The organism is Asticcacaulis sp. (assembly GCF_027484505.1).
Classification (GTDB): domain Bacteria; phylum Pseudomonadota; class Alphaproteobacteria; order Caulobacterales; family Caulobacteraceae; genus Asticcacaulis.
The window spans coordinates 1-54130 of the sequence record NZ_JAIXSV010000133.1 but is presented as its reverse complement, the minus strand read 5'-3'; the positions used below and the strand labels follow the sequence as shown (position 1 = coordinate 54130).

The window sequence follows — 54130 nt, the reverse complement described above, 5'->3', positions numbered from 1 at the left end:
AAACCCGCAATAGACGGCGATCAGGGCCACCGACAGGGCGGCGAAAAACTCCAGTATGGCCGAACCCGTGAAAGCCATGCGCAGGACCGACAGGGTGCGCTCCGACACATCGCGGGCAGCGCGCCGCACCTTTTCGACCTGCGCGGCTTCGTTATCAAACGCGCGGATCAGCGGCAGGTGGCGCAGACGGTCGGCGAACAGGCCCGACAACCGCGTCAGGGCCGCAAGCTGACGCCGGGATTCGGCGGCGGTGGCCATTCCGGACAGGGCCATCAGTGTGACAAAGGGACACAGGGTGAAGAGGATGATGGCGGCCGCCAGAGGCGAGGCCACCCCAATAGCGAGGGTGACCAGAAGCGGCGTCAGGGCCGTCGCCTGCCGTGCCGGAACGAAGCGCGCATAATAGCCTTCAAGCGCTTCGGTATGCTCAAACAGCGCCGTCATGCGCCCCATCTGAGAGGCCCCGACGCCGCGCCCCGACAGCGCTTTGCGCATCAGGGACAGGCGCAGGCTTTCGATGATCAGGCGCGCCGATTTGAGGCTAAGGACCTGATTATAGTAGGAAATAACACCCCTGAGACACAGGCTGAGGAACAATAAGGCCAGACCCGTCAAGGGAAACTGACCGGCGCGCACCGCCTGAAGGCTCAGGGCCAGTCCGGCGGCAAAGCCCGTGGCGCATATGACCGACCCGATCTCAAGCTGTCGCACAAGTGTGACTTGTCTTTTCGCCGGATCGGCCCATAGTTTCAGCGTCTGACGCACAGCTTTGGCGCGACTCTTTTCGGCGTCGCGGGCAGCATCCTTAAGGGTCTCAGGGGTACGGGGACGTGGGTGCGACATTTGGTGCGATAGGGCGTTTCAGGGGCGGGGCATATACTCAGGCCCAGCTTAAAGCCTCATGCCGAAAAGTGGACACCACTTTTCGGAAAAACATGAGGCGTTACTAAAAATCAGAGCGATGCGGCGACTCACCTGAGCCGCCAAATGCTCTGAATGTTTAGGCTCGTAGGCCGGAAGGGTTTTCTCCTAGCCCATTTCGGACATCAAGGGGCAAATTTCCACTCTGCTGCTGCACCTTGCCGCAGGAGCGTGTGATCTAAAAACCCCAATAACCCGAGGGATATATCTCAAATGGATATGATGACGGTCGATCTATCAAGGCTACAGTTCGCCTTGACGGCGCTGTATCACTTTCTGTTCGTCCCGCTGACGCTTGGCCTTTCCTTCATGCTGGTCATCATGGAAAGCGTCTATGTGCTGACGCGGCGCGAAATCTGGCGCACCATTACCCGTTTCTGGGGCACGCTTTTCGGCATCAACTTCGTGCTGGGCGTGGCCACGGGTCTGACCATGGAATTCCAGTTCGGAACCAACTGGTCCTATTATTCACACTTTGTCGGCGACATCTTCGGGGCGCCTCTGGCCATTGAGGGCCTGATGGCCTTCTTCCTCGAAGCGACCTTTGTCGGCCTGATGTTCTTTGGCTGGGACCGGCTGTCGCGCGTCGGGCACCTGATGGTGACCTTCCTTGTGGCACTGGGCACCAACCTGTCGGCCCTGTGGATCCTGATCGCCAACGGCTGGATGCAGAACCCGGTTGGTGCGGATTTCAACCCGGCCACCATGCGGATGGAAGTGTCCGACTTCATGGCCGTGCTGTTCAATCCGGTGGCGCAGGCTAAGTTCGTGCACACCGTCTCAGCGGGCTATGTGATCGCGGCGGTCTTCGTGCTTGGCGTATCGGCCATCTATCTGCTTAAGGGCAAGTGGGTGTCGGTCGCCAAGCGTTCGATGGCGGTGGCAGCGGCCTTTGGTCTGGCCTCCTCGCTGTCGGTCGTCGTTCTGGGCGACGAGTCGGGCTATGCCCTGACCGATAACCAGAAGATGAAGCTGGCCGCGCTTGAGGCCATGTGGCACACCGAGCCGGCTCCGGCGGGCCTGACCCTGTTCGGTATTCCGAACCTCAAGACCCAGCACACCGATATGGAAGTCAAGGTGCCCTATGTTCTGGGCCTGATCTCCACGCGCTCGCTCGACCGTCCGGTCATCGGCATCCTTGACCTCGTTGAAACGGCTGAACACCGTATCCAGTCGGGTGTGGCTGCCTATGACGCCGTTGAAAAGCTGAAGGTCAATCCCGAAGACCTTGCCGCCCGCGCGCAGTTCGAAGCGCACAAGCGCGACATCGGTTACGGCTATCTGCTGAAAAAGTACGTCGCTGATCCGCGTACCGCCGACGCCGCCCTCATCCAGAAGGCCGCCCTCGACACCATCCCCAATGTGCCGGTGATGTTCTGGACCTTCCGCCTGATGGCCGCGATCGGCTTTGCCATGATCGCCCTGTTCGCTGTGGCCTTCGTGCTGGTTAGCTTGCGCAAGGCCGAGCATAGCCGCTGGTTCCTGCGCCTGTGCGTGCTGGCCATCCCGCTGCCGTGGCTGGCGGCGGAAGCCGGGTGGGTGCTGGCCGAACTGGGGCGTCAGCCCTGGGCCGTCGAAGGCGTCCTGCCCACCTTTATGGGCGCGTCCAGCCTCACCGTCGGTCAGATCTGGGTGACTATCGTCGGCTTCACCCTGCTGTATGGCACGCTGGCCGTCATCGAAGTCGGCCTGCTGGTCAAGACCATCAAGACCGGTCCCTATGCGTCGAAATTCGGTCGTATGCACGACGCCGAAGAGGCCAGCCCGCTTCAGGGCGGGGCTGTCACTGGCCCGGCGGAATAAAGCGCAGACAAAGGAGTAACCCTTATGGAACTACCTATCGACTACATGACCTTGCGGGTCATCTGGTGGCTGCTCATGGGCGTGCTGCTGATCGGCTTCGCCATTATGGACGGCTATGCGCTGGGCACGCTGGCGACCCTGCCGTTCGTCGCCAAAACCGACGAAGAGCGCCGGGCGGTGATCAACACCGTCTCGGCCACCTGGGAAGGCAATCAGGTGTGGCTCATCCTGGGGGGCGGTGCCATCTTCGCCGCCTGGCCCTTCGTCTATGCGGTGAGCTTCTCCGGCTTCTATCTGGCCATGTTCCTGGTGCTGTCGGCGCTGATCCTGCGTCCGGTCGGCTTCAAGTATCGCTCCAAGCGGCCGGGCAAGGCGTGGCGCAACAACTGGGACTGGGCGCTGTTCGTCGGCGGCTTCGTCCCGGCTCTGGTCTTCGGCGTGGCCGTCGGCAATGTGCTTCAGGGTGCGCCGTTCAGCCTCGATAGCGACCTGCGCATCACCTATCACGATCAGTTTCTGGGCGGCCTGCTCGGCCTGTTCAGCCCCTTCACCGTCCTGTGCGGCCTGACCTCCGTGGCCATGCTGCTGCTGCAAGGGGCAACCTGGGTGTCGCTGAAGATCGAAAAGGGTGCCCTGCGTGACCGCGCCATCACCTATGGCGTCTATGCGGCTCTGGCGGTGATCGTCCTCTATGCGCTGGGTGGCGTCTATCTCGCCTATGGCGGTCTGGGCTTCAAGGTCGTGGGTGACGTCGCCGTCAATGGCCCGTCCAATCCGCGCAATGCTGAAGTCGTCAAGGAAGCCGGCGCGTGGCTCCTCAACTACGGCAAATATCCGTGGATGATCGCCGCTCCGGTACTGGGCTTTGTGGGCACGCTGCTGGCGCTTCTGGGCCTGAAGACCAAGGCCGATCCGTGGGCCTTTATCGGGTCTTCCATCGGCGTGCTGGGCATTATCGGCAGCGTGGGCGTTTCGATGTTCCCCATCATCCTGCCTTCGACCGTCGATGCCCGCTCCAGCCTGCTGGTGTGGACGGCCTCCAGCTCGCACACCACCCTGTTCATCATGCTGGGGGTGACGCTGGTCTTCCTGCCTATCGTCCTGCTCTACACGGCGTGGGTCTATAAGGTGCTGTTCGGCCGTATCGAAGTGAAGGCGTTGAAGACGAATCCGGACCTGTACTAAAGTCGAGGGGGAAACGAACTTTCCCCCACGCGCCCCCTTTTAAACATCGTGAGGCATTTTCTCGGGGCGGCCCGTCGAAAATACCTCGCTTTCCTAAGTCAGGCTTTGCCGCAGGCAAAGCCGGAAGGAGTTGCAAAATGTGGTATTTTACCTGGGTGCTGGGCCTCGGTCTGGCCGTGACCTTCGGGATTTTGAACGGGATCTGGTTCGAATTCCTGACCACCGATGATCCCGATGCCGAAGACCCGCATAAGGATTGAGGCAAGCGCTTGCCGAAATGTGTGACGCACTTTTCGGATAAAAAAGCGCGTTAAAACAAAAACTTTAGAGCCATTCGGCGGCTCAACTGAGCCGACGAATGCTCTAAAAAACCCCGCTTGCGACAGCGGGGTTTTTTTACACCTCTTCCGTTTGCGGTGTCGGTGGCGGCGGGGAGTAGTCACGCAGGGTTTTGACGAAGCGGAAGACCTGCGCCTTGACGATTTCGTCCTCGCCGCGTTCGGCCAGCGTGAACAGTTCGCTCATCAGGTTAGGCGGCAGGTGCAGGTCCATCGCCTGATTGACCACCTTGAAGATACCCGGTCGCAGCGGCTCACGGATTTCGTTGTCGTCCAGCAGCGCCTCAGTGATCTTTTCGCCGTCGCGCAGACCGGTCAGGACGATCTTGATGTCCTTATCGACCTTGAGGCCGTACATGTCGATCATGCGCTTGGCCAGATCGTAGATACGGATCGGCTCACCCATTTCGAGGATGTACAGGCTCGACGTTTCCGACAGGTTGGTCGCGTTGTGCATGGCCGCCGTCATGACCAGTTGCACCGCCTCAAAAATGGTCATGAAGAAGCGTTCGACCTTGGGGTCGGTCAGCGTGATCGGCCCGCCGCGCTCGATCTGCGCCCGGAACAGCGGCACCACAGACCCCGTCGAGCCCAGCACATTGCCAAAGCGCACAACGCAGGCCTGATTGAGGTGGCCCATCTGCGACGAAATCAGGTGTTCGGCCAAGCGCTTGGTCGCGCCCATCATCGAGGCCGGCGCCACGGCCTTGTCCGACGAGATAAGCACCAGTTGTTTCACATTGGCGGCCTGAGCCGCGTCAATCACGTATTGCGTGCCCATGACATTGGTCAGCACGCCTTCCGACGGATTGATCTCAACCATCGGCACGTGTTTGAGCGCCGCCGCGTGGAAGATGACATCGGGCTTCTGCGCCACGAAAATGGCTTCGAGTCGCGCCTTGCGCCGGATTGAGCACAGGATCAGGCTGACCGGCGGCTTGCCAAACTCCAGGTTCAGCGACTGCTCGACATCGTAAAGCGCCAGTTCGCTGTGATCGATCAGGGTGACGTGCGCCGCCCCCAGACGCAGGGCCTGACGCGCGATTTCAGAGCCGATAGACCCACCGCCACCGGTAATCAGGATGCGCTTGCCCGCATAGAAGCTGAGCAGCGCGTCGTGGTCCAGATGCACCTGCGGGCGTTGCAGCAGCGACTTGTACGAAATCTGATCATTGGGATCGGCCAGCGACAACTTGACGTTGCGCCGCCCCATCAAGCCGGACTTGGCCAGAAACCGCAAAATACGATAATTAAATATGGCCATACGAACCTAATACCGGCCCCGGGAAAGAATAAAACCTACAGGCATTGACACCCCCCGCGTCGCGCGTGCATGGCGGTAATAAATCGCCCGCCTGCATACAACTTACAGCTTTTCGTGAAAAAAGAATAAGGTAATTTTGTGGGCGACCGATTTTCCCCAACAGTTTTCCACCGGTAGCTTTATGAAGGTCACAGTTCTCTTTTTTGGCAAGGTGGCCGACGTGATGGGCGAACGGCAGCGCGTGTTCGACCTTTCTGATACGTCCGCGCGGTTGTTTGACCTGCGCCACAGCGTTCTGGAACCGGCCTTTGCGTCCGGGGCGCTGGAGGTCCAGCGGGTGCTGATGAGCGTCAATCAGGCCCTGACGCACGAGGACCGTGCGTTGCAGGACGGCGATGAGGTGGCCTTTTTCCCCGTTTTTTCCGGAGGCTAAGGGCATGGCGGTGGTTGAAACCCTGTTGTTGCCGCAGGCGCTGGACGGGCAGGCCCTCTATGAGCGTTTTGTCGCAGCCAACCGCGGAGCCGGGGCCATTGTCACCTTTTCCGGACGCGTTCGGGGTGAAACGACAGAGGGCGCGGTGTCGCACCTGTGGCTCGACTGGTATCCCGGCATGAGCGAGCAGAGCCTGAAAGATATTGCGCAAGACGCGGCAGAGCGTTTTGACGTGCAGGCCCTGCTGGTGGCGCATCGCTGTGGCGAGGTGCGGGCCGAAGACGAGATTGTGTTTGTGGCGGTGGCTTCGGCGCACCGGCGCGCGGCCTTTGAGGCGGCGGACTATCTGATGGATCGGCTCAAGTCCGAGGCGGCCCTGTGGAAGCGCGAAGTCGGTGAGGGCTTTGCGCGCTGGGTCGAACCGACGGCCAGAGACGCCGATGATCTGAAACGGTGGACATTATGAGCGAAAACAGCCTGTCACACATAGGCAAGGATGGCCGCGCCCACATGGTCGATGTCGGCGCGAAGGCCGTCACGGCGCGCAAAGCCCGCGCTGAGGGGCGGCTGCTCTGCGCCGCTGAGACCCTGGCCATTGTGCGCGACGGCAAGGCCCCCAAGGGTGCGGTGATCGCCACGGCTGAGATTGCGGGCATTATGGCGGCCAAAAAGACGGCGGACCTGATCCCCCTGTGCCACCCCTTAAGCCTGTCGAAGGTGGGGCTGGAGATCGTGATGGATGAGGCCCTGCCGGGCTTTCGCCTCAGCGCCGAGGTGAAGACGGCGGGGCAAACGGGCGTCGAGATGGAGGCCCTGACCGCCGTGTCGGTGGCGGCGCTGACGCTGTATGACATGCTGAAAGCCGTCGATAAGACCATGCGTATCGACGGCATAGAGGTGGTGGCCAAGGCCGGCGGCAAGGCCGATTACGGGTATTAACTACCGCGCTGCATAACCAGCGTGCACCACGCATCACGATGGATACGGCGCACGACGCGGAAACCCTTGGACAGATAGGCGGCCTTGACGAAGCGCTCCTGCGTGCGCAGCAGACCCGACAGGATGACCGTGCCGCCGGGCTTGAGCGCCGTCTTGATCGACTGCGACAGGCCAACCAGAGGCCGCGCCAGAATATTGGCGAAGACGAGATCGTAGGGGGCGTCCTTGCGCACGTCCTTGTGGTTCAGGCCGTTTGCCCACACAAAGCGCGCCGCGGCCGAATTGAGTTTGGCGTTTTCGTTGGAGATACGCACGCTGATGGCATCAATATCGGTGCCGACGGCGTATTTGGTGCCGGTCTTGGCGGCGGCGATGGCCAGCACGCCGGTGCCCGCGCCGACATCGAGCACACGCTCATAGCGATGCTTTTTAAGCAGGTCATTATAGGCCCACAGACAGCCGACCGTCGTGCCGTGATGGCCCGTTCCGAAGGCGGCCCCGGCCTCGATGCGCAGATTAACCGCGTTGAGCGGCTTTTTGCCGCGATCGTGAATACCGTACACGAAGAATCGTCCGGCGCGCACCGGCGGCAGGCCCGACAGGGCCATGGCCAGCCAGTCGGCATCCGCCAGTTGATCCGCTGTGACGACCAGCTCCTGATATTCCGCCAGAAGCTCTTGTAAACGCTGATCTTCTTCCTCAGTGGTGGGGAAGGCGTCGATGCGCCAGATATTGCGGTCCTCATCCTCTTCGAGGATCGAATAGGTCGCGCCTTCGAGCCAGGCATCGTTGTCGATGGCCTCGGCGGCGGTTTCTGCCACCAGACGGGGGCCTTTTGCGATGATTTGTTGTGGATTATAAGTCATTGTAGGCTTTGCAGATCGTCCGATTCGATGTGACGGAAGCGTTTCAACGGTCTTTTATGCGTAAGGGGGCCCTTACGCCAATGGGAAAGTAGGCAATGGCGACGGAAAAAAAGACGAAGACGGCAAAGGTAGCGGAAATTCCGGCGGATGCCGGGGTCAAAAAGACCATTGCGCGCAAGGCACCCGCACCAAAGCCGGCGGTGGAAACCGCTGTGAAGGCCGCGACCGAAAAGACCGTCAAGGCCGCTGACGCCACCGCCAAGAAGGCGGCCAAGACCGCCGCCGTCGTGACGAAAAAGGCCGAAACCGCCACCAAGGCGGCGACCGCCAAGATCGAGAAGGCCGCCAAGACCGCCAAGGCAAAGGTCGAGAAGGCCGAAAAGGTCGTCGAAGCCGAGGTCAAGAAGGCCGCTCGCTCGACGACCCGTGCCGCTAAGACCGTTGCTGCCGTTGAGCCCAAGGTGACAAAGGCCCGCACCCGCGCCGCCAAGGCTGTCGAAGCGGCTCAGGGCGAGATCGACAAGGCCGTCAAGCGCGCCAAGCCGGCGCTCGATAAGGCCGCCCAGACCGCCAGCGCCGCCGCTGCCGTGGCCAAGGAAAAGCTGGAAGACGCCGCCGAAGCCGCCAAGCCGGTTGTCGAGCAAGCCAAGGCCAAACTCGACGATGTGGTCGAGGCCGCCAAGCCGAAGATCGAGGAAGCGGTGCACAAGGCCGAAGAGGTCGCCGCCGCTGCCAAAGACAAGCTGGACGAAGCCGTCGAGAAGGCCAGGCCGGTGCTGAACGAAGCCAAGGAGGCGGTCGAAGAGGCCGTGACCAAGGCCCAGACTGAGGCCCACAAGGTGCAGGAAGAAGTCAAGAAGGCGCAGGCGCAGGTCAAAAAGCGTGGCCTCTTGGACTGGCTGTTCGGCCGCAAATAGGCCACGGCACGGAGCGGCGGATGCACGAAGCCCTGCCGGTCATCGGCATCAGTTGCTGCCACCGCGACTTCGGCGTCGAAATGGCGCAGGCGGTGATGGACCGTTATGTCCGCGCCGCCACCACCTACGCCGAATGTTCCGCCGTACTTATCCCGGCCATCACTGGTTTCTTTGACGCCCGTTCCGTTGCTTCGCGACTGGACGGGCTTTTGCTGACCGGATCGCCCTCCAATATCGAAAGTCGCCGCTACGGTCAGGCCGAGGGGGAGGGGCCGTTCGACGCCGAACGCGATGCGGTGTCGTTTGCGCTGATCGAATGTCTGACCCTGATGGGCAAGCCGGTCTTCGGGATTTGTCGCGGCTTTCAGGAAATCAATGTGGCGCTGGGCGGTACGCTGCGCCGGGATCTGGGGACGGCACCTGAGGGCTCCGGGCGGCTGGATCATCATGCGCCCGCTGAGGCGCGCTTTGCTGACATGTTTGATCACCGGCACCCGGTGGCCCTGACGCCCGACGGGGTGTTGGCCCGCGCGGTCGGGCGTGAGGCGCTGACGGTCAATTCGGTGCATTTTCAGGGCGTTGACCGGCTGGCCGAGGGCTTAAGCGTCGAAGCCGTGGCCCCGGACGGCGTGGTCGAAGCCTTCAGCGCCAATATCGGCGGCGCGCAGATGCTGGGGGTGCAGTGGCACCCGGAATGGCAACCCGAGCTTTATCCTGACCGCCAGGTCTTCTTCCGCCTGCTCGGCGCAGCGGTGCGCGGAAGCGCGATTTAGTTTCTATCCCTTCCGATTTGGGAATGGGTTACGCCTACGGGTTTTCACCACGGATGCACACGGATGGCGGGCTTTGCCCGCCGACACGGATATCCGTGCCAGACGAACGAAGTTCGTCATCTGTGTCTATCCGTGGTTCAGAGAGAGTCGCAGGCTCGCAAGGGGCAATACCCGTAAGTCGTTGGCCACGAAAAACACGAAAAGCTGGAAAAGGCGGTAGCGTCTATCCATCCCTGAAGGGAAGAGGGCGCTTCGCGCAACAGTTTCCACGCAACGACGTTCGCGAGGTTCGTGCCGTTCGTGGTTTAAAAACCCGCTCACCGCTATCGTTTCCAGGCATTGCTAAACCCCTTCCGCAAATTGTGATCACAATTTTGTCCCGCCCGTGATTTGGCCATTCCGCTTTTGCCGGGGCGGGGCTATAGTCCCGTGAAACCCATGCTGTCACGGAGCGCCCGTCATGAATCTTCCGCTCAAAAACAACGAATCCGCCGAACTGAAGGCGCTCGATCTGGCGCACCACCTGCCGGCGCAGGCCGACTATGCGCTGCTGGAGCAACTGGGCGGCAGCCGTATTATCACCCATGCCGAAGGCTGTGTGATCACGGATATTGACGGCAAATCGCTGCTGGACGGCATGGCCGGGCTGTGGTGCGTCAATGTCGGCTACGGGCGCAGCGAACTGGCCGAAGCCGCCTATAAGCAGATGCTGGAACTGCCCTATTACAACACCTTCTTCAAGACGGCGACGGCCCCCGCTGTGCGACTGGCGGCCAAGATCGCCGAGAAGATGGTCCTAGGCAATCCGGACCTCAAACACGTCTTTTTCAACTCGTCGGGGTCTGAGGCCAATGACACGGTGTTTCGTCTGGTGCGTCACTACTGGACGCTGAAAGGCGAACCGGAGCGTCAGGTCTTTATCTCACGTCGCAATGCTTATCACGGCTCGACCGTTGCGGGGGCGTCGCTGGGCGGCATGACCTTTATGCACGCACAGGGTGGCCTGCCCATTCCCGGCATCGAGCACGTGCGCCAGCCCTATCTGTTCGGCGAAGGCTTTGGTCAGGACCCGGACGCCTTTGCCGATGCCTGCGTTCAGGATATCGAAGACCGCATCCTCAGCGTCGGGCCGGACAAGGTCGCGGCCTTTATCGGTGAGCCGGTGCAGGGCGCGGGCGGCGTGGTCATCCCGCCGGAAAGCTACTGGCCCAAGGTTGAGGCCCTGTGCCGCAAGTACGGCATCCTGCTGATCTGCGACGAAGTCATCTGCGGCTTCGGACGTCTGGGTCAGTGGTTCGGCCACCAGCATTATGGCGTCAAGCCGGACATCATCGCCATGGCCAAGGGGCTGTCGTCGGGCTATCTGCCCATTTCGGCGGTCGGCGTGTCGTCGCCCATCGTTGAGGTGCTGAAGACCGGCGGCGACTTCGTGCACGGCTATACCTATTCGGGTCACCCGGCGGCCTGTGCCGTGGCGCTGGCCAATATCGGCATTATCGAGCGCGAAGGCCTGATTGAGCGCACGCGCGAAGTGACCGGCCCCTATCTGGCAAAGGCCTTGAAGCGCCTCGACGGGCATCCGCTGGTCGGCGAAGCGCGCTCCATCGGGCTTTTGGGGGCGGTGGAAATCGTCGCCGAAAAGGGCACCAACCTGCGCTTCAAGGGCGCCGAAGGTCATGCCGGTCCGGTGGTGCGCGACATCTGTATCAAGAACGGCCTGATGGTGCGCGGCATCCGCGACACCATCGTCATGTGCCCGCCGCTGATCATCACCGAGGCCGAGATCGACCGCATTGTCGATATTCTGGAGGCTTCGCTGAATGAGGCTGAGCCGGTATTGCGTGCGCTCTGATCGCTTTCTTACGAAGCGGTAACGCCTCGCCTCGCGCCTTTTGATGCCCGGCGACGTATGGTGTTCGGGCATGAAACGAGCAAACCTGTCCTGCGACGCTGATCTGACAGCGCGCATAAAGTAAACGGCCCGGTCTGAGTGTCCCCCGGCTCAGACCGGGCCGTTTTGTTTCCGCTCGCCAAACAGGAGACACCTATGACCGCCCCACACGAGACCGATGATCCGCAAAAGGCCGAAACCGCCGATGTCCGCGAGCATTTTTCGCGCGACAAACCTTCAAACGGCGAACAGGGCGAAGCCTATGGCGACGAAAAAGACAGCAAGGACGAGCGGATGCAGCCCAAAACGCCGAACGGCAAGGGGCTGGCCAACGAACACTATGTCAAAAGCGATTCTGATCAACCGCGCGTCGCCGAGGAACCGGGCTCCTTAAGCGGCCGCAGCTAACCCCTGAGTCGCTATCGGCCATAGCAGATTTCACACGCGCGAAGGGGTACAGGCGCAACCAGAGCATTCGCCGAGCTATATGGTCGTCAGGCGAATTTGGATGCCACGGAACCGGGCTCATAATGTCTGGCGGGCTTCGAAGGGTTCGAGCTTTCAAACGCCTCACCCAAAATGCCCCTTGCCTCGGAGGACAGGGTAATTTTGTCATCTGACGCGCTGAAAAGCGTGAGCACTTGCGAGGCCCACGCCTCGACATTCTGGCTTCCGGAAGCGAGTTTCAGAGTTTGTGCGTAAGTTGCGTCAGAAACCGCGGACTTACCATCTGATTGCGCGGAAGCCAGATAGCGCCCCAGTTGATCCTGGGCGCGCAAGGTGGAGCGATATCCGTCGATGCTTGAATAGCGCTTGGTGCCTGTCAGCATGTCCGTCGGATTGACCTGAATAGTGAAATAGGTCTGCTGGTCTGTTTTCGACAAGCTGTCGAAGAACTTCAGTTGCATGCCTGCGACTTCGTCGCCGCGTCCGGCGGCAATCAGCGAGCCGGCCATTTGTGCTTCGCGTTGCTGGTAAGCCATGACCCGCTGAACGACGTCGCTTTGAACGGCTTGCTCGAAAAGGGCACCGCCAGCGCTATCCATACCCTTGGTTTGGCCATTACCAATCATAGTTCGCATCGCATCGAAAGCGGTCGCGCGCTCTGAATCGCTGTATGTGCCACTCGTGTCTGTAACGGTCGCGGCCAACTCAGCCCAACGGTCTTTGTTTTGAGCATAGGCAGATTGAGCGGCAGGTTGTTGAACCGCACTCGTATTCGTTGTGGCGCTGGTCACTTCCATAACGACGTCCTCCAGAAGAAAGTTAGCCAAGGGTAGAGTTCATAAGTTAACTCAGGGTTGATCTTTGAGGCTTTGTGAGTGGAGGTCGTCAAGTTGCCGATGGTCGCCGCATACGTATTCATCTGCCGGATGTCTGTTCGCCAATGGGCGCCTGTGTTTTCCTGCGTCAAAAGACAGGGAGACGGACAATGGTATTGAAATCGCTGATAGGCGCAGCGGTGGCGTGCGCGCTGCTGGCCACGACTGCGCAGGCGCAAACCGCCAAAATCGACGTATCGACGGTCGCCGCCCAGCCGCGCGACAATGGCCTGCCTGCCCACTGGAACCGCAGCGCCACCTTTATGGAGATATTCGTTCGTTCCTATCAGGACTCCGATGGCGACGGCATCGGGGATTTCAACGGCCTGACCTCGCGGCTCGACTATCTGCAAAGTCTGGGGGTGACCGGCATCTGGCTGATGCCCATGCACCCGTCGGCGGACAAGGATCACGGCTATGCCGTCAACGACTATCGCGCCGTCAATCCAGCCTATGGGACGATGGCGGATTTCGAGCGCTTTGTGGCCGAGGCGCACAAGCGCGGTATCGGCATCATCATCGACTATGTGATGAACCATTCGGCCAACGACAATCCGATCTTCCTCAGCGCCGCGAAATCCAAAACCTCGCCCTACCGCGACTGGTACATCTTCGCCGATAAGGACCCGAAGTGGGCGGGCTTTTCCTGGGGGCCGTGGCGGCAAAATAAGGTTGGCAAAGGCTATTTCTACGGCCTGTTCGACGATCAGATGCCAGACTTCAACCTGAAAAATCAGCGGGTGATCGACTATCACGCCGACAATTTCCGCTTCTGGCTGAACAAGGGCGTGGACGGCTTCCGCATCGACGCCGTGACCATGCTGGTCGAAAACGGCCCCACCGCCTATATGGATCAGCCGGAAAATATCGAGGTGCTGAAACAGGTCAATGCGGTGGTCAAGGCCTATCCCAACCGTTACCTGATCTGCGAAGCCTCCGAACAGCCCGCCCTTTATGCCGGTGAGGCCTGCACGAACTCTTTCGCCTTCGGCACGCAGAAGGAGATCAAGTCCAGCGCCCGCTACGGCAAGCTGTCGGCAAAGCTGGCGACGCAACTGGCCTCTGACAAGCGTCCCCTGATGCCACTGGTCCTGCAAAGCCACGACGCCTATGTCGGCGACCGCCTCATCAACGATCTTGACGCGGGCAGCTATCGCGTGGCGGCGGCCGTCTCGGTGCTGGCGTCTGACACGCCGTTTTCCTACTACGGCGAAGAGATCGGGCTGGCCAATAATGGCAAGTACGACGATCCCGGCCTGCGCGCCCCGATGAGTTGGGACGGCTCGGCCGGGCACGGCTTTACCACGGCGGCCAAACCCTATCGCGCTTATGCCACCAATGCCGCCACCCATAATGTCAGGTCGCAGACCGGCGAAGGCGGCAGCCTGCTGGAATACTACCGCGCCCTCTACCTGGCGCGGCAGACGCATCCTGTGCTGGCCGACGGGACGTTTACGCTTCTGTCGAAAGCCGGGGAGGAGACGCTTGTGTTCGCGCGTCAGAAGGCGGGGCAGAAGGGGCTGGTGTTCATCAACCTGTCCAACGCGCCTCAGACCTTTGAGACGAAGGGCGAGGGGGTGTGGGCTTCGGCACTGGACCTCGGTGCGCCGGCGCAACTGACGGCGCAGGGCGGCCAGCTGCGCCTTATCCTGCCGCCCAAGGGCGTGGCCGCCTATGTGGCGGCGGGCGTTCAGTCGTAACGCCCTTAGCCATGCCCACCTGTTCGCCCGCCTTTGGGGCGCTGGCGTGAATCCCGCTTGACCCGCCGGGGGGGCTCCTGTATAGCCCCCCAATCTTTTTTGAGGCGGGACCTGCAAGGGTCCGTTTTCAGAGCGATTGAGACAAGGGCCTGCGTGCCCGCCGTAACCCCCAAAGCGCGGGTTGCGGCTTTTGTGTTTGTCGTTTCCGATGCTTCTGAAGGCTACATCCCAACCGAGGTCGCCCGGCCAAACGGCACAGGCCTCCCCATCTAAGGCAAGAGATTAAATGCCCACGATTAACCAGCTTATCCGCAAGCCGCGCAAGCCGAACCCGAAGCGTAACAAGGTGCCGGCCCTGAAGGGCTCGCCCCAGCGTCGCGGCGTTTGTACGCGCGTTTACACCACGACCCCGAAGAAGCCGAACTCGGCTCTGCGTAAGGTCGCCAAGGTCCGTCTGACCTCCGGCATCGAATCGGTGTGCTACATCCCCGGCGTCGGCCACAACCTTCAGGAACACTCCGTGGTTCTGATCCGCGGCGGCCGCGTGAAGGACCTTCCGGGTGTCCGTTACCACATCCTGCGCGGCGTGCTCGACACGCAAGGCGTCAAGAACCGTAAGCAACGCCGTTCGCACTACGGTGCGAAGCGTCCGAAGTAAGGATAGAGACCTATGTCACGTCGTCACCGCGCAGAGAAGCGTGAAGTTCTGCCCGATCCCAAGTTCGGGGATCTGGTTGTCACCAAGTTCATGAACTACGTCATGTACGAAGGTAAGAAGGCCGTCGCCGAAAACATCGTTTACGGTGCCTTCGACATCCTCGAAGCCAAGAAGAAGGACGCAACTGCGGTCGAGACCTTCCATGCGGCTCTCGACAACGTCGCCCCGTCGATCGAAGTGCGTTCGCGCCGCGTCGGCGGTGCCACCTATCAGGTGCCCGTCGAAGTCCGTCCGGACCGTCGCCGTGCGCTCGCCATCCGCTGGCTGGTCAACGCCGCGCGCAAGCGTGGTGAAAACACCATGACCGAAAAGCTGGCCGGTGAGCTGCTCGACGCCTCCAACAACCGCGGCACCGCGGTCAAGAAGCGCGAAGACACGCACAAGATGGCCGAAGCCAACCGCGCGTTCGCGCACTACCGCTGGTAATTCCTTGCGGGACAGGGCTGTCACGGTCCTGTCAAAAAAGGTCTATAAGGCGCGGGCGACTTTGTTCATTAAGTCTCCCGCGCTTACGCATAGTGCCTACACACTTTTTTTAAATCCCCTTTTTGTCTGAGGCCCGTACAATGCCCCGCAGTCACAAAATCGAGGACTACCGTAACTTTGGTATCATGGCGCACATCGACGCCGGCAAGACCACGACCACGGAACGTATCCTCTACTATACCGGCAAGAGCCACAAGATCGGCGAAGTCCACGATGGCGCTGCCACCATGGACTGGATGGAGCAGGAGCAGGAGCGCGGCATCACCATCACGTCCGCCGCGACGACCGCCTTCTGGCAAGGCAAGCGCCTGAACATTATCGACACGCCGGGCCACGTGGACTTCACCATCGAAGTCGAGCGTTCGCTCCGCGTCCTCGACGGCGCTGTGGCCGTGCTTGACGGTAACGCCGGTGTTGAGCCGCAAACCGAAACCGTCTGGCGTCAGGCCGACAAGTACAACGTGCCGCGTATCGTCTTCGTCAACAAGATGGACAAGATCGGCGCCGACTTCGACAAGTCGGTCGAGTCGATCCGCGACCGTCTGGGCGCCAAGGCTGTGCCGATTCAGTTCCCGATCGGTTCGGAATCCTCGCTGAAGGGCCTTGTGGACGTTGTCCGCATGAAGGCCGTGGTGTGGGACAATGACGGTCTGGGCGCGTCGTACCACGACGAAGAGATCCCGGCGGATCTGGTCGAAAAGGCCAACGAAGCCCGTCAGTACCTCATCGACAACGCCGTCGAACTCGACGACGAGGCGATGGAAGCCTATCTCGAAGGCAATGAGCCCTCGGAAGAAACCCTGAAAAAGTGCATCCGTAAGGCGGTTCTGACTTCGGCCTTCTTCCCGATCCTCTGCGGTTCGGCGTTCAAGAACAAGGGCGTTCAGACGCTGCTCGACGCCGTTGTGGACTATCTGCCGTCGCCGGTCGATATCCCCGCGACCAAGGGCATCGACTACAAGACCGAAGAAGAAGTCACCCGTAAGGCCTCGGACGATGAACCCCTGTCGGTTCTGGCGTTCAAGATCATGGACGACCCCTTCGTTGGTTCGCTGACCTTCTGCCGCATCTATTCGGGCAAGCTGGAAACCGGCATGGGCCTGCTCAACTCGACGCGCGACAAGCGTGAGCGTGTTGGTCGTATGCTGCTCATGCACTCCAACAACCGCGAAGACATCAAGGAAGCCTATGCCGGTGACATCGTTGCTCTGGCAGGCCTCAAGGACACCCGCACGGGCGACACGCTCTGCGATCCGCTGAAGTCGCCGGTCATCCTGGAGCGCATGGAGTTCCCGGCCCCGGTTATCGAAATCGCCGTCGAGCCCAAGTCGAAGGCCGACCAGGAAAAGCTGGGCGTTGCCCTGTCGAAGCTGGCCGCCGAAGACCCGTCCTTCACCGTTTCGACCGACCACGAGTCGGGCCAGACGATCCTGAAGGGCATGGGCGAACTGCACCTCGACATCAAGATCGACATCCTGAAGCGCACCTATAAGGTCGAAGCCAATATCGGCGCGCCGCAGGTGGCCTATCGCGAATCGATCACCCGCAAGGCGGAAATCGACTACACGCACAAGAAGCAAACCGGTGGTACGGGTCAGTTCGCCCGCATCAAGCTGGTGTTCGAACCGGGCGAACCGGGTACGGGCTTCGTGTTCGAGTCGGCCATCGTCGGCGGCGCGGTGCCGAAGGAATATATTCCGGGCGTCACCAAGGGCCTCGAATCGGCCAAGGAAAACGGTCTGCTGGCCGGCTTCCCGCTGATCGACTTCAAGGCCACCCTGATCGACGGCGCCTACCACGACGTTGACTCGTCGGTCCTGGCCTTCGAAATCGCTTCTCGCGCCGCCTTCAAGGAACTGCGCGAAAAGGGCGGCCCGAAGCTGCTTGAGCCGATCATGAAGGTCGAAGTAGTGACTCCGGAAGAGTATCTGGGTTCGGTCATCGGCGACCTCAACGGTCGTCGCGGCATGATCCAGGGTCAGGACATGCGCGGTAACGCCATCGTCGTTGACGCCTTCGTTCCGCTGGCGAACATGTTCGGTTACGTGAATACCCTGCGTGGTATGTCGCAAGGCCGTGCGCAGTTCACCATGGTGTACGACCACTACGAGCCCGTGCCGCAGCACGTCGCCGACGAAGTGATCAAGAAGTACGCCTAAAAACCATTTGGCCCGTAGCAAAGACTATGCTACGGGCCTTCCCCACTGCGCCCCGAACCGGAAATCCGCAAGGATGACGACACGGATTTCCGGGGCGGAGTGCTCCCAAGTTTCCAACCCCTAACCGAGTGAAGGCCCGCATATTTGCGGGGATTTGAAATGGCCAAGGAAAAATTTAACCGCACGAAGCCGCACTGCAACATCGGCACCATTGGTCACGTTGACCACGGCAAGACCACCCTGACCGCCGCGATCACGATGACGCTGGCTAAGTCGGGCGGCGCGACTGCCAAGAAGTACGAAGACATCGACGCCGCTCCGGAAGAAAAGGCCCGCGGCATCACGATCAACACGGCCCACGTTGAGTATGAGACGGAAAACCGTCACTACGCTCACGTTGACTGCCCGGGTCACGCCGACTACGTGAAGAACATGATCACCGGTGCCGCTCAGATGGACGGCGCTATCCTGGTTGTGTCGGCCGCTGACGGCCCGATGCCGCAAACCCGTGAACACATCCTGCTCGCCCGTCAGGTTGGCGTGCCGGCTCTGGTCGTGTTCATGAACAAGGTTGACCTGGTTGACGACGAAGAGCTGCTTGAGCTCGTCGAAATGGAAGTTCGTGAACTTCTGTCGTCCTACCAGTTCCCGGGCGACGATATCCCCATCACCAAGGGCTCGGCCAAGGCCGCGACCGATGGCGTGAACCCGGAAATCGGCGAAACCCAGATCCTCGCTCTGATGAAGACCGTGGACGAGTACATCCCGCAGCCGGCTCGCCCGGTTGACCAGCCCTTCCTGATGCCGGTCGAAGACGTGTTCTCGATCTCGGGCCGTGGTACGGTTGTGACCGGCCGCGTTGAGCGCGGTATCGTGAAGGTCGGTGAAGAAGTCGAAATCGTCGGCATCCGTCCGGTTCAGAAGACGACCTGCACGGGCGTCGAAATGTTCCGCAAGCTGCTCGACCAGGGTGAAGCCGGTGACAACGTCGGCGTTCTGCTGCGCGGCACGAAGCGTGAAGACGTTGAGCGCGGTCAGGTTCTCTGCAAGCCGGGCTCGATCACCCCGCACACGAAGTTCGTGGCCGAAGCCTACATCCTGACCAAGGAAGAAGGCGGCCGTCACACCCCGTTCTTCACCAACTACCGTCCGCAGTTCTACTTCCGCACGACCGATGTGACCGGCATCGTGACGCTGAAGGAAGGCGTTGAGATGATCATGCCGGGCGACAACGCCGAGCTGAACGTCGAACTGATCACCCCGATCGCCATGGAAGAGAAGCTCCGCTTCGCTATCCGTGAAGGTGGCCGCACCGTCGGCGCCGGCGTTGTGGCGAAGATCCTTGCTTAATTGCAAAGGTCTCGGACCCTGTTCTTAACCGGGCAGGGACAACACCGATCAGACTAAAGAAAACCCCCTGAGGCAACTCAGGGGGTTTTTAATTGTGTGCTGGCAAGCGTCCATTTCCGCAAGATCGGGAACGACGCCCCGCACAGACCGTGGCACAGTGAGGCCTGATGTATTCAGGGGAGCCTTATATGACCGCTCAATCTCAACTGACGCCGTCCGTTGACTATGCTCAGCGCATCGACCGCGTGTTAAAACACCTTGAAGTCAGTGATTTCACAGAGGCCCCTGACCTCGACGCAATGGCCGCCATTGCGGCCTTGTCGCCCTTTCATTTTCATCGGGTGTATCGCCTGATGACGGGTGAGACGCCGGCGGAAACGATCCGGCGTATCCGTCTGGCGCGGGCGACGAGCGCTCTTCAACACTCTATCGGGGAGGCGACACAGGCGGCGGGTTATGCGACGTCGCAAGCCTTTGCCCGCGCCCTGAAAGCCGAAACCGGCCATACGGCCAGCGAGATACGTCAGTCCGAGTCCCTGCGCGAAGGCCTGAGCCATCAGTTGCGACGCCCGGCGATTACACAGTCTCCGCTGGCGGTTGAAATCGTCGAAGCCGAACCCCTGACGCTTACCGCTTTGCGCAACACCGGAGCCTATCCGGAACTGAACGCCGTCTATCAGCATTTGTTCGATCTGGTGTTCTCGCAATTGTCTATGGAACACCTTGCGGGCCTTTATGGCTATCAGCATGACGATCCGCGGCACACACCTCCGGAACACTGCCGTGCCGAAGTCGCGGTCGATGTCGGCGGTAAGGGGGCGTTGATTGAAGACCTGTATCACATCGTTGTGCCCGGCGGCCTCTATGCCCGCCTGCGTCACTTGGGCGATTATGATGCGGTCCAGCCGACGATGGATGCGCTCTACCTCGCGGCTATAGATGCCGGTTACGCACTGGCTGACCAGCCGCTGCACCTGCATTTCCTTGATGATCCGGAAGAGGTAGCGACAGCGGAATTACGTTGCGATCTGTACCTGCCGTTGTTTGTTAACCCTTCGGCTTAGGCCAATATCAACCTTATCACTGTACACCCGGTTGCATACACGCACTGGGGAGCCGAATGGCCAGACTGACACGCATCGAAAGCGTCGCGCCCGAAGCGCTTACGCCCGAAGATATTGCAGCCTGGGAAGGGTTTACCTCGCGGCGTCCTGATCTGATCGGACCCTATTTCGACGTGCGCTACGTCATCGACATCGGGCAAAGCGTGCCGGATGCCCATATCGCCCGTCTTTATGATGAGCAGGGGCAGATCGCGGGCTATCTGCCCTATCAGGTGCGCGGTCGCACGCTTCAGCCGCTGGGCGCGCCGCTGACTGACTATCACGGTGTCATTGCCGATACCGGGTTTGTCATGGACTACCCGCTGCTGCTGCGAAGCCTCAAGGCGCACCGGCTCGAATTCATGGGTTGGGTAGGGGAGATGACGGCCGATAATGTCCACGCCCGCACCATTGAGGCCATCACTCAGATTGCCGACCTGAGCGACGGTTATGACGCCTATCTGGCGCGTCAGAAGGCGCAGCATCACAAGTTTTATAAAAATGTCGGCCGCTGCCAGCGCAATGTCGAAAAGGACTTCGGCGGCTTCGCCTTCAGCTTTGAACGCGTCACGCCCGACCTGCTGCAATGGGTTATCGACCAGAAGCGCCAGCAATATAGTCGCTCCGGCATGCACGACGTGTTCGGTTGCGGCTGGACGCTCAACCTGCTGAGCCAGCTCGCCAAACGTCAGGACGAGGGGTTCGGTCTGAGGGTAGGGGTATTCCGCGATGTCAGCGGAGCTGAACCGGTACTGGTGGCGGCGGAAATCTGCCTGATGCGCGACACCTGCGTGCATTTCTGGTTCCCGGCCTACGCCGAAAGCTATTATCGCTACAGTCCCGGCATTCTGCTGTCGCTGCGCATCATGCAGCACGTGGCGGAGATGGGGGTGACCCAGATTGATTTCGGCGCGGGCGGCGAATGCTACAAACACACCCTGACCTCCCCGGCGCGGGTGTGCCTTGAGGGCACGATCGAGTCGCGCACCAGCCTGATGACCGTGCTGGTCGATGCGGTGGTGGCCCTGTCGCCTGCCGCGCGTGAAAAGCTGGGGGGCATCCGCCTCAGCCTGCAACGCCGTCTGCGCACCATCCGCGCCTGTGAAACCGAGCCCAAGGGCAAACGCGACGCTTTTCAGGCGCTGTTTCGTCGTGGTATAAGCCGCCTGCGCACCCCGGCGCCCGCCGTAAACGACATAGCGGCTTAAACTCGCAAAGAATTATAGTTGCAGGGGTTGACGCGGGGCGACTCCTTCGGCATATACGCCACCTCTGTTGGATCGGCCGTGAGGTTCACGCTTCATACGCGGTCCGCATATTACGAAATTAAGTCGGCGGCCTCGTCTTTATATATAAGGTGACGCTTCCAGACTTTCCGAATGGCCACGCAGCTCACGCTGCGCGGCTTTGTTTTTGCGGATAACGCGTCGGTCTCTGTTCCGGGATCGAAGCTGGTCTTTGAAATGGTTCAACGGACGCGGGATACGCAACCCCTTAACTTGGAATAAGAGCGATATGGATCGTCAGAATATCCGCATCAGGCTCAAGGCCTTCGATCACCGCGTGCTGGACCATTCCACACGTGAAATCGTGAACACGGCCAAGCGCACCGGTGCTACCGTCCGGGGGCCGATCCCCCTGCCGACGCTGATTGAGCGCTTCACCGTGAACCGTTCGCCGCACGTCGATAAGAAGTCCCGTGAACAGTTCGAAATCCGCACGCACAAGCGCGTGCTGGACATCGTCGATCCCACCCCGCAGACCGTTGACGCGCTGATGAAGCTCGACCTGTCCGCCGGTGTGGACGTCGAGATCAAGATTTAAGGGGCCCGGTCATGAGAACAGGTCTCCTCGCCAAAAAGCTCGGCATGACGCGTTATTTCGACGCGCAAGGCCAGCACGTCCCCGTCACCGTCCTTTCGCTCGAAGGCTGCCAGGTTGTGGCCCAGCGCACGAAGGACAAGGACGGCTACACCGCCCTGCAACTGGGTGCCGGCACCCGCAAGGCCAAGAACGTTTCCAAGCCTGAGCGTGAACGCTTCGCCAAGGCTCAGGTTGAGCCCAAGGCCATCCTGTCTGAGTTCCGCGTCTCCGAAGACGCCCTCGTCGAAGTCGGCGCTGAATTTTCGGCCGATCACTTCGTCGAAGGTCAGCGCGTTGACATTCAGGGCACGACCATCGGTAAGGGTTTTGCCGGTGCCATGAAGCGCTGGAACTTCGGCGGTATGCGCGCCACCCACGGTGTGTCGGTCTCGCACCGCGCCCACGGTTCGACGGGTAACCGTCAGGATCCGGGCCGCACCTTCCCCGGCAAGAAGATGGCTGGTCACTATGGTGTGGAAACCGTCACGACGCTCAACCTCGAAGTCGTTCGCATCGACGCCGAGCGCGGCCTGATCTTCATCCGTGGCGCTGTGCCCGGTGCGGAAGGCTCGTTCGTCAAGATCCGCGACGCCGTGAAGAAGTCGGCCCCGCAGGCTCTGCCGTTCCCGGCCGGCCTCAAGAAGGCGGCTGCCGCTCCGGCTCAAGCTGAGGAAGCGCCCGCTCAAGAAGAGGGTGCTGAATAATCATGAAACTCGACGTTATCACTCTCGACAACGGCACGGCCGGTTCGGTTGACGTCTCTGACGCCGTTTTCGGCCTCGAAGAGATCCGCAACGACATCCTGGCCCGCGTCGTCAACTGGCAACTGGCCAAGCGCCGCGCCGGTACGCACAAGGTTCAGACCCGCAACGAGAATTCTCGCACGGGTAAGAAGATGTACAAGCAGAAGGGCTCCGGCGGCGCTCGTCACGGTTCGCGCCGTGCGCCGCAATTCGTCGGCGGCTCGCGCGCCTTCGGTCCGGTCGTTCGCTCGCACGCCTTCGACCTGCAAAAGAAGGTCCGCGCTCTGGGTCTGCGTCACGCCCTGTCCTCGAAGGCCAAGGCCGGTGCGCTGATCGTCCTCGATCAGGCCACGCTCGACTCGGCCAAGACCGCCGCGCTTCGTGCCAAGTTCGAAACGCTGGGCCTGAAGAACGCTCTCATCATCGCGGGCCCGGAAGTTGACACCAACTTCGCGCTTGCTTCGCGCAACATCCCGAACATCGACGTCCTGCCGTCGGCTGGTCTGAACGTTTATGACGTTCTGCGCCGCCACACGCTGGTTCTGACGAAGTCGGCGGTGGAAGCGATCGAAGCCCGCTTCAAAGTGGAGGCCTAAGTTATGGCTGCTACTATCCGCAATTACGACGTCATCCTGGCGCCGCACATCACCGAAAAGGCGACCGTTCTGTCTGAACAGAACAAGGTGGTCTTCAAGGTGTCGCTCGACTCCTCGAAGGATGAGATCGCCTCGGCCGTTGAAGCCCTCTTCAACGTCAAGGTCGTCAAGGTGAACACGGTTGTCACGAAGGGCAAGACCAAGCGCTTCAAGGGCATCATGGGCCGTCGCAACGATGTCAAGAAGGCGATTGTCACCCTCGAAGAGGGCCAATCCATCGACATCACCACCGGTCTGTAAGGAGAGGATTGAACAATGGCTTTGAAGCAATTCAACCCCACCTCGCCCGGTCGTCGCGAACTGGTTCTCGTTGACCGTTCCGAGCTGCACAAGGGCCGTCCTGAGAAGGCTCTGGTCGAAGGTCTCACCAAGTCCGGCGGCCGTGGTGCCGGCGGTCGCGTGGCCGTCCGCTTCCGTGGCGGCGGCGCCAAGAAGCTCTATCGCATCATCGACTTCAAGCGTCGCAAGTTCGACGTGGCCGGTACGGTGGAGCGTCTGGAGTATGACCCGAACCGCACCGCCTTCATCGCGCTGATCAACTATGCCGACGGCGAAAAGGCCTATATCCTGGCCCCGCAACGCCTCAAGGCCGGTGACACCATCATCGCCTCGGAAAAGGTGGACGTGAAGCCGGGTAACGCCGCGCCGCTGCGTTCGCTGCCGGTCGGTACGATCATCCACAATGTCGAGCTGAAGCCCATGAAGGGTGGTCAGCTGGCCCGTTCGGCTGGGGCCTATGCCCAGCTCGTTGGCCGTGACGCCGGTTACGCCCAGATCCGTCTGGGTTCGGGTGAACTGCGCATGGTGCTCGACACCTGCATGGCCACCGTCGGTGCCGTGTCCAACCCGGACCACATGAACGAAAGCCTGGGTAAGGCTGGTCGCGCCCGTCACAAGGGCTGGCGTCCGCACGTTCGTGGTGTGGCCATGAACCCGATCGACCACCCGCACGGTGGTGGTGAAGGCCGCACCTCGGGCGGTCGTAACCCGGTCACCCCGTGGGGCAAGCCCACCAAGGGCCGCAAGACCCGTACCAACAAAGCGACGGATAAGTTCATCATCCGCTCGCGTCACCTCAAGAAGGCTCGCTAATCCATGGCTCGCTCCGTATGGAAAGGTCCCTTTGTCGATGGCCACCTTCTTAAGAAGGCGGAAGCGGCTCAGGCCGGCGGTCGCAAGGACGTCATCAAGACGTGGTCGCGCCGCTCTGTCATCATGCCCCAGTTTGTGGGGCTCACCTTTGGTGTTTATAACGGTCAGAAGCACGTGCCGGTGCTGGTGTCGGAAGACATGGTCGGCATGAAGCTCGGTGAATTTTCGCCTACGCGGAACTTCCCGGGTCACGCCGCTGACAAGAAGGCGAAGAGGAAGTAAGCCATGTCGCAAACGTCCAATCCTCGCCGCGTAAAGCCGACCGAAGCCCGCGCCAAGCTGGTCTCCATCCGCATCAGCCCTTACAAGCTGAACCTGGTGGCCCAGTCGATCCGCGGCCTGAAGGTCCAGCGCGCGCTCAACGAGCTTGAGTTCTCGCATAAGCGCATCGCCGGCGACGTTCGCAAGGCCCTGTATTCGGCGATCTCCAACGCCGAAAACAACCACAACCTCGACATCGACAACCTGTTTGTCGCCGAGGCCTATGTGGGCAAGAACATCGTCATGAAGCGCTTTGCGTCCCGCGCCCGCGGTCGCTCGTCGCGTATCCTGAAGCCCTTCTCGGAACTGACCATCGTCGTCCGTGAACTTGGTCAAGAGGCTGCCTAATGGGTCAGAAAGTCAATCCGATCGGTCTGCGCCTTGGCGTCAACCGTACCTGGGACTCGCGCTGGTTCGCCGCCCGTCAGGAATATGCGAAGCTGCTGCACCAGGACCTGAAGATCCGTAAGGAACTGAAGGAAAAGCTGAACGCCGCCGGCGTGTCGCGCATCATCATCGAGCGTCCGCACAAGAAGTGCCGCATCACCATCTATGCCGCCCGTCCGGGCGTGGTGATCGGCAAGAAGGGTGCCGACATCGACAAGCTGCGTAAGGACATCTCGGCCCTCACCGAAGGCGAAGTGTTCCTGAACCTGGTCGAAGTCCGCAAGCCGGAAGTCGATTCGCAACTGGTCGCCGAATCCATCGCTCAGCAGCTGGAGCGCCGCGTGGCCTTCCGCCGCGCCATGAAGCGTTCGATCCAGTCGGCCATGCGTCTGGGCGCCAAGGGCATCCGTATGAACCTGTCGGGTCGTCTCGGCGGGGCGGAAATCGCCCGTATGGAATGGTACCGTGAAGGTCGCGTTCCGCTGCACACCCTGCGTGCGGACATCGACTTCGGCTTTGCCGAAGCCCTGACCACCTACGGCATCATCGGCGTCAAGGTGTGGATCTTCAAGGGCGAAGTCCTTGAGCACGATCCGATGGCCCAGGACAAGCGCTGGTCGCAGGAAGCCTCGGGCCCGTCGTCGAACGAGCGTCCGGAGCGCGGTGAGCGTAACAACCGTGGCCCGCGCCGCGATCGCAACAATAAGGAGGCCTGATCGCTATGCTGCTTCCTAAGCGCACAAAATACCGTAAGGCCTTCAAGGGCCGCATCCACGGTAATGCCAAGGGCGGCTACACGCTGAACTTTGGTTCCTATGGTCTGAAGACGGTCGAGCCTGAGCGCCTGACCGCCCGTCAGATCGAAGCCGCCCGTCGGGCCATCACGCGTCAAATGAAGCGTCAGGGCCGCGTCTGGATTCGTATCTTCCCGGACCTGCCCGTGACGGGCAAGCCCGCCGAAGTCCGGATGGGTTCCGGTAAGGGTTCCGTGGATTACTGGGCGGCCCGCGTGGCCCCCGGCCGTATCCTGTTTGAAATCGACGGCGTCGCGGACGACATCGCCCGTGAAGCTCTGCGCCTCGGCGCGGCCAAGCTGCCGGTTCGTACCCGCGTCGTGACCCGTCTCGACGCCGGCATTGCGGCGGAGTAAGGACCATGACCAAGATTGCCGACCTGCGGGGCAAGACCCCCGATCAGCTTCAGGAAGAACTGCTGAACCTCAAGAAGGAACAGTTCAACCTTCGTTTCCAGAAGGCCACTGGCCAGCTGGAGAAGACCCACCGTGTGAACGAAGTCCGCAAGGACATCGCGCGCATCAAGTCGCTTCTGACCACTCAGAAGTCTGCCTAAAGGAATAGACCATGCCCAAGCGCATTCTTGAAGGTCTGGTTGTTTCTGACAAGGGCAACAAGACCATCGTCGTGAAGGTCGAGCGTACCGTTCTGCACCCGGTTCTGAAGAAGCCGGTTCGCGTTTCGAAGCGCTACCACGCTCACGATGAGAACAACACCTACAAGGCTGGCGAAGTCGCTCGTATCATCGAGTGCGCGCCGAAGTCCAAGCTGAAGACCTGGGAAGTGCTTCCCAAGGATGCAGCCTAAGACATCAGAGACCCGGAGGGCTGTTTAGAGCCGTCCGGGTTTCGGTCTTTTGACATTTGTGATCCGGTTCCGCCTGCCTTCGGGATTTTGCGGAATACCCTTCGCAGACGTTGAACCGGAGACATGCTCACGGAACCTCCACCCCAAACGGGCGGAACGGCTTCGTTGAGCATTTTTCTGTTTGCTTATTCGGAGGAAATAGGGTTTAAGGCCCGCTTCCTCGGAATCCTCAGTCGTCTTCGCGGAAGTCTGCACCCGAAAGGGTGGGGGCCTTTCGCGAGATTTTGGAAAGTTTGAATTATGATTCAGATGCAAACTAATCTGGACGTTGCCGATAATTCGGGCGCGCGCCGGGTCATGTGCATCAAGGTGTTGGGCGGCTCCAAGCGCCGTTACGCCTCGGTGGGTGACCTGATCGTCGTCTCGGTTAAGGAAGCGATCCCCCGTGGCCGCGTGAAGAAGGGTGACGTTCTGCGCGCCATCGTCGTGCGCACCTCGAAAGACATCCAGCGCAAGGACGGTTCGGTTATCCGTTTCGACACCAACGCCGCTGTGATCGTGAACAAGTCGGGCGAGCCCATCGGCACCCGTATCTTCGGGCCGGTTCCGCGCGAGCTGCGCGCCAAGAACCACATGAAGATCATCTCGCTGGCGCCGGAGGTCCTCTAATGGCTGCGAAGGTTAAGAAGGGCGACAAGGTCGTCGTCCTGACAGGCAAGGACAAGGGCCGCACCGGCACCGTCCTGAAGGTTCTCCCGACCGAGAACCGCGTCGTCGTTCAGGGTATCAACGTTGTTCAGCGCCACACGCGCGCTTCGCAAACGAACCCGCAAGGCGGCATCATCAACAAAGAAGCCTCGCTTCACCTTTCGAACGTCGCCGTGGCTGATGCCAATGGCAAGCCGACCCGCGTCGGTTTCCGCGTCGAAGGCGACAAGAAGGTGCGCTTCGCCAAGAGCACCGGTGAGGTCATCAATGGCTGATCAAGCTTATACCCCGCGCCTCAAGGCCGTTTATCTGGAAAAGATCCGCGCGGCGCTGAAGGAAGAGTTCGGCTACACCAACGAAATGCAGGTCCCCAAGCTCGACAAGATCGTCGTGAACATGGGTATCGGCGAAGCCGTTGCCGACTCCAAGAAGGTCAAGGCCGCGATTGCGGACCTGGCCGCTATCACCGGTCAGAAGCCGGCTGAAACCAAGGCCCGTAAGTCTATCGCCGGCTTCAAGCTGCGCGAAGGCATGGTGATCGGCGCCAAGGTAACGCTGCGCAAGCACCGTATGTATGAATTCCTGGACCGCCTGATCACGATCGCGCTGCCGCGCGTGAAGGACTTCCGCGGCCTGAACGGTAACTCCTTCGACGGTCGTGGCAACTACGCCATGGGCCTGAAGGAACACATCGTGTTCCCGGAAATCAACTACGATCAGATCGACCAGATGTGGGGCATGGACATTGTTGTCTGCACCACGGCGAAGAGCGACAAGGAAGCCAAGGCTCTCCTGAAGCACTTCCAGTTCCCGTTCGTTTCGTAAGGGGAAAGGTACAGAACAATGGCTAAGAAATCGGCTGTAAACCGTAACGAGATGGTCAAGAAGCTCGTTGACAAATACGCTGCCAAGCGCGCTGCGCTCAAGGCTGCGGCTGTTGACGAATCCCTTCCGCTGGAAGAGCGCTTCGAAGCTCGCCTCGCCCTCGCCAAGCTGCCCCGCAACTCGGCGCCCACCCGCATCCGCAACCGCTGCGAAGTCACCGGACGTCCGCGCGCCTTCTATCGCAAGCTCAAGATGAGCCGCGTCAGCCTGCGCAAGCTGGCCAATGAAGGCCAGATCCCCGGCATGACCAAGGCCAGCTGGTAAGGGAAGATCACACAACATGTTCATCTCTGATCCCCTGAGCGATATGATCGCCCGCATCAAGAACGCCGCCCAGCGCAGCCGTTCCAAGGTGCTCACCCCCGCGTCCAAGCTGCGCGCCCGCGTGCTCGACGTCCTTAAGGACGAAGGCTATATCCGCGGTTACGAGCTGCTCGAAGTGCCGGGTGAATTCCCGCAGTTTGAAATCGAACTGAAGTACTTCGATGGTCAGCCGGTCATCGCGGAAATCGCCCGCGTGTCCAAGCCCGGCCGTCGCGTCTATTCGTCGATCAAAGATCTGAAGCCGATCAAAAACGGCCTTGGCATCGCGATCCTGTCCACGCCCAAGGGCGTCCTGTCTGACACCGCTGCCCGCGAACTGAACGTCGGTGGCGAAGTCCTCTGCCGCGTCTACTAAGACCGGCGGGACTTACTTAAGACCATAGGAACACATAATGTCTCGTATTGGGAAAAAGGCCATTGCTGTACCGAAGGGCGTGACCATCACGCTCGTCGGTCAGGCCATCACGGTTAAGGGGCCCAAGGGCCAGCTCAACTGGACCGTGGTTGAAGAAATCGAAGTCACGCACGAAGCCGACAACCTGTCGGTCGCCCCGCGTGGCGAAACCGCTCGCCACCGTGCGATGTGGGGTCTGTCGCGCACGCTCATCGCCAACATGGTGAAGGGCGTGACCGAGGGCTTCGAGTCGAACCTGGAACTGGTCGGCGTTGGTTACCGCGCCGCCATGAAGGGCAACAACCTCGAACTGTCGCTCGGCTTCTCGCACCCGGTCGAAGTGGCTCCGCCTGCCGGCGTCACCTTCGTCGTGCCGAAGCAGACTGAAATCAAGATCCAGGGCATCGACAAGCAGGTCGTCGGCGAACTCGCCGCCAAGATCCGCAAGATTCGTCCGCCTGAGCCGTACAAGGCCAAGGGTGTCCGTTACGCCGGCGAGAAGGTTCGCCGCAAGGAAGGGAAGAAGAAGTAAGCCATGGCTCTCTCTCCTCGTGAACAAATGGCTCGTCGGGCGCAACGCAACCGCACCCGCCTCAAGAGCCTCTCCAACGGCCGCCCGCGTCTGTCGGTCTTCCGTTCGGATAAGAACATCTACGCTCAGGTCATCGACGATGCGAAGGGCGTCACCGTTGCAGCCGCTTCGTCGCTCGAAACGGCTGCCAAGCGTGGATCGAACGCCGCCTCCGCCACCGAAGTGGGTAAGCTGGTCGCCCAGCGCGCCATTGAGGCCGGTATCAAGGACGTTGTCTTTGACCGCGGCGGTTACATCTATCACGGCCGGGTGAAGGCGTTGGCAGATGCCGCGCGCGAAGCCGGTCTCAACTTCTAAGGGGTACGTTCAATGGCTCGTCCCAGCGAAAACCGCAACGATCGTCGCGAACGCACCGAAGAACCTTCGGAGTTTGTCGAAAAGCTCGTTCACATCAACCGCGTCGCCGCCACCGTGAAGGGTGGCCGTCGCTTCAGCTTCGCTGCTCTGATGGTCGTTGGTGACCAAAAGGGCCGCGTCGGCTTCGGTCATGGCAAGGCGCGCGAAGTGCCGGAAGCCATCCGCAAGGCGACCGAAGAAGCCAAGAAGTCGATGGTTCGCATCCCGCTGCGCGAATCCCGCACCCTGCACCACGACGGTTACGGCCGTTGGGGCGCCGGCAAGATCCAGCTCCGCGCGGCCCCTCCGGGCACCGGCGTGATCGCGGGTGGTCCGATGCGTGCCGTGCTCGAAACCCTGGGCGTCTCTGACGTCGTGGGCAAGTCGCTCGGTTCGTCGAACCCCTACAACATGGTGCGCGCCACCTTCGAAGCTCTGAAGGTGCAGTCTTCGCCCCGTCAGATCGCCGCCAAGCGCGGTAAGAAGGTTGGCGACATCCTGACGCGTCGCAACGATGGCGCTTCGTCGCCTGAATCGATCGAGGGCTAATCATCATGGCTCAAGTCACTGTCAAGCAAACCGGCAGCCCCATCCGCCGCACCAAGGACCAGCGCGCCACGCTCGCCGGTCTCGGTCTCAACAAGATGGGCCGTGTCTCGACTCTGGAGGATACTCCTTCGGTGCGCGGTATGATCGCCAAGGTCGCTCACCTCATCGAGATCGTTGAGTAAGCGGCTCTGCCGAGATTAAAACAAAGACGCCCCGGCCTCCGTGTCGGGGCGTTTTGCTATTTATGAGAGCCGTATTTCTTAACGGTTTCCGTTTTTCCAGCCGAGTTGGCCTTAGCGCCAGCGCATCTTATCAAGAAAGGCATCCCAGATGACCAAGCTGAATGAAATCCGTGACAATGAAGGCGCCACCAAGGGCCGTATGCGCGTTGGCCGTGGCCCCGGTTCGGGCAAGGGCAAGACGTCCGGTCGCGGTGTAAAGGGCCAGAAGTCGCGTACCGGCGTGTCGCTGCTGGGCTTCGAAGGCGGTCAGATGCCGCTGTACATGCGTATGCCGAAGCGTGGCTTCAACAAGCGCAACCGCGCCGAATACGCCGAAGTCAACCTGTGGCGTCTGCAACAGGCTGTGGACGCGGGCAAGCTCGACGCTTCCGCGACCATCGACGCCGCCGCTCTGAAGGCCGCTGGTGTTATCCGTCGTGAACTCGACGGCGTGCGCCTGCTGGGCGAGGGCGAGCTGACGGCCAAGCTGAGCCTGTCGGTCTATTCGGCCACCGCTTCGGCGGTCAAGGCGGTCGAAGCTGCGGGCGGTTCGGTCGCTCAGGCGCGTCCGGCCAAGACCGAAGCCTAAGTCAAAATGTCACGCACCCTGATCTTTCGGGATCAGGGTGCGGCATTTTCGGTTTCGCTTCCCCATATGCGACCAAAGCCGGAGGTCACTCGCTTTGACAACGGCTTGCGGGGCCCGTAAGGGTGGTACAGACAGGACGGAATCATGCGTTTCGTCCGCGACTTGAGGTTTTCATGGCATCTGCGGCTGAACAATTAGCGGCCAATCTGAACTTCAGCGCCTTTGCCAAGGCGACGGAGCTTCATAAGCGTCTTCTCTTCACTCTCGGCGCGCTGATCGTCTATCGTCTGGGGACCTATATCCCCATTCCGGGCATCGATCTGGCGGCGTTCGAGCGGGCCTTTTCGGGCCAGTCCCAGGGCATTCTGGGCATGTTCAACATGTTCTCCGGCGGTGCCGTTGAGCGCATGGCGATTTTCGCCCTGAACATCATGCCGTATATTTCGGCGTCGATCATCGTTCAGCTGATGGGTTCGGTCTATGCACCGTGGGAAAAGCTGCGCAAGGAAGGCGGCGAAGCCGGCCGCAAGCAGCTCAACCAGTATACCCGCTATCTGACGCTCATTCTGGCGCTGGTTCAATCCTTCTCCATCGCCGCCGGGATGCAGGCGTCGGGTCTGGCGCTCGATCCGGGGCCGATGTTCCTCATTTCTTCGGTCGTCACCCTGACGGGCGGGACCCTGTTCCTGATGTGGCTGGGTGAGCAGATCACGGCGCGCGGCGTCGGTAATGGTACCTCGCTGATTATCTTTGCGGGTATCGTCGCGGTTCTGCCGCGCACCATCGGCAACCTGCTGGCGCTGGCCAAGGAAGGCCAGATCAATGCTGGCGTCCTGCTGCTGATCGTGCTGGTTCTGGTCGCGGCCATCGTCTTTATCGTCTTCATGGAACGCTCGCAGCGTCGTCTGCTGGTGCAGTATCCGAAGCGTCAGGTCGGTAACCGCGTCATGGGTGGCGAATCGTCCTTCATGCCGCTGAAGGTCAACACCGCGGGCGTTATCCCGCCGATCTTTGCCTCGTCCCTGCTGCTGATGCCGACCACGGCCGCTGCCTTCCTGGCGCGGGACCCGTCCAAGGTGCCGGAATGGCTGTCGTGGCTGCCCGGCGTGACGGCGCAACTGACGCACGGTCAACCGATCTTTATGGCGCTCTATGCCGCCATGATCATCTTCTTCTGCTTCCTCTACACCTCGCTGGTCTTCAATCCGGACGAAACGGCGGAAAACCTGCGCAAGTATGGCGGCTTCCTGCCGGGCATCCGTCCGGGCAAGCGCACGGCCGAATACCTCGACTTCGTGCTGACCCGCATCACGGTGATCGGCGCGGCCTATATCACCATCGTCTGTCTGCTGCCGGAATTCCTGATCTCGAACCTGGGCAACAGCTTCTATTTCGGCGGTACGTCTATCCTGATCGTCGTGACCGTGACCATGGATACGGTGGCTCAGATTCAATCGCATCTGCTGGCGCACCAGTATGATGGCCTGATCAAGAAATCAAAAATGCGGGGAGCGCGCGGCAGATGAACCTGATTCTTTTCGGACCTCCGGCGGCGGGCAAAGGCACGCAGGCCAAGCGTCTGGTCGTGGCGCACAATATGGTGCAGCTTTCGACCGGTGACATGCTGCGCGCCGCCATCGCGTCGGGTTCCGAGCTGGGCCAGAAGGTCAAGTCGATCATTGACACAGGCGGGCTGGTGTCCGACGACATCGTGATCGACCTGATCAAGACCAATCTGCCGGCGGCCGAAGCGGCGGGCGGAGCCATTTTCGATGGCTTCCCGCGCACCGTGGCGCAGGCCGAGGCGCTGGACGCCATGCTGACTGAACGCGATGCCACCATCGACATCGTCGTCCGCCTCAAGGTCGATGACAATGCGCTGGTCGAACGTATCGAAAAGCGCTTTGCCGAGCAGGGCCGTTCGGACGACAATCCGGAAAGCTATAAGGTGCGTCTTGCGGCCTATAACGCCCAGACCGCGCCGCTGCTGCCCTACTATGCGACGCAGGGCAAGCTGGTCGAGGTCGATGGCATGGGTTCGGTCGAAGAGGTTTCGGCCCGTATCGAAGCCGCGCTGTCCGAACACGTCAGCTAATCACAGATTCGGAAACCTCGGTTTCCAATGCCTTCACCCCCCCAAACAGGGGCGGGGGCACCCCTCCGGCTCCGGCTGGAACCCAACCCTACCGTCTTTTTGGGGCTTGAAACGGCTTTCACCTCCCGTTAACGGCTTCGGACAACGGAACTCACCGGGACATTGTCAGATTCAGTTTGAATCTTGACAATATCTCAATCCTACCCATTGACGGGAGCCAAACCCTCTGTATAAGGGGCAGCTTCCGCGAAAGGCGCTTGTGCCCGCTCACCCGCCATCCCTGAGGGATGGGGTAGCAGGCGCGTCCCTTTCGCTTTTTAACGTGTCAACGCACGTTCAGGAGATTTAGACGTGGCCCGTATCGCAGGCGTCAACATACCGACCAATAAGCGCGTTGTGATCGCGCTCCAGTATATCCACGGCATTGGTCAGCAAAAGGCCAAGGAAATCGTGGAAAAGGTGGGCATCGAAGACGCCCGCCGTGTCAACTCGCTCTCGGACGCCGAAGTGTTGCAGATCCGCGAAACCATCGACCGTGACTATCTGGTCGAAGGCGATCTGCGTCGCGAAACGTCGATGAACATCAAGCGCCTGATGGACCTGGCCTGCTACCGCGGCCTGCGTCACCGTAAGGGCCTGCCGGTCCGCGGTCAGCGCACCCACACCAACGCCCGCACCCGCAAGGGTCCGGCGAAGCCCATCGCCGGCAAGAAGAAGTAATCGGGATCTGATTTATGGCCAAAGAACCTTCCCGCGTTAAAAAGCGCGAGCGTAAAAACATCACTTCGGGCGTGGCGCACGTCAATGCCTCGTTCAACAACACCATGATCACCATCACGGACGCGCAGGGTAATGCGATTTCGTGGTCGTCGGCTGGTCACATGGGCTTCAAGGGTTCGCGTAAATCGACCCCTTACGCGGCTCAGGTTGCCGCTGAAGACGCCGGCAAGAAGGCGATCGAGCACGGTGTGAAGACGCTGGAAGTCAGCGTCGCCGGTCCGGGTTCGGGCCGTGAATCGGCTCTGCGCGCGCTGCAAGCCGTCGGCTTCACGATCACCACCATCCGTGACGTGACCCCGATCCCGCACAACGGCTGCCGTCCGCCGAAGCGTCGTCGCGTTTAATACCGATTTCTACCCCTTTTCCGTTGCCCTCGGCGTGAAGCTGAGGGCAACCTTTCTCGTCTGAGGGACGCAATGATCGAAAGAAACTGGCAGCAGCTTATTCGTCCCGAGAAGCCCCAAATCGAGTCCGGTCAGGATTCCCAGCGCAAGATGCGTCTTGTCGCGGAACCCCTGGAACGCGGCTTTGGCGTGACGCTCGGTAATGCTCTGCGCCGCGTGCTCCTGTCCTCCCTGCAAGGGGCGGCGGTGACGGCGGTACAAATCGACGGCGTTGTTCACGAATTTTCCTCTATCGAGGGTGTTCGTGAGGACGTGGTCGATATCATCCTCAATATCAAACAACTGGCGCTGCGTATGCACGCCGAAGGCCCCAAGCGCATGGTTCTGCGCGCGTCGTCGGCTGGCCCGGTGACCGCCGGCATGATCGACGTCCCGTCGGACATCGAAGTGCTGAACCCCGACCACGTCATCTGTACGCTGGACGAAGGCGCTTCGGTGCGTATGGAGTTCACGGTTCAGACCGGTAAGGGCTATGTCCCTGCCGACCGTCTGCGCCCGGAAGACGCGCCGATCGGCCTGATCGCCGTTGACGCCCTCTATTCGCCGGTCAAGAAGGTGGCTTATCGCGTCGAACCGACCCGTCAGGGTCAGTCGCTCGATTACGACAAGCTGGTGCTCGACGTTGAAACCAATGCGGCGGTGACGCCGGTGGACGCCGTGGCCTATGCCGCGCGCATCCTTCAGGATCAGCTTCAGATCTTCATCACCTTTGAAGAGCCGAAGCCGGCCATCGTCGAAGAAGGCAAGCCTGAGCTGCCGTTCAATCCGGCCCTCCTCAAGAAGGTCGATGAACTGGAACTCAGCGTCCGTTCGGCGAACTGCCTGAAGAACGACAACATCGTCTATATCGGCGACCTGATCCAGAAGACGGAATCGGAAATGCTCCGTACCCCGAACTTCGGCCGCAAGTCGCTGAACGAAATCAAGGAAGTCCTGCAATCGATGGGTCTGTCGCTCGGCATGGATGTGCCGAACTGGCCGCCGGAGAATGTCGAGGACCTCGCTAAGAAGTTCGAAGATCAAATCTAAGACTTCTGAGATCATAAAAAAGAGGCCCGATCCGCAAGGTTCGGGCCTCTTGCCTTTTTATGAGAGGGCAATTCTGTGAATTGCCGGATCACTTACCGGGAAAGACCAAAACCTTGTCCCGGTAATTTCCAAAGGACAGATCGTCCGGCGGACGTTCGGAGCGGGCAGGGGTCATGCAGACCCTCTGGCCTTGAGCTTCGGGCCTGTTTTTGGGGTCACGCACAGCCAGAGTGCGGCGTGGTCTTATGGAGAATTATCATGCGTCACGGTTCCGGTTACCGTAAACTCGGTCGTACCACCTCGCACCGCATCGCCATGTTTGCCAACATGTCGGCCTCGCTGATCAAGCACGAGCAGATCGTCACCACCCTGCCGAAGGCCAAGGAACTGCGTCCCTTCGTTGAAAAGCTGGTCACGCTGGCCAAGTCGGGCACCCTGCACGACCGTCGTATCGCCATCTCGCGCGTCCGTGACGTGACGCAGGTCGGCAAGCTGTTCGACGTGCTGGCCAAGCGCTATGCCGACCGCAACGGCGGCTATATCCGCATCATGAAGGCTGGTTTCCGTCACGGCGATAACGCCGCCATGGCCGTCATCGAATTCGTTGATCGTGACGAGTCGGCCAAGGGTCAGGATTCGGGCCCGGTCTTCACGGCCGACGACGCTGGCGAAGAATAAATCAAGGGTACAGCCCTTTGAATTCAGGCCTCCGGAGCGATCCGGAGGCCTTTTTCGTACTTTGCAAACCTCTGTTAACGCGCCTGTGAACGATTGAGGCGCAACTGTGACTGTCTTAGCGGGGCTTTATTCCCTATCGTTCAGATGCAGATTTCGTCTGAGCGTGTTTCAGAGACGGAATTGGCAGATTTTCCCATAGCCCAACAGGAGGTTTACATGCTGAGTGATACCCGGACCACTGATGTCGGCGGCGTGCTCGCCCTGTCCGAAGCGATGACGGAATATGCCTACCCCGATCAGACCGAACCGGCCCATGCGCCGGAAGTCTTCGATCAGCCCGTGCTGGATGCCCGGCGCGCCTGCGATTGAGGCCTATGAAATCCTGAACACAGGCCCCCGGTTTTGCCGGGGGCCTTTTTGTTGTCCATAGGCCTCTTGTCATCGACCCGTCATACCCGTTAGTTACGACAGAAAGGAATTTGGTAGAAGGCGTTAACGATGCGAACTCTGTGGCGGTTGTGGCTTTGCGGTTTGACCGCGCTTATTCTATCGGCCTGCGCCAGCCTGCCGCCGGAGACATCGGCCCCGCGTAACACCCTGATCCTGATTTCGATTGATGGCTGGCGTGCCGACTATCACACGCGCGGCCTGACACCCAATCTGAGCTATCTGGCCGAAAACGGGGCCACCGGCCCGATGCGCCCCAGCTTTCCGTCCCTGACCTTCCCCAATCACTATACGCTGGTCACCGGCAAGCGTCCGGACCACCACGGCATTGTCGGCAATACCATGCGCGATCCGCAGCGGCCGGGTGTGACCTTCAAGCTGTCGGACCGCGAGCAGGTGACCGACGGCTTCTGGTGGAACGATGCCGAGCCCTTCTGGGTGACCGCGAATCGTCAGGGCGTAAAGGTGGCGACCATGTTCTGGCCCGGCTCAGAGGCCGAAATCCACGGCGCGAGACCCTATAAATACGCGACTTTCGAAGACCATGTGCCGCCCACCACGGTGGTGGATCGCGGTCTGGCCTGGTTCGACGTAGCTGAGGCTGAGCGTCCGCAGGCCCTGACCCTCTATTTCAGCGACGTCGATCATGCGGGGCACGATTTTGGCCCCGACAGCCCGGAGGTGGCCGCCTCGCTGAAAGATGTGGACGAGGGGATTGGCCACCTGATCGCCGGTCTCAAGGCGCGCGGCCTATGGGGCAAGGTAAACATCGTCATCGTCGGCGACCACGGCATGACCAGGCACAAGCCGGAAACCTTCATCAAGGTGGCTGACCTGCTGCCGCCCAACAGCGCGACGGTCTATGGTGGTCAGGCGGCGGGCTTTATCCCTAATCCGGGCAAGGAGGCCGTGGTCGAAGCGGCTTTGCTGAAACCGCACGCCCATATGCAGTGCTGGCGCAAACAGGACATCCCGGCGCGTTTTCACTATGGCACGCACCGCCGCGTGCCGCCGATCGTCTGCCTCGCCAATCCGGGCAGCTATATCGTCGCCCCCTCCCGCGACGGCTGGATGCCCAAGCCCGAAGGCGGCAGCCACGGCTATGATCCCTATAATCCGGAGATGTTTACGCGCCTGATCGTCTTCGGTCCCGATATCCGGCCGGGCGTTACCTTGAAGACCTTTGACAATGTCGATGTCTATCCACTGATCATGCGCCTGATGCACTTGAAGGCGCAGCCATCGGATGGGCATTTGCGCGATGTGGCCCCCGCCCTCAGATAGGTGCGGAGGGCGCGCAATGGATTTCACAGAATAAATGTATAAAAAACAGTCTGTTGTTCAAATAAATTGCAACGGTCAAATCAAAGCCCGCACTAGCCAAGCCCGACGAATTGACCTATGTAGGTCCGCTGTTTATTTCGTCTGCAAGGCTGGAACGTGAGCGGAATCCCAGAACTGTCGCGCCCTCATAAGGCGGCGGTCCCGTTTATCTTTGTCACCATCTGCCTCGATATTGTGGCGCTGGGGCTGATTATTCCCGTGACGCCCGCCCTGATCGCGGACTGTGTCGGTGACGTCTCGGCCGCCGGTTACTGGGTGGGGCTGTTCGGCTCGCTGTGGGGCGTAATGCAGTTCATCTCCTCGCCGATCGTCGGCGCGCTGTCCGACCGTTTCGGGCGGCGGCCCATTGTGCTTTTGTCGAATTTCGGTCTGGGCTTTGACTACCTGCTGATGGCCATGGCGCCGGGGCTGGGCTGGCTGCTTCTGGGGCGGCTGATCAATGGCATCACCTCGGCCAGTATTTCCACCGCCTATGCCTATATTTCCGATGTCACCCAGCCGGAAAACCGCGCCAAGTATTTCGGCATGATGGGGGCGGCCTTTGGTTTGGGCTTCGTTCTGGGGCCGCTGCTGGGCGGTGTGCTGGGCGATGTCGATCCGCGCCTGCCGTTTTATGTGGCGGCGGGCCTAAGTCTGCTGAACTTCTGCTACGGCCTGTTTGTCCTGCCCGAATCGCTGCCGCCGGAAAGCCGCAAGCCGTTTTCCTTCCGTTCGGCCAACCCCCTGGGCGCACTGGCCTTCCTCAGCCGTAATGGCGACCTGCTGCGCCTGTCTCTGATCAATCTGACAGTCAATTTCGCGCATCAGGTCCTGCCGACCACCTTCGTCCTCTATGCCGCCCTGCGCTTTGGCTGGGGCCCCAAGGAGGTGGGCTGGACGCTGGCGGCGGTGGGCGTGTGCAGCGCCGTTGTGCAGGCGGGTCTGACCGGGCGCGTCGTCAAAGCCATTGGCGAAAAGAAGGCCATGCTGGTCGGCCTGAGTTTCGGCGTCATTGGCTTCCTCGGTTACGGCCTCGCCCCCACCTGGCAGGCCTATGTGGTGTTTATCCCCCTGATGAGTCTGTGGGGCCTGACCGGTCCGGCGGCGCAGGCCCTGATGACCTCCAAGGTCGCGCCGCAGGAACAAGGGACCCTGCAAGGGGCCAATATGAGCCTGATGTCGGCGGCGGGTATTTTCGCGCCCCTGACCTTCGGGGCGGTGTTTGCCGTGGCCTCGACCCACGGGCCGGTGACCGCGGGCGCGCCCTTTGTGCTGGCGGCGGCCATTCTGGGCATCGCCCTCCTGATCGCGGCCGGCGTCAAGGCCGCCATCCGACACAGCGGCAACGGCGCGCCGCCGTCCGGCCCCGTACACTGACCGAGGCGACATGGGGGGCGTGAAAGCACATCTCAAACCGGGGGTGATGTTCATCTTCATCACCGTCTGTCTCGACATGATGGCGCTGGGGCTGGCCATTCCGGTCCTGCCGCGCCTGATCGAAACCTTTGTCGGCTCGGTGACAGCCGCGAGTTGGTGGAGCGGCGTGTTCAACTCGCTTTGGGGCTTCACGCAGTTCGTCTGCTCGCCCATACTGGGGTCGCTGTCCGACCGCTTCGGCCGCCGGCCGATTATCCTGATGTCCAATCTGGGGCTGGCGCTCGACTATCTGATCATGGCGCTGAGCGGCAATCTTATATGGTTGCTCATCGGGCGACTGCTCAATGGCGTCACCTCGTCCTCGATCACCACGGCCTATGCCTATATCAGCGACATTTCCGAGCCGGACGAACGCGCGCAGATGTACGGCTATATTGGCGCAGCCTTTGGCGTCGGTTTCGTCATGGGCCCGGCGCTGGGCGGCATGCTGGGGCATATCGACCTGAGGCTGCCCTTCTGGGTGGCGGGGGGCCTCAGCCTGCTCAATGCCCTCTATGGCGCGCTGGTCCTGCCGGAATCGCTCGACAAGGACCACCGCAAGCCATTCAGCCTGAAAAGCGCCAATCCCATCGGCTCGATCCTCTTCCTGTGGCAGGCCAAAAGCGTAATGCGCCTGGCCCTGATCAGCATGGTGTCGAACTTCGCCCACCACGTCATACCGGCGACCTTCGTGCTGTATGCCAGTTACCGTCTGGGTTGGGGCGGACGCGAGGTCGGGCTGGCCATGGCCTATTACGCCGTGTGGGCGGTGATCGTGCAGGGGGGGCTGACCGGTATGGTCGTCAAACGCATCGGTGAAAAGGCGACGCTGGTTATCGGCCTGTTGTGCGGCGTCGTGGGCTTTATGAGCTATGGCTACCATACCGACTGGCGCGTATTTCTGATCACCATTCCGATCATGAGCTGCTGGGGCATGACCAATGCGGCCCTGCAATCGCTGATGACGACGCGGGTCGGCACGAGCGATCAGGGCCTGCTGCAAGGGGCGGTCAACAGTCTGATGTCGCTGTCGGGCATTATTGCGCCGTTTGTCTTTGGCTATATCCTGTCGGTGATGACCCGACCGGGCGTGGATAAGGTGTGGTCGGGCGCGGCTTTCTTCTCGGCGGCTGTGGTGCTGCTCGTGGCCTTCCTGATGGCGCTGGGGGTGCGCGACCGCTCAAAGGATGAGCCGGTGCCGGAGGTGTCCAAGCCGGTGCACCACGACCATGAGCCGTTGTTCTGAGGGTTTAGCCACGAAAAACACGAAAAGCACGAACGCCAGACACCCGTCTTTTGCCCGGTTTACCTCACGCGCTTCTAGGGCGAGATGATTTAAGTGGAAACAGCGTTCCAGTATAGCGCCTCCCCTGATTTCAGGGGAGGGTGGCCCGAAGGGCCGGGTGGGGTTAAAGCGACGGTAGTTAACCCCACCGTCTTTGACGCCTGAGCGGCGTCAAATCCACCTCCCCTGAAATCAGGGGAGGTGCTTGAATTACGATTTCATCAAAAGTCATACCGATCTAAAAGGCGCTTCGCGCCGTGGGCAAAACCTGTTCGTGCTTTTCGTGTTTTTGGTGGCCAAATCTTCCGGCCTTGAAGTCGCCATTTTGGTTTTTACATTAGTCCCTATGACGATAAGAGCCAAAGAGATCACCATGACCCTGAAATCCGCCCTGCTGGTGTCCGTTTGCGCCGTTCTGGCCGCCTGTTCACCGGGGGAGGGCAAGTCGCAGGACTATCAGGGCTTCAATCAGGCCCCGGCCCCCGCCACGCGCAAGGTGCCCGGCGATGCGGGTGCCATGAAGTCGTCCTTCTCGCCCGTGGTCAAACAGACGGCGCCCGCCGTGGTCAATGTCTATGCGCGGCGCGTGACGCGTCAGCAGGTCGATCCCTTCTGGCAGTTGTTCGGCGGCGGGGTGCCGCAGGCCCGCGTCGAGCAGTCGCTGGGTTCCGGCGTCATCGTGCGCGCCGACGGTATCGTGGTCACCAACAACCACGTGGTGCAGGGCGGTCAGGAATTCATGGTCGTGCTCAATGACCGCCGCGAATTCCCCGCCAAGGTACTGCTGGCCGATGAGCGCAGCGATCTGGCCATCCTGAAGCTCGACACCACGGGTCAAAAGTTCCCGACCATCAGCCTTCAGGAAGGCCACGACCTTGAGGTCGGCGATCTGGTGCTGGCCATCGGCAACCCGTTCGGCGTGGGGCAGACCGTCACCAACGGCATTATCTCGGCGCTGGACCGCACCGATGTGGGGCAGGGCGAGGGGGCCTTTATCCAGACCGACGCTGCGATCAACCCCGGTAATTCCGGCGGGGCGCTGGTCGATATGGACGGCCGCCTGATCGGTATTAATTCGTTTATCCTGTCGCGCTCAGGCTCATCGGCGGGCGTCGGCTTTGCCATCCCGGCGGCCATGGTGCGCCGCGCGGTCGATACGGCGTTGGGTGGTAAGTCCACGCTGGTCAGGCCTTGGCTGGGGGCCAAGGGCGACGGCATGACCACCGAAATCGCCCGCTCTCTGGGCCTGTCGCGCCCGGACGGCATTCTGGTGTCCGACGTCTATCCCGGCGGTCCGGCGGACAAGGCGGGCCTGAAGACCGGCGACGTCATCCTGGGCATCAATGGCGAGGCGGTCAATGACCCCAAGGCGCTGAACTACCGCGTCGGCCTGCTCAATCCCAATGACGCGGCGGCGCTGAAGGTGCTGCGCGCGGGCAAGGAACTGAGCCTGACGGCGCGCGTTACCCCGCCCAGCGGCGCACCCAAGGATCAGCGCGCCCTCAGCGGCAACTTCCCACTCAATGGGGCGACCGTCGTCAATCTGTCGCCGGCCGTGGCCGATGAGATCGGGCTCGATCCGTTTGCGGCGTCGAAGGGCGTGATGATCTATGCCCTGTCCGGGCGTTCCTACGCGGCGGCGGCAGGCTTCCGGCCGGGCGATATCGTCAAGGACGTCAATGGACAGGCCATCACCTCGACGGCGCAACTGGAGTCGGTGATGAAGTCGGCCCGCCGCTTCACCATCACCATTAGCCGCGGCGGCCAGAACATCACCGCGCAGTTTTGATGAACCGCTGCCCTTGCACGGCGAGGGCGGCGATCAGTCCCGTTTCGCCAGTTCGGCCCGCAGTGCACGGTTATCCTCGATCAACACCTCGACCAGCCCGATCAGCCGCGCCACGTCCTGTTCGCGCAGCAGGTCCACCTTTTCATGCAGACCGCAGATGTCTTCTTCGGCTTTGATATTGACGTGGTAGTCGGCGTCGGCCTTCTGACGGTCCACCTCGGCCTGACGGTTTTGCGACATCATGATGATGGGGGCGGTGAAGGCCGCCTGAAACGACAGGACCAGATTGAGCAGGATAAACGGATACGGGTCCCAGCCACGAATCCACGCCACGCTGTTGACCGCGATCCAGCCGAACAGCAGGATCGACTGAATGATGATAAAGCGCCACGATCCGACGATGGCGGCGATGCCGTCGGCTGCCCTGGCCCCCAGATTGCGCAGGTCTTCGGCGCGGTGCGGCGGCAGCGGGACGGGACTCATATCTTTTCGCTGATCCGGATGGCCAGCTTGCAGCCGCCTTTGATCACCGCCGACAGTAACGGATAGAAGGGGGCTTCGTGCGCGCCTTCTTCTATGGCGTGGTCGTGGTGGCGCAGCTCATCGTCACGGAATTGCGTCAGTTCGGCAGCCAGTTCCGGGTCGCGGGCCTGGGTTTCGGCGATCTGTTCAGCGTAGTGTTCCGAGATGACGCTTTCGACCGCTTCGGTGCAGGCGTGAGCGGCTTTTTCACCCAAAAGCGCCGTCGCGGCCCCCAGCCCCAGCGCCGCCATGCGCCAAACGGGTGTCATGACGGTCGGGCGCACCTGATGGTCGCGCATCAGAGTTTCAAAGCGGTCGAGGTGCACCTGCTCCTCGCCCTCCATGCGTTTCAGATCGTCGCTGAGGGCCGCGTGGGGCGTGGCGGCAAACACAGCGGCCTGCGCGCGATAGATATGCACGGCCGCCAGCTCACCGGCGTGATCGACGCGCAGGATTTCGTGCAGGCGGCGCTGACGCTCGCCCGCGCCGGGCTTGGGAGGGGTTTGACGGAGCGCGGCTTCGGTCATGGTCGGGCCTCTCAGGCTTCACTCGCCTGACGCTGCGACAGGCGGTAATAGAGTTGCAGGCGCAAAGACGCTATCAGGCTGAGGATCGCCAGCGCGCCGGAAATGATGGCGTTCCACCCTGCCATACTCAGGCCCAGAAAGCGCCACGCCACAATGTCGCACTGCGGGGCCTTGAACTTGCCGCCGGACAGCATGGCGGCGATGGAATCAATCGACACCTCATCCGACACGCCGGTGCAGGTGGCCGGCAGAGCCCACCACTTTTCTTCGCCGCCCATGTGGAAGATGGCGATGGCGCAGCCGGTGGCAAAGATAGCAAACAACACAAAGGAAAAGACGCGCGGCGGGCCCTTGGCCCCCGTAAACACCGCCCATACCGTGGCCGCCAGCGACACGCCGACGGCGATCCAGTAGATGTCGCGCTGCTTCAGGCACAGATGGCAGGGATTGAGATTGCCGAACGTCTGAAAGGCGTGCGCCGCGCCCAGAAGGCACAAGGCGCTGATCAGGGCGATGACCGACCACCAGCGGCTAAAAAACAGCACAGCTTTCATCACAATCGGTCACCTCTGGTTACGCCAAGCCATCGCACCTTAAATGCTTCGCACGACCGGGGCAATCGGCTGTGTGAGGGGTTTATAGCGGAATGATTTCTATAATCATTCCGCTCAAGCCGCCATTGAGGCGGCGGCCAAGGTGACGCAAGCCACCGCCCGGCGAGGGGCTAACAAAATCTGGATCATTATGTTTCTACCAGAAACCATAATGATCTAATGCATGAATTTGACGGCGACGATCCCCAGCACGATCACGGCCACCCCGACGATCGCCACCAGATTGATACGCTTTTCGATCAGTTCGCGCGCCTGCGGGCCAAAACGCTTGAGCAGGAAGGCCGTCAGATAAAACCGCGCGCCGCGGGTGATGACGCAGCAGATGAAGAAAATCGCCAGATTGAGCTGACCCATGCCCGACGCAATGGTCACCAGCTTGAACGGAATAGGCGTCAGGCCCTTGATCAGGATGGCCCACGCCCCCCATTCCTGAATAATGGCGTGAAAGCTGTTGAGATTGCCCGAATAGCCGAACAACCCTAGAATCTTGAGCCCGATGTCGGCCAGATAATAGCCAATCGCATAGCCGAATAGCCCCCCCAGCACAGACGCCACGGTACAGATAAAGGCCAGACGATAGGCCTTTTCCGGCTTGGCCAGCGCCATAGGGGCCAGCATCACGTCGGGCGGAATGGGGAAGAAAGAGCTTTCGGCAAACGAAATCGCGGCCAGAACTTTTTCAGCATTGGGACGGGCCGCCTGTTTCAGGGTCCAGTCGTACAGCGGGCGCAGCAAGGGATAAATCCGTAACTAAAAAGATATTTCTGCCGCCATAACAGCTTGCACGGGGCTTGTCGCCTCACACCCTGTTGCGGCGCGAAATAAATAAAGAGCGTGCTCCCTGCGCCGCTACCGTGTCGAAAACAAGGCCGCCGCGCATTAGTCGGGGTTTATGACGAATTAAAAAATTCTCATTTGTATTTATGACATTAAAACGGCAATAGCAGAGTTACCTTTTGAGAGGATGTCCGATGCCCTATAGCAAGCTGTCGCTCGATAATTACCTGCCTTATCGCCTGTCTGTGGCCTCCAACGCGGTATCGGGGCTGATTTCGACGGCCTATGACAGTCTCTATGGTCTGAAGATTCCCGAATGGCGGTTGATCTGGGTACTGAATGAAGACGGCCCCTCGACCCAGCAGGCGCTGGTCAAGCGCACCGGCATGGACAAGGTGACCATTTCGCGCGCCGCTCAGGCCCTGGCCAAGCGCCGCCTGATCACCCGCGCGCCGCACGAACACGATGGCCGTTCGCACCACCTCATCCTGACGCCGGAAGGTCAGCGCCTGTTCAACGACGTCGCCCCGTCGGCGGTGGAGTTTGAAAAGGAAGTGCTGGCCAATCTCAGCGTCGAAGAGATCGAACTGATGAAGGACCTGTTGCGCCGCATCGAAGACGCCGCCACTAAGACTCAGGGCCGCAGCGCGCGCTAAGCTAAGGCGACGCATTAACGGTTGCCATCTTCCTCCTCCCCATATTATGGGGAGGTGCCGAGTTTACGAGGCGGAGGGGTATCTTACGGACGGTAATACCCCTCCGTCAGCGTCGCTTCGCTCGCTGCCACCTCCCCACGGAGTGGGGAGGAGAAAAGAACCGGATTAAATCTTAAATCGTCACCGCAGCCTAAAGCCGAACGATTCCATCAAAATCATTCCGCTTCATGACGAATGCACAGGGCTCATCCTTTCGGGGGTGAGCCCTTTTTGCAGCGACATCGTGAATTCGATCTACCCCGCTGGTGCAAAGCGTGGCAATCTGTTAACCCTTTGGCACGTTAACCACTTTGGGGGAGGTTTTCAGGGTTCATGCGCTACACCGGGGACGATTACGCCACGCCGCCGGACGGCTTTTATGACCCCAGCCTGTGGGACACGCTGGTGCGCCTGTGGTATAGCGGCGGCCTGCTGTGGATGATCGGCATTGCCTTCTGCGTGCTGATGCTCATTGCGGGCCTGATCGTCGGGGCCCGTCGCCGGACAGGGTTGCCGCCGGCACTCAATCGCAATGTCGATGCGCTGGGGGCGGTGATCGGTGACGCCGTGCGCGGTTCAGCGGCCGATGTGCGCGACAAATCGCACGCCGCTATCGACGCCAATCAGGACGTTTTCGGCCATACGAGCGAGCTGATGGACCTTATCGGCAAGCACCACGCAGCGCTGAACAAGGCCAACAGCGCCGTCAAGGAGGTCGAGCCGGACAAGAAGCCGGAGGCGGCCAAGGGGGGCGTGAGTGGCATGTCGGGCGGCACGGTCATCAATATTGCTGTCAATAATGGTCAGCCGGGTGTGGCGGAACCGGGGGCGACAGCGGCACCCGGAGCGGTAGCCGCGGTCGGTGGTGAGGTTGTGGGCCTGCCCAAGGCCGAAGAGACAAAGGCCGCCAAGCCGGGCTTTGATACCACGACCAAGGTGTGGCTGGCCCTGCAAAAGCTGGCCGCGCCGTGGCGGGACCTCGGCCTGATGCGCGAACACTATGCGGCGGTGTTCCGGCAACTGACGACGGCGGAATGGCGCGACCCGCGCACCCTTTATGGGGGAGGTGAGCCCGGTGCCGAAGCGACCCGTCCGAGGTGGCAGAGATGAGATATTCGGACGCGCCTGAGGATTTCGGCGATCCCTTCGGGGAAGGCCCGCGCGCGGTGGCGACCATCGTGCTCGACGGTCATACGCTGATGCTTCTGCTGGGCTTTCTGATCGCGGGTGTGGTGGTGTTTGCCCTGACCGTATGGCTGTCGGGGCAGTTATCAAAGGCCGGGCAACAGGCGCGTTATCGCGCCTCGGCCAGGGCGATCTACGACAGTGTGCGCTACAGCCTGCATCTGGCGGTCAGCGCGTCGGGGGCCTTGCAGCTTGAGCGGGCGCGCGAACTGTCGGCGGTGATCGAGGCGAAGCTGGGGACGCTGCTGGCGCTGAAAGACAAGACGGGCAAGCCGTTCGACGACCTCAAAAAGGCCCTGTCCGAGCCGGAGCCCGATCCAGAAAATCCCAAGAAAGACGCACCGGCCAAGGTCAAGGTCGATATGACCACGGACGAACACCGGGTGGCCGTGTGGCGCGCCTTACAGGACTTCCACGAGGCGTGGAAGGATGAGGCGCATATCCTCAACCTGCTCGAAGGGGCGCAGGCCGAACTGGGGCGCAACAGCGTAAGCTCGGCCTTCTTCCATAGCCGGGGCCTGATCGACCCGCGAAATCCGTGGGGTGGCGCGCCTGCGCCGAAGACACCCAGACCGGAAAAGAAAAAGGCGAAGACGAGCCAGCCGGAAGAACTGGTCGTGGTCACTGTCGCGGAAACGACGCCGCTGGGCCCGGATGATCTGCCGCCACCCGCGCCACGCCCGACCAAGGGCAAGCTGGCCAAGCACAAGCGCAATATGCTGGCTTAGGCTTTAGGCGCAGTAATTGGTGGGTTGAACCGTCGATAGAAGGTGAAGGCGAGCACCGTTAACCCACCCGCGAACCCGAACAAATAGCTTGTCGAATGCGCCCAGTACGCTGCGTTGAACGTTATATGTTTGTTTGAAGGGATAATTTCCCCCCAAGGTTCAGGGATGTTACCCATTGCAGTCAAGACGAGTGCCGCCCCGGACAGGCCAGCAACAAGAGCGGCGACAGCACTGACGCTCATCAGAATCAGAATTGGCCTGAGAAGTTGAATAAATGACAGTTTGTTTTTTGGACCTAAGCGTCCACAAGCCGCTAAAAGAATACCAAGTGGTAAGCCTACCCACCACGTAGCGATTATGCCCCAGCCGAGGGCCAGTAGAAATGGAGACTGGGTCGCAAAGATTGGAGGGTGCGCTATCGTGAAATACTCCACACACAAATGCGCCGTTACCATGTCATGCAGTATGCCGTAGCTCACAGCCGCAAACACTGAAAACCCGATGATTTTTATACTTTCCACGCAACCCTCATTTGGTTTCCTAAAGTCACTATAACGGGGTGATGTTAAACGGATTATTCATGCAATCACCTTCCCTAAAATCAGGGGAGCGCTATAGCGATACATTGATTAACGCTAATCATATCTATTTAACGACAAAACAAAACCGCCGGAGTTTGACACTCCGGCGGTTTATTCTGTTCCAACTCAAGGGTGCAGGGGCGGCTGCCCCTGCATTCTTTAACTTCCCGCTTATCTGGCGAACTTCTGGAACTTGATGCGCTTGGGGATCAGGCTGTCGGTGCCCAGGCGGCGCTTCTTGTCTTCTTCGTACATTTCGAAGTTGCCTTCGAACCATTCCACGTGGCTGTCGCCTTCGAAGGCGAGGATGTGGGTGGCCAGACGGTCGAGGAACCAGCGGTCGTGGCTGATGACCACGGCGCAGCCTGCGAAATCTTCCAGCGCCTCTTCGAGGGCCTGAAGCGTTTCGATATCGAGGTCGTTGGTCGGTTCGTCGAGCAGGATGACGTTACCGCCGGACGCCAGCGTCTTGGCGAGGTGGACGCGGTTGCGCTCACCGCCGGACAGCAGGCCGACCTTCTTTTGCTGATCGCCGCCCTTGAAGTTGAAGCCGCCGACATAGGCGCGCGAATTGATTTCGCGCTTGCCAACGATCATCACGTCGGTGCCGCCGGAAATGGCCTGCCAGACATTGTGATCGGGGTTGAGGTCGTCGCGCGACTGATCGACATAGGCGAGCTTGACGGTTTCACCCAGCTTGATCGTGCCGGCGTCGGGCTTTTCCTGACCGGTGATCAGCTTGAATAGGGTGGATTTACCGGCGCCGTTCGGGCCGATGACGCCGACAATGCCGTTGGGCGGCAGTTTGAAGCTCAGGTCTTTGAACAGCACCTTATCGCCGAATTCCTTTTCGAGGCCATTGACCTCGATGACCACGTTGCCGAGGCGCGGGCCGGGCGGGATCTGGATGGTGGCGTAGGTCTGGGCCTTGGTCGAATGTTCCTGTTCCTCGACCATGCGCTCATAGGCGGCCAAGCGGGCCTTCGACTTGGCCTGACGGGCCTTGGCGCCGGAACGCACCCAGTCCAGTTCGCGGGTGAGCGCGCGCTGACGGGCTTCGGATTCGGACTGCTCCTGCACGACGCGCTTTTGCTTCTGCTCCAGCCAGCCGGAATAGTTGCCTTCATAGGGCACGCCCTTGCCGCGGTCGAGTTCCAGCGTCCACTTGGTGACCTGATCGAGGAAGTAACGGTCGTGGGTGACGAGAATGACGCAGCCGGGGAAGTTTTCGAGGTGGTGCTGAAGCCAGGCGACCGATTCCGCATCGAGGTGGTTGGTCGGTTCGTCAAGCAGCAGCATGTCGGGCTTGGAGAGCAGCAAGCGAGCCAGCGCCACGCGGCGCTTTTCACCGCCTGACAGCCTGGTCACGCCGGACTCGTTCGGCGGGCAGCGCAGGGCGTCCATGGCCATTTCGATGCGGCTGTCGATGTCCCACAGGTCACCGGCGTCGATCTTTTCCTGAAGGGCGTTCATCTCCTCCATCAGCTCGTCGCTATATTCTTCGCCCATCAGGGCGGCGACTTCGTTGAAGCGATCGACGATCTTCTTTTCTTCGCACCAGTCGATGACGTTTTCCCAGACGGTTTTGGAGTCGTCGAGCTTAGGCTCCTGCTCCAGATAGCCCATCTTGGTGCCTTCGGCGGCGCGCGCCTCGCCCGAAAATTCCTTGTCGATGCCGGCCATGATCTTCAGCAGGGTGGACTTACCCGAACCGTTGACGCCGACGACGCCGATCTTGGCGTCCGAATAGAAGCTGAGCCAGATGTTTTCAAAGACCTTCTTACCGCCGGGGTAATGCTTGGTCAGGCCCTGCATCTGGAAAATATATTGTTGCGCCATGCGAGGAGGCACCCTTTGTTTCACATGTATGGAATGGTGCGGCGGGTTTAGCCGAGGGGGGGCAAAATCACAACCTGAAAATAGGGTTCAGGGCCGCGGCGGTGGGTTAGAGTTAAACCCCGAAAACCGCCTGCATCAGGTCTTCGAGTGCCACGCGGTCGGTGTCGTCAAACGCGCCGTAGCTTTCCGAATCGACGTCGAACACGGCAATCAGCTCGCCTGTGGCGTCGAACACCGGCACGACGATTTCGGAGTTGGAGCGGGAGTCGCAGGCAATATGCCCCGGAAAGGCGTGCACGTCCTCGACCACCTGCGTTTGGCGCTCACGCGCCGCCGCGCCGCACACACCGCGCCTGAAATCAATGCGCAGGCAGCCGAGCGTGCCCTGATAGGGGCCGACCACCAGCTCATCTATGCCCTGCGCCTTTTTGGTTTCGTCGACGACATAGAAGCCGGTCCAGAACCAGGTCTCAAAGGCCTGAGCGCCCAGACAGGCCACGGTCGCCATGCGCGCCACCCGATTGGGCTCAGAATCGAGCACCGACAGAATCTCTTTTTTAAGCGACTGATAGATTTCTTGTTTCTGTGACGCGGTAAGCATGGCGGACCTGTGCGGGGTGATTTTTCGCCTGAGGGGCGAAATCATAAAGGGCGGATGTGGATTTTGACTCCGGGGCAGGGAAAAGTGTCCCGGAATGGGCGGCTCTTAACACTTTTCTCTGGCCAAGGCGCGGAAATTAACGCTATCATAAGGGCGTTATACGGGGGTTGACGTACCGCTCAGGGGCTGGGTTTTTCCATCTGAGTTTCGTCAGGGTCCGCGACAATCCGGCAACGCTTTGCCGGTATCGCAAATGGACCGGATGGGGGCGCTTGACAGGTCGCACGATCCCTAACACAAGATTTGTTAACCATAATTTTGCCGGCATTTCTGTCGGGGCGATGCGTGATGTCAATTAGCGAAGACATGAGGTGCAACGGCGCCGGTGATAAGACCGCCCGTCGTACCGGCCGGAAGCTGATGAACCGTGTGCCCTTCCGCGCTGCGGCGGCGGTAATGCTGACGGCGGCGCTCAGCCTGCCCTTGACGGCCTGTGACGTATCAGTGGACTGGCTGGGCGGTGGTGGTGATGGGCCGCGCGGCGTCAGTGGCTGTCCGCGCCCGCCCATGGCCGATAATGGCGGGGCCGGCTTCAATGAGCAGGAGCGGGCGGTTCGCTATTTCCGCAAGCACGCCTTTGCCAACGACTTTTTCTCGCAGCTTGAACTGGCCAGCCGCTATATGGCGGAACGCGCGACGGACAAGAATCTCGAAGACCCGACCGAGGCGTCGGTGTGGCTGGTCATGGCCCTGACCAACCCCGAAGGCTTCGCGCCGATCAACCGCACGCTCAAAAACGGTCAGATGGCCTCGCGCTTTGACAAGTGCCGCGCGGTGGAACGCTCCGTCGCCTATCGCAAGCTGGAGACGCTTCTGGCGCGCATGGACAATTCCGAGCGCGACAAGGTGCGTGATCGCGTCATCTATATTCAGGCGCAACTGGGGGCGGATGGGTTTCGCACGCTGGGTCGCCTGTATGACGATCAGTACGGCCCGATGGGTGAGCCCGTTGATAACCGCGAAGCCGTGCGCGCCATGATGCGCAACCCCGTGGACGGCCGCCCGAACGTCATCAGCCTGTTCCCGCGCAACGATGTCGATGCCTATCTGTATAATTACAAGGCGGCGGAAACGGGTGATGTCGGGGCCTATGTGATGCTTAAGGACTTTGAAAAGTCCGCCCCCGAACGCAGCCGTTACGGGGCCTTTGTCGAGGCCAAGGCCAAGCGCTGGGTGTCGCCGTTTGAATTCTACCCGCCCGAAGCGCCCGCCGGGGGTGTGCCGCATTCGGACGAGAGCCGTCCGCGCACCGACGCCTATGAATATGCCCTGTCGCGTATGGATGAGCTGCCGTTTATCCATGTGTGGCGCGCGCTGGTCTATCTCGATCTGGCGCAGGGGTCGGCACCGGTTCAGCGCGTTAGCAGCGGGCCGGACAGCGACGGCAATCCGGGGCAGGAACGCTACCCCGTCGGCCCCAACGATGCCGACATCGCGCAGACGTCGGGTGGGTCGCGCCCGACCGAGGCCGTCTATTCGGCGAACCGGGTGCCGCCGCAGACCCTGTCGGCCCTGCGCGCCATACTGGGCCGCCCGGACGGCTCACGCATGACCAATCTGGACAAGGTACGCGCCATTCAGTTGGCGGCGACCAATGGTTCGTCGCAGGCGCAACTGGTGCTGGCCGTCATGTATTCCGAAGGGGTGGGCGTACCCACAGACTATGCCCGCGCCTACTACTGGTATCAGCAGGCCGAAAAGCAGGGCTCTGCTGAGGCGCGCTTTGCCATGTCCACCTATTTCGCCCTGGGCCTGAGCGGCGTTGCCGATCAGGACAAGGCGCAGGCGGTGGTGCTGCGTCTCGACTCGGCTCTGGCCGGGTTCCGTCCGTCGGCCTCGCGTCTGCAGGCCGTTCTCAACCAGATTTCGACCAATCCGGGGCGGTGAGGGAAATGACCATGCGCGCACTCGTCACCTTTGCCACTCATCTTGTTGTTGTTCTGGGGCTTGCGTTTGGCGGCGTGTCCGCCGCCTCGGCCCAGACGCAGACCAGCTATGGCGCCAGCTACAGCAACGGCTATAATGCGGCGCGCACCGAGGCCCTGACCCGGCCGTGCTTCGGCGTCCTGCTGGATGCGCAGCTCAAGACCTGCCACGGCAAATACTATAAGCCGCACAACCGCTATGGCTATTATGGCTCCAAATGGAGCGCGACCATCAATTGCGACACCGCGCGTCAGGCCTATATCGAAGACGTGGTGCGCCGGATGCGCCCCGGCGGCGTGCTGAAACTGGTGGCGCGCAATCGCTCCTGCGTGGCCAGCCTGATGATCAATCAATCCTTGACGATTGTCGGCGAAAGCAGCGACTCGCGCCTGCCGGTGCTGGTGGCCCCCGATGGCGAATCCTGCCTGCGCATCAATCCGCAGGCCAGCAAGGTGATACTGAAAAATATGCTGATCGCCTCGCGCCGCGGGGGGCAATCGGCCTGTATCTACAGCTCCGGTTCGGAACTGACGTTGCAAAATTCGACCGTGCGCTATGAGGGCGACTCCGCCGCGGTGCACGTGTCCGGCGGGCGTCTCAACCTGTTGTCTTCCTTTGTGGTGGCCAAGACCCGCACGGTCGCCGTCGCGGTCAATTCAGCGCAGCTTTATGCCGAACAGGCGGGCGTGACCTCCACGGCGGGCGGCCTCTATGCGGTGCTCAGCGGCGATTCGCAGATGACCGGTGTGACGGTGCAGCAACTGGCCGATTGGCGCGGGTTTGAACGCGGTGCCGGGGCGGTGGGCATGGAAGTCAAGCTGGATTCCGGTGACTCCATCCTGTCGATGGATGACATGCGCATCGAATTTTTCGCCTCGGCCCTGAGCCTGTCCGGCGGTGGCGAAGCCCTGCTGTCGCGCTCGCTTATCGACTATTCGGAACACGGCGTGACCTCCAGCCTCAATCGCCTGCGCGTCATCGACAACAAGATCCTCTCGAACGAAATCGCTATCAATATCGAGGACGGCACGGGCTTTATCGGTGGTAACCAGATCGCCCGGATTCGCACGGCCGGCATTCTGGCCTCCTCGCGCGGCGAAATCCGCGCCGTGGACAATCTGATCGACCCGTCGAACGAGCCGTGTCCGAAGCTGCAATGGGGCAATCTTGACCCGGCGCAACGCACCTGCACGCCGTGGTACAAGGGCTCGGAGTTTGATATCCCGGCCGACGCCACCCGCCAGTACATGTTTGCGGACTACTGGCCGCGTCTGCTGGTCACCTCGAAATAGGCTTCACCAGATTATTACCAAATTTTAACCCGGACTCCGGCGGGCGGACTCGACAGGTTAGCGAAAGCGCGGTCTAACAACGCTTCCTTTCTGTTGTAACCAACGGGT

General features: G+C 60.8%; 65 protein-coding genes (1 of these 65 cut by a window edge). 54 read left to right on the top strand and 11 right to left on the bottom strand.

Annotation, left to right across the window (positions count from 1 at the left end; all coding sequences use genetic code 11):
- On the bottom strand, positions 1-843 hold the beginning of the coding sequence (gene cydD / locus Q0072_RS08835) for a thiol reductant ABC exporter subunit CydD (RefSeq protein WP_298328656.1). 879 nt of this gene lie to the left of the window's left edge; the window shows 843 of its 1722 coding nt (coding positions 1-843); the start codon lies at positions 841-843; its stop codon lies off the left edge, out of view.
- 291 nt (positions 844-1134) lie between these two features.
- On the opposite strand from cydD, the gene Q0072_RS08830 reads away from it, so the two are divergent.
- The 3 genes from Q0072_RS08830 to cydX all read left to right on the top strand — a co-directional run bounded on the left by Q0072_RS08830 (position 1135) and on the right by cydX (position 4169).
- Entirely contained in the window at positions 1135-2724 is a 1590-nt protein-coding gene (locus Q0072_RS08830) for a cytochrome ubiquinol oxidase subunit I (protein WP_298328653.1), read from the top strand.
- 24 nt (positions 2725-2748) lie between these two features.
- A complete protein-coding gene (gene cydB, locus Q0072_RS08825; RefSeq protein WP_298328651.1) occupies positions 2749-3909 on the top strand; it encodes a cytochrome d ubiquinol oxidase subunit II in 1161 nt (386 codons plus the stop codon).
- 137 nt (positions 3910-4046) lie between these two features.
- Positions 4047-4169: a cytochrome bd-I oxidase subunit CydX gene (gene cydX, locus Q0072_RS08820; RefSeq protein ID WP_126419631.1), complete on the top strand. Its 123-nt coding sequence runs from the start codon at positions 4047-4049 to the stop codon at positions 4167-4169.
- 136 nt (positions 4170-4305) lie between these two features.
- Here cydX and Q0072_RS08815 read toward each other — a convergent pair whose 3' ends face one another.
- On the bottom strand, positions 4306-5511 hold the full coding sequence (locus Q0072_RS08815) for a polysaccharide biosynthesis protein (RefSeq protein ID WP_298328646.1): 1206 nt from the start codon (positions 5509-5511) through the stop codon (positions 4306-4308).
- Between the two features lie 181 nt (positions 5512-5692).
- On the opposite strand from Q0072_RS08815, the gene Q0072_RS08810 reads away from it, so the two are divergent.
- Genes Q0072_RS08810 through moaC form a run of 3 tightly spaced genes read left to right on the top strand, consistent with a single transcriptional unit; the run spans position 5693 to position 6883 of the window.
- Entirely contained in the window at positions 5693-5944 is a 252-nt protein-coding gene (locus tag Q0072_RS08810; protein WP_298328643.1) for a MoaD/ThiS family protein, read from the top strand.
- Between the two features lie 4 nt (positions 5945-5948).
- Complete coding sequence (locus Q0072_RS08805) at positions 5949-6410, top strand: molybdenum cofactor biosynthesis protein MoaE (protein WP_298328638.1); 462 nt, start codon at positions 5949-5951, stop codon at positions 6408-6410.
- Positions 6407-6883 (top strand): cyclic pyranopterin monophosphate synthase MoaC, encoded by a 477-nt coding sequence (gene moaC / locus Q0072_RS08800; protein WP_298328635.1) that lies wholly within the window; start codon positions 6407-6409, stop codon positions 6881-6883. The genes Q0072_RS08805 and moaC overlap by 4 nt, the downstream gene beginning before the upstream one ends.
- Here moaC and Q0072_RS08795 read toward each other — a convergent pair.
- Entirely contained in the window at positions 6880-7749 is an 870-nt protein-coding gene (locus Q0072_RS08795; protein ID WP_298328632.1) for a 50S ribosomal protein L11 methyltransferase, read from the bottom strand. The two genes, moaC and Q0072_RS08795, sit on opposite strands and share 4 nt — an antisense overlap.
- A gap of 95 nt (positions 7750-7844) precedes the next feature.
- Between Q0072_RS08795 and Q0072_RS08790 the strand changes: the two genes are divergently transcribed.
- The 4 genes from Q0072_RS08790 (at position 7845) to Q0072_RS08775 (ending at position 11738) form a co-directional block, all read left to right on the top strand.
- Positions 7845-8666: a hypothetical protein gene (locus Q0072_RS08790; RefSeq protein ID WP_298328629.1), complete on the top strand. Its 822-nt coding sequence runs from the start codon at positions 7845-7847 to the stop codon at positions 8664-8666.
- A gap of 20 nt (positions 8667-8686) precedes the next feature.
- Positions 8687-9439, top strand: coding sequence for a gamma-glutamyl-gamma-aminobutyrate hydrolase family protein (locus tag Q0072_RS08785; RefSeq protein WP_298328627.1), 753 nt, complete (start codon positions 8687-8689; stop codon positions 9437-9439).
- A gap of 460 nt (positions 9440-9899) precedes the next feature.
- Complete coding sequence (locus Q0072_RS08780; RefSeq protein ID WP_298328624.1) at positions 9900-11291, top strand: aspartate aminotransferase family protein; 1392 nt, start codon at positions 9900-9902, stop codon at positions 11289-11291.
- Positions 11292-11486: 195 nt separating this feature from the next.
- A complete protein-coding gene (locus Q0072_RS08775; protein WP_298328621.1) occupies positions 11487-11738 on the top strand; it encodes a hypothetical protein in 252 nt (83 codons plus the stop codon).
- An 86-nt stretch (positions 11739-11824) separates the two neighbouring features.
- On the opposite strand, the gene Q0072_RS08770 is transcribed toward Q0072_RS08775, so the two are convergent.
- Positions 11825-12574, bottom strand: coding sequence for a hypothetical protein (locus Q0072_RS08770; RefSeq protein WP_298328618.1), 750 nt, complete (start codon positions 12572-12574; stop codon positions 11825-11827).
- Between the two features lie 188 nt (positions 12575-12762).
- Here Q0072_RS08770 and Q0072_RS08765 point away from each other — a divergent pair, with 188 nt between their 5' ends.
- From Q0072_RS08765 to Q0072_RS08575, 39 genes are all read left to right on the top strand, one after another.
- On the top strand, positions 12763-14352 hold the full coding sequence (locus Q0072_RS08765) for an alpha-amylase family glycosyl hydrolase (protein WP_298328615.1): 1590 nt from the start codon (positions 12763-12765) through the stop codon (positions 14350-14352).
- Positions 14353-14638: 286 nt separating this feature from the next.
- On the top strand, positions 14639-15010 hold the full coding sequence (rpsL, locus tag Q0072_RS08760; RefSeq protein WP_013478452.1) for a 30S ribosomal protein S12: 372 nt from the start codon (positions 14639-14641) through the stop codon (positions 15008-15010).
- Between the two features lie 12 nt (positions 15011-15022).
- Positions 15023-15496 (top strand): 30S ribosomal protein S7, encoded by a 474-nt coding sequence (gene rpsG, locus Q0072_RS08755; protein WP_013478453.1) that lies wholly within the window; start codon positions 15023-15025, stop codon positions 15494-15496.
- Between the two features lie 140 nt (positions 15497-15636).
- Positions 15637-17715, top strand: coding sequence for an elongation factor G (gene fusA, locus Q0072_RS08750; RefSeq protein WP_013478454.1), 2079 nt, complete (start codon positions 15637-15639; stop codon positions 17713-17715).
- Positions 17716-17874: 159 nt separating this feature from the next.
- Positions 17875-19065, top strand: coding sequence for an elongation factor Tu (tuf, locus tag Q0072_RS08745; RefSeq protein ID WP_013478455.1), 1191 nt, complete (start codon positions 17875-17877; stop codon positions 19063-19065).
- A 188-nt stretch (positions 19066-19253) separates the two neighbouring features.
- Positions 19254-20129, top strand: a complete 876-nt coding sequence (locus Q0072_RS08740) for a GyrI-like domain-containing protein (protein WP_298328609.1) — start codon at positions 19254-19256, stop codon at positions 20127-20129.
- A 56-nt stretch (positions 20130-20185) separates the two neighbouring features.
- Positions 20186-21376 carry a GNAT family N-acetyltransferase gene (locus Q0072_RS08735; RefSeq protein WP_298328607.1) on the top strand — a complete coding sequence of 397 codons (1191 nt, stop codon included), beginning with the start codon at positions 20186-20188 and terminating at the stop codon, positions 21374-21376.
- 307 nt (positions 21377-21683) lie between these two features.
- Positions 21684-21992, top strand: a complete 309-nt coding sequence (gene rpsJ / locus Q0072_RS08730) for a 30S ribosomal protein S10 (RefSeq protein WP_006273890.1) — start codon at positions 21684-21686, stop codon at positions 21990-21992.
- An 11-nt stretch (positions 21993-22003) separates the two neighbouring features.
- Positions 22004-22735 (top strand): 50S ribosomal protein L3, encoded by a 732-nt coding sequence (rplC, locus tag Q0072_RS08725; RefSeq protein WP_013478458.1) that lies wholly within the window; start codon positions 22004-22006, stop codon positions 22733-22735.
- Positions 22736-22737: 2 nt separating this feature from the next.
- Positions 22738-23370 carry a 50S ribosomal protein L4 gene (rplD, locus tag Q0072_RS08720; protein WP_013478459.1) on the top strand — a complete coding sequence of 211 codons (633 nt, stop codon included), beginning with the start codon at positions 22738-22740 and terminating at the stop codon, positions 23368-23370.
- A gap of 3 nt (positions 23371-23373) precedes the next feature.
- Positions 23374-23670 (top strand): 50S ribosomal protein L23, encoded by a 297-nt coding sequence (locus Q0072_RS08715; protein ID WP_107874122.1) that lies wholly within the window; start codon positions 23374-23376, stop codon positions 23668-23670.
- A gap of 15 nt (positions 23671-23685) precedes the next feature.
- Positions 23686-24522, top strand: coding sequence for a 50S ribosomal protein L2 (rplB, locus tag Q0072_RS08710; RefSeq protein WP_013478461.1), 837 nt, complete (start codon positions 23686-23688; stop codon positions 24520-24522).
- Positions 24523-24525: 3 nt separating this feature from the next.
- Positions 24526-24804 (top strand): 30S ribosomal protein S19, encoded by a 279-nt coding sequence (gene rpsS, locus Q0072_RS08705; protein WP_013478462.1) that lies wholly within the window; start codon positions 24526-24528, stop codon positions 24802-24804.
- A gap of 3 nt (positions 24805-24807) precedes the next feature.
- Complete coding sequence (gene rplV / locus Q0072_RS08700) at positions 24808-25191, top strand: 50S ribosomal protein L22 (protein ID WP_013478463.1); 384 nt, start codon at positions 24808-24810, stop codon at positions 25189-25191.
- The gene (gene rpsC / locus Q0072_RS08695) at positions 25191-25946 is read left to right on the top strand and encodes a 30S ribosomal protein S3 (RefSeq protein WP_013478464.1); all 756 of its coding nucleotides are present in this window, start codon (positions 25191-25193) and stop codon (positions 25944-25946) included. The genes rplV and rpsC overlap by 1 nt, the downstream gene beginning before the upstream one ends.
- Before the next feature lie 5 nt (positions 25947-25951).
- The gene (rplP, locus tag Q0072_RS08690) at positions 25952-26380 is read left to right on the top strand and encodes a 50S ribosomal protein L16 (RefSeq protein ID WP_013478465.1); all 429 of its coding nucleotides are present in this window, start codon (positions 25952-25954) and stop codon (positions 26378-26380) included.
- Positions 26381-26385: 5 nt separating this feature from the next.
- Positions 26386-26580, top strand: coding sequence for a 50S ribosomal protein L29 (rpmC, locus tag Q0072_RS08685; RefSeq protein WP_013478466.1), 195 nt, complete (start codon positions 26386-26388; stop codon positions 26578-26580).
- Positions 26581-26591: 11 nt separating this feature from the next.
- A complete protein-coding gene (gene rpsQ, locus Q0072_RS08680) occupies positions 26592-26831 on the top strand; it encodes a 30S ribosomal protein S17 (protein WP_013478467.1) in 240 nt (79 codons plus the stop codon).
- Positions 26832-27131: 300 nt separating this feature from the next.
- A complete protein-coding gene (gene rplN / locus Q0072_RS08675; protein ID WP_013478468.1) occupies positions 27132-27500 on the top strand; it encodes a 50S ribosomal protein L14 in 369 nt (122 codons plus the stop codon).
- Positions 27500-27814: a 50S ribosomal protein L24 gene (gene rplX, locus Q0072_RS08670; protein WP_013478469.1), complete on the top strand. Its 315-nt coding sequence runs from the start codon at positions 27500-27502 to the stop codon at positions 27812-27814. The genes rplN and rplX overlap by 1 nt, the downstream gene beginning before the upstream one ends.
- The gene (gene rplE, locus Q0072_RS08665; RefSeq protein WP_298328570.1) at positions 27807-28364 is read left to right on the top strand and encodes a 50S ribosomal protein L5; all 558 of its coding nucleotides are present in this window, start codon (positions 27807-27809) and stop codon (positions 28362-28364) included. The genes rplX and rplE overlap by 8 nt, the downstream gene beginning before the upstream one ends.
- 18 nt (positions 28365-28382) lie before the next feature.
- Positions 28383-28688, top strand: coding sequence for a 30S ribosomal protein S14 (gene rpsN, locus Q0072_RS08660; protein ID WP_013478471.1), 306 nt, complete (start codon positions 28383-28385; stop codon positions 28686-28688).
- Between the two features lie 16 nt (positions 28689-28704).
- Entirely contained in the window at positions 28705-29103 is a 399-nt protein-coding gene (gene rpsH / locus Q0072_RS08655; protein ID WP_013478472.1) for a 30S ribosomal protein S8, read from the top strand.
- A gap of 37 nt (positions 29104-29140) precedes the next feature.
- A complete protein-coding gene (gene rplF / locus Q0072_RS08650; RefSeq protein ID WP_298328564.1) occupies positions 29141-29674 on the top strand; it encodes a 50S ribosomal protein L6 in 534 nt (177 codons plus the stop codon).
- A 3-nt stretch (positions 29675-29677) separates the two neighbouring features.
- The gene (gene rplR / locus Q0072_RS08645) at positions 29678-30031 is read left to right on the top strand and encodes a 50S ribosomal protein L18 (RefSeq protein WP_298328561.1); all 354 of its coding nucleotides are present in this window, start codon (positions 29678-29680) and stop codon (positions 30029-30031) included.
- 12 nt (positions 30032-30043) lie between these two features.
- A complete protein-coding gene (gene rpsE, locus Q0072_RS08640; protein ID WP_013478475.1) occupies positions 30044-30619 on the top strand; it encodes a 30S ribosomal protein S5 in 576 nt (191 codons plus the stop codon).
- Between the two features lie 5 nt (positions 30620-30624).
- Positions 30625-30801: a 50S ribosomal protein L30 gene (gene rpmD, locus Q0072_RS08635; protein WP_013478476.1), complete on the top strand. Its 177-nt coding sequence runs from the start codon at positions 30625-30627 to the stop codon at positions 30799-30801.
- Positions 30802-30949: 148 nt separating this feature from the next.
- Positions 30950-31429 (top strand): 50S ribosomal protein L15, encoded by a 480-nt coding sequence (rplO, locus tag Q0072_RS08630; protein WP_298328555.1) that lies wholly within the window; start codon positions 30950-30952, stop codon positions 31427-31429.
- Between the two features lie 173 nt (positions 31430-31602).
- On the top strand, positions 31603-32955 hold the full coding sequence (gene secY / locus Q0072_RS08625; RefSeq protein ID WP_298328552.1) for a preprotein translocase subunit SecY: 1353 nt from the start codon (positions 31603-31605) through the stop codon (positions 32953-32955).
- Complete coding sequence (locus Q0072_RS08620; RefSeq protein WP_298328550.1) at positions 32952-33524, top strand: adenylate kinase; 573 nt, start codon at positions 32952-32954, stop codon at positions 33522-33524. The genes secY and Q0072_RS08620 overlap by 4 nt, the downstream gene beginning before the upstream one ends.
- Before the next feature lie 351 nt (positions 33525-33875).
- Positions 33876-34244: a 30S ribosomal protein S13 gene (gene rpsM / locus Q0072_RS08615; RefSeq protein WP_013478480.1), complete on the top strand. Its 369-nt coding sequence runs from the start codon at positions 33876-33878 to the stop codon at positions 34242-34244.
- Positions 34245-34258: 14 nt separating this feature from the next.
- On the top strand, positions 34259-34648 hold the full coding sequence (rpsK, locus tag Q0072_RS08610; protein ID WP_013478481.1) for a 30S ribosomal protein S11: 390 nt from the start codon (positions 34259-34261) through the stop codon (positions 34646-34648).
- A 72-nt stretch (positions 34649-34720) separates the two neighbouring features.
- Positions 34721-35737 carry a DNA-directed RNA polymerase subunit alpha gene (locus Q0072_RS08605; protein ID WP_013478482.1) on the top strand — a complete coding sequence of 339 codons (1017 nt, stop codon included), beginning with the start codon at positions 34721-34723 and terminating at the stop codon, positions 35735-35737.
- A 258-nt stretch (positions 35738-35995) separates the two neighbouring features.
- Positions 35996-36415, top strand: a complete 420-nt coding sequence (gene rplQ / locus Q0072_RS08600) for a 50S ribosomal protein L17 (RefSeq protein WP_013478483.1) — start codon at positions 35996-35998, stop codon at positions 36413-36415.
- 216 nt (positions 36416-36631) lie between these two features.
- On the top strand, positions 36632-36784 hold the full coding sequence (locus Q0072_RS08595) for a hypothetical protein (protein WP_298328540.1): 153 nt from the start codon (positions 36632-36634) through the stop codon (positions 36782-36784).
- A 129-nt stretch (positions 36785-36913) separates the two neighbouring features.
- On the top strand, positions 36914-38146 hold the full coding sequence (locus Q0072_RS08590) for an alkaline phosphatase family protein (RefSeq protein WP_298328537.1): 1233 nt from the start codon (positions 36914-36916) through the stop codon (positions 38144-38146).
- A gap of 156 nt (positions 38147-38302) precedes the next feature.
- Positions 38303-39562: a TCR/Tet family MFS transporter gene (locus Q0072_RS08585; RefSeq protein ID WP_298328534.1), complete on the top strand. Its 1260-nt coding sequence runs from the start codon at positions 38303-38305 to the stop codon at positions 39560-39562.
- Positions 39563-39572: 10 nt separating this feature from the next.
- Positions 39573-40847, top strand: coding sequence for a TCR/Tet family MFS transporter (locus Q0072_RS08580; protein WP_298328531.1), 1275 nt, complete (start codon positions 39573-39575; stop codon positions 40845-40847).
- Positions 40848-41259: 412 nt separating this feature from the next.
- A complete protein-coding gene (locus Q0072_RS08575; RefSeq protein WP_298328528.1) occupies positions 41260-42675 on the top strand; it encodes a Do family serine endopeptidase in 1416 nt (471 codons plus the stop codon).
- Between the two features lie 33 nt (positions 42676-42708).
- Here the strand turns inward: Q0072_RS08575 and Q0072_RS08570 are convergent, their stop codons facing one another.
- The 4 genes from Q0072_RS08570 to Q0072_RS08555 form a co-directional block, all read right to left on the bottom strand.
- On the bottom strand, positions 42709-43158 hold the full coding sequence (locus Q0072_RS08570) for a DUF1003 domain-containing protein (protein WP_298328525.1): 450 nt from the start codon (positions 43156-43158) through the stop codon (positions 42709-42711).
- Positions 43155-43724 carry a demethoxyubiquinone hydroxylase family protein gene (locus tag Q0072_RS08565; protein ID WP_298328522.1) on the bottom strand — a complete coding sequence of 190 codons (570 nt, stop codon included), beginning with the start codon at positions 43722-43724 and terminating at the stop codon, positions 43155-43157. The genes Q0072_RS08570 and Q0072_RS08565 overlap by 4 nt, the downstream gene beginning before the upstream one ends.
- Positions 43725-43735: 11 nt before the next feature.
- Entirely contained in the window at positions 43736-44278 is a 543-nt protein-coding gene (locus Q0072_RS08560; RefSeq protein ID WP_126422914.1) for a disulfide bond formation protein B, read from the bottom strand.
- A 216-nt stretch (positions 44279-44494) separates the two neighbouring features.
- On the bottom strand, positions 44495-45073 hold the full coding sequence (locus tag Q0072_RS08555; RefSeq protein ID WP_298328519.1) for a YqaA family protein: 579 nt from the start codon (positions 45071-45073) through the stop codon (positions 44495-44497).
- A gap of 236 nt (positions 45074-45309) precedes the next feature.
- Here Q0072_RS08555 and Q0072_RS08550 point away from each other — a divergent pair, with 236 nt between their 5' ends.
- The 3 genes from Q0072_RS08550 to Q0072_RS08540 all read left to right on the top strand — a co-directional run bounded on the left by Q0072_RS08550 (position 45310) and on the right by Q0072_RS08540 (position 47723).
- Positions 45310-45771 carry a MarR family winged helix-turn-helix transcriptional regulator gene (locus Q0072_RS08550; RefSeq protein WP_290796534.1) on the top strand — a complete coding sequence of 154 codons (462 nt, stop codon included), beginning with the start codon at positions 45310-45312 and terminating at the stop codon, positions 45769-45771.
- Between the two features lie 372 nt (positions 45772-46143).
- A complete protein-coding gene (locus Q0072_RS08545; RefSeq protein ID WP_298328512.1) occupies positions 46144-46920 on the top strand; it encodes a hypothetical protein in 777 nt (258 codons plus the stop codon).
- Positions 46917-47723, top strand: coding sequence for a hypothetical protein (locus Q0072_RS08540; RefSeq protein ID WP_298328509.1), 807 nt, complete (start codon positions 46917-46919; stop codon positions 47721-47723). Before Q0072_RS08545 ends, Q0072_RS08540 begins: the two co-directional genes overlap by 4 nt.
- Here the strand turns inward: Q0072_RS08540 and Q0072_RS08535 are convergent.
- The 3 genes from Q0072_RS08535 to Q0072_RS08525 form a co-directional block, all read right to left on the bottom strand.
- Complete coding sequence (locus tag Q0072_RS08535) at positions 47720-48244, bottom strand: hypothetical protein (RefSeq protein WP_298328507.1); 525 nt, start codon at positions 48242-48244, stop codon at positions 47720-47722. The genes Q0072_RS08540 and Q0072_RS08535 overlap by 4 nt on opposite strands.
- A 231-nt stretch (positions 48245-48475) precedes the next feature.
- Positions 48476-50143: an energy-dependent translational throttle protein EttA gene (gene ettA, locus Q0072_RS08530; protein WP_298328505.1), complete on the bottom strand. Its 1668-nt coding sequence runs from the start codon at positions 50141-50143 to the stop codon at positions 48476-48478.
- Positions 50144-50255: 112 nt separating this feature from the next.
- Positions 50256-50744 (bottom strand): GAF domain-containing protein, encoded by a 489-nt coding sequence (locus tag Q0072_RS08525; RefSeq protein ID WP_298328503.1) that lies wholly within the window; start codon positions 50742-50744, stop codon positions 50256-50258.
- 348 nt (positions 50745-51092) lie between these two features.
- Between Q0072_RS08525 and Q0072_RS08520 the strand changes: the two genes are divergently transcribed.
- Together Q0072_RS08520 and Q0072_RS08515 are read left to right on the top strand one after the other, a co-directional pair.
- Positions 51093-52691 carry a tetratricopeptide repeat protein gene (locus Q0072_RS08520; RefSeq protein WP_298328500.1) on the top strand — a complete coding sequence of 533 codons (1599 nt, stop codon included), beginning with the start codon at positions 51093-51095 and terminating at the stop codon, positions 52689-52691.
- Positions 52692-52702: 11 nt separating this feature from the next.
- Positions 52703-54022: a hypothetical protein gene (locus tag Q0072_RS08515; protein ID WP_298328497.1), complete on the top strand. Its 1320-nt coding sequence runs from the start codon at positions 52703-52705 to the stop codon at positions 54020-54022.
- The last annotated feature ends 108 nt before the right edge of the window (positions 54023-54130 follow it).

What these genes read in the sequence shown, in the direction of transcription:
- Q0072_RS08830 (WP_298328653.1), top strand. Translation starts at nt 1,135, where the DNA reads ATGGATATGATGACGGTCGATCTATCAAGGCTACAGTTCGCCTTGACG.
- cydB (WP_298328651.1), top strand. Translation starts at nt 2,749, where the DNA reads ATGGAACTACCTATCGACTACATGACCTTGCGGGTCATCTGGTGGCTG.
- cydX (WP_126419631.1), top strand. Translation starts at nt 4,047, where the DNA reads ATGTGGTATTTTACCTGGGTGCTGGGCCTCGGTCTGGCCGTGACCTTC.
- Q0072_RS08815 (WP_298328646.1), bottom strand. Translation starts at nt 5,511, where the DNA reads ATGGCCATATTTAATTATCGTATTTTGCGGTTTCTGGCCAAGTCCGGC.
- Q0072_RS08810 (WP_298328643.1), top strand. Translation starts at nt 5,693, where the DNA reads ATGAAGGTCACAGTTCTCTTTTTTGGCAAGGTGGCCGACGTGATGGGC.
- Q0072_RS08805 (WP_298328638.1), top strand. Translation starts at nt 5,949, where the DNA reads ATGGCGGTGGTTGAAACCCTGTTGTTGCCGCAGGCGCTGGACGGGCAG.
- moaC (WP_298328635.1), top strand. Translation starts at nt 6,407, where the DNA reads ATGAGCGAAAACAGCCTGTCACACATAGGCAAGGATGGCCGCGCCCAC.
- Q0072_RS08795 (WP_298328632.1), bottom strand. Translation starts at nt 7,749, where the DNA reads ATGACTTATAATCCACAACAAATCATCGCAAAAGGCCCCCGTCTGGTG.
- Q0072_RS08790 (WP_298328629.1), top strand. Translation starts at nt 7,845, where the DNA reads ATGGCGACGGAAAAAAAGACGAAGACGGCAAAGGTAGCGGAAATTCCG.
- Q0072_RS08785 (WP_298328627.1), top strand. Translation starts at nt 8,687, where the DNA reads ATGCACGAAGCCCTGCCGGTCATCGGCATCAGTTGCTGCCACCGCGAC.
- Q0072_RS08780 (WP_298328624.1), top strand. Translation starts at nt 9,900, where the DNA reads ATGAATCTTCCGCTCAAAAACAACGAATCCGCCGAACTGAAGGCGCTC.
- Q0072_RS08775 (WP_298328621.1), top strand. Translation starts at nt 11,487, where the DNA reads ATGACCGCCCCACACGAGACCGATGATCCGCAAAAGGCCGAAACCGCC.
- Q0072_RS08770 (WP_298328618.1), bottom strand. Translation starts at nt 12,574, where the DNA reads ATGGAAGTGACCAGCGCCACAACGAATACGAGTGCGGTTCAACAACCT.
- Q0072_RS08765 (WP_298328615.1), top strand. Translation starts at nt 12,763, where the DNA reads ATGGTATTGAAATCGCTGATAGGCGCAGCGGTGGCGTGCGCGCTGCTG.
- rpsL (WP_013478452.1), top strand. Translation starts at nt 14,639, where the DNA reads ATGCCCACGATTAACCAGCTTATCCGCAAGCCGCGCAAGCCGAACCCG.
- rpsG (WP_013478453.1), top strand. Translation starts at nt 15,023, where the DNA reads ATGTCACGTCGTCACCGCGCAGAGAAGCGTGAAGTTCTGCCCGATCCC.
- fusA (WP_013478454.1), top strand. Translation starts at nt 15,637, where the DNA reads ATGCCCCGCAGTCACAAAATCGAGGACTACCGTAACTTTGGTATCATG.
- tuf (WP_013478455.1), top strand. Translation starts at nt 17,875, where the DNA reads ATGGCCAAGGAAAAATTTAACCGCACGAAGCCGCACTGCAACATCGGC.
- Q0072_RS08740 (WP_298328609.1), top strand. Translation starts at nt 19,254, where the DNA reads ATGACCGCTCAATCTCAACTGACGCCGTCCGTTGACTATGCTCAGCGC.
- Q0072_RS08735 (WP_298328607.1), top strand. Translation starts at nt 20,186, where the DNA reads ATGGCCAGACTGACACGCATCGAAAGCGTCGCGCCCGAAGCGCTTACG.
- rpsJ (WP_006273890.1), top strand. Translation starts at nt 21,684, where the DNA reads ATGGATCGTCAGAATATCCGCATCAGGCTCAAGGCCTTCGATCACCGC.
- rplC (WP_013478458.1), top strand. Translation starts at nt 22,004, where the DNA reads ATGAGAACAGGTCTCCTCGCCAAAAAGCTCGGCATGACGCGTTATTTC.
- rplD (WP_013478459.1), top strand. Translation starts at nt 22,738, where the DNA reads ATGAAACTCGACGTTATCACTCTCGACAACGGCACGGCCGGTTCGGTT.
- Q0072_RS08715 (WP_107874122.1), top strand. Translation starts at nt 23,374, where the DNA reads ATGGCTGCTACTATCCGCAATTACGACGTCATCCTGGCGCCGCACATC.
- rplB (WP_013478461.1), top strand. Translation starts at nt 23,686, where the DNA reads ATGGCTTTGAAGCAATTCAACCCCACCTCGCCCGGTCGTCGCGAACTG.
- rpsS (WP_013478462.1), top strand. Translation starts at nt 24,526, where the DNA reads ATGGCTCGCTCCGTATGGAAAGGTCCCTTTGTCGATGGCCACCTTCTT.
- rplV (WP_013478463.1), top strand. Translation starts at nt 24,808, where the DNA reads ATGTCGCAAACGTCCAATCCTCGCCGCGTAAAGCCGACCGAAGCCCGC.
- rpsC (WP_013478464.1), top strand. Translation starts at nt 25,191, where the DNA reads ATGGGTCAGAAAGTCAATCCGATCGGTCTGCGCCTTGGCGTCAACCGT.
- rplP (WP_013478465.1), top strand. Translation starts at nt 25,952, where the DNA reads ATGCTGCTTCCTAAGCGCACAAAATACCGTAAGGCCTTCAAGGGCCGC.
- rpmC (WP_013478466.1), top strand. Translation starts at nt 26,386, where the DNA reads ATGACCAAGATTGCCGACCTGCGGGGCAAGACCCCCGATCAGCTTCAG.
- rpsQ (WP_013478467.1), top strand. Translation starts at nt 26,592, where the DNA reads ATGCCCAAGCGCATTCTTGAAGGTCTGGTTGTTTCTGACAAGGGCAAC.
- rplN (WP_013478468.1), top strand. Translation starts at nt 27,132, where the DNA reads ATGATTCAGATGCAAACTAATCTGGACGTTGCCGATAATTCGGGCGCG.
- rplX (WP_013478469.1), top strand. Translation starts at nt 27,500, where the DNA reads ATGGCTGCGAAGGTTAAGAAGGGCGACAAGGTCGTCGTCCTGACAGGC.
- rplE (WP_298328570.1), top strand. Translation starts at nt 27,807, where the DNA reads ATGGCTGATCAAGCTTATACCCCGCGCCTCAAGGCCGTTTATCTGGAA.
- rpsN (WP_013478471.1), top strand. Translation starts at nt 28,383, where the DNA reads ATGGCTAAGAAATCGGCTGTAAACCGTAACGAGATGGTCAAGAAGCTC.
- rpsH (WP_013478472.1), top strand. Translation starts at nt 28,705, where the DNA reads ATGTTCATCTCTGATCCCCTGAGCGATATGATCGCCCGCATCAAGAAC.
- rplF (WP_298328564.1), top strand. Translation starts at nt 29,141, where the DNA reads ATGTCTCGTATTGGGAAAAAGGCCATTGCTGTACCGAAGGGCGTGACC.
- rplR (WP_298328561.1), top strand. Translation starts at nt 29,678, where the DNA reads ATGGCTCTCTCTCCTCGTGAACAAATGGCTCGTCGGGCGCAACGCAAC.
- rpsE (WP_013478475.1), top strand. Translation starts at nt 30,044, where the DNA reads ATGGCTCGTCCCAGCGAAAACCGCAACGATCGTCGCGAACGCACCGAA.
- rpmD (WP_013478476.1), top strand. Translation starts at nt 30,625, where the DNA reads ATGGCTCAAGTCACTGTCAAGCAAACCGGCAGCCCCATCCGCCGCACC.
- rplO (WP_298328555.1), top strand. Translation starts at nt 30,950, where the DNA reads ATGACCAAGCTGAATGAAATCCGTGACAATGAAGGCGCCACCAAGGGC.
- secY (WP_298328552.1), top strand. Translation starts at nt 31,603, where the DNA reads ATGGCATCTGCGGCTGAACAATTAGCGGCCAATCTGAACTTCAGCGCC.
- Q0072_RS08620 (WP_298328550.1), top strand. Translation starts at nt 32,952, where the DNA reads ATGAACCTGATTCTTTTCGGACCTCCGGCGGCGGGCAAAGGCACGCAG.
- rpsK (WP_013478481.1), top strand. Translation starts at nt 34,259, where the DNA reads ATGGCCAAAGAACCTTCCCGCGTTAAAAAGCGCGAGCGTAAAAACATC.
- Q0072_RS08605 (WP_013478482.1), top strand. Translation starts at nt 34,721, where the DNA reads ATGATCGAAAGAAACTGGCAGCAGCTTATTCGTCCCGAGAAGCCCCAA.
- rplQ (WP_013478483.1), top strand. Translation starts at nt 35,996, where the DNA reads ATGCGTCACGGTTCCGGTTACCGTAAACTCGGTCGTACCACCTCGCAC.
- Q0072_RS08595 (WP_298328540.1), top strand. Translation starts at nt 36,632, where the DNA reads ATGCTGAGTGATACCCGGACCACTGATGTCGGCGGCGTGCTCGCCCTG.
- Q0072_RS08590 (WP_298328537.1), top strand. Translation starts at nt 36,914, where the DNA reads ATGCGAACTCTGTGGCGGTTGTGGCTTTGCGGTTTGACCGCGCTTATT.
- Q0072_RS08580 (WP_298328531.1), top strand. Translation starts at nt 39,573, where the DNA reads ATGGGGGGCGTGAAAGCACATCTCAAACCGGGGGTGATGTTCATCTTC.
- Q0072_RS08575 (WP_298328528.1), top strand. Translation starts at nt 41,260, where the DNA reads ATGACCCTGAAATCCGCCCTGCTGGTGTCCGTTTGCGCCGTTCTGGCC.
- Q0072_RS08570 (WP_298328525.1), bottom strand. Translation starts at nt 43,158, where the DNA reads ATGAGTCCCGTCCCGCTGCCGCCGCACCGCGCCGAAGACCTGCGCAAT.
- Q0072_RS08565 (WP_298328522.1), bottom strand. Translation starts at nt 43,724, where the DNA reads ATGACCGAAGCCGCGCTCCGTCAAACCCCTCCCAAGCCCGGCGCGGGC.
- Q0072_RS08560 (WP_126422914.1), bottom strand. Translation starts at nt 44,278, where the DNA reads ATGAAAGCTGTGCTGTTTTTTAGCCGCTGGTGGTCGGTCATCGCCCTG.
- Q0072_RS08550 (WP_290796534.1), top strand. Translation starts at nt 45,310, where the DNA reads ATGCCCTATAGCAAGCTGTCGCTCGATAATTACCTGCCTTATCGCCTG.
- Q0072_RS08545 (WP_298328512.1), top strand. Translation starts at nt 46,144, where the DNA reads ATGCGCTACACCGGGGACGATTACGCCACGCCGCCGGACGGCTTTTAT.
- Q0072_RS08540 (WP_298328509.1), top strand. Translation starts at nt 46,917, where the DNA reads ATGAGATATTCGGACGCGCCTGAGGATTTCGGCGATCCCTTCGGGGAA.
- ettA (WP_298328505.1), bottom strand. Translation starts at nt 50,143, where the DNA reads ATGGCGCAACAATATATTTTCCAGATGCAGGGCCTGACCAAGCATTAC.
- Q0072_RS08525 (WP_298328503.1), bottom strand. Translation starts at nt 50,744, where the DNA reads ATGCTTACCGCGTCACAGAAACAAGAAATCTATCAGTCGCTTAAAAAA.
- Q0072_RS08520 (WP_298328500.1), top strand. Translation starts at nt 51,093, where the DNA reads ATGTCAATTAGCGAAGACATGAGGTGCAACGGCGCCGGTGATAAGACC.
- Q0072_RS08515 (WP_298328497.1), top strand. Translation starts at nt 52,703, where the DNA reads ATGCGCGCACTCGTCACCTTTGCCACTCATCTTGTTGTTGTTCTGGGG.